Annotated in this window: 47 protein-coding genes and 5 pseudogenes; 40 read left to right on the top strand and 12 right to left on the bottom strand. The window is 55.3% G+C overall.

Features of this window, described 5'->3' with window-relative positions:
* The first annotated feature begins 290 nt into the window (after positions 1-290).
* From gyrA to tnpC, 22 genes and pseudogenes are all read left to right on the top strand, one after another.
* A complete protein-coding gene (gene gyrA, locus AC1DWG_RS16945; RefSeq protein ID WP_056727165.1) occupies positions 291-2,945 on the top strand; it encodes a DNA gyrase subunit A in 2,655 nt (884 codons plus the stop codon).
* A gap of 219 nt (positions 2,946-3,164) precedes the next feature.
* A complete protein-coding gene (gene serC, locus AC1DWG_RS16940) occupies positions 3,165-4,250 on the top strand; it encodes a 3-phosphoserine/phosphohydroxythreonine transaminase (RefSeq protein WP_477764751.1) in 1,086 nt (361 codons plus the stop codon).
* On the top strand, positions 4,250-5,344 hold the full coding sequence (gene pheA / locus AC1DWG_RS16935) for a prephenate dehydratase (RefSeq protein WP_477759896.1): 1,095 nt from the start codon (positions 4,250-4,252) through the stop codon (positions 5,342-5,344). The genes serC and pheA overlap by 1 nt, the downstream gene beginning before the upstream one ends.
* A 13-nt stretch (positions 5,345-5,357) precedes the next feature.
* The gene (hisC, locus tag AC1DWG_RS16930; RefSeq protein WP_477764750.1) at positions 5,358-6,470 is read left to right on the top strand and encodes a histidinol-phosphate transaminase; all 1,113 of its coding nucleotides are present in this window, start codon (positions 5,358-5,360) and stop codon (positions 6,468-6,470) included.
* A 28-nt stretch (positions 6,471-6,498) separates the two neighbouring features.
* Positions 6,499-8,706, top strand: coding sequence for a bifunctional prephenate dehydrogenase/3-phosphoshikimate 1-carboxyvinyltransferase (locus AC1DWG_RS16925; protein WP_477759910.1), 2,208 nt, complete (start codon positions 6,499-6,501; stop codon positions 8,704-8,706).
* Complete coding sequence (gene cmk / locus AC1DWG_RS16920; protein WP_477764749.1) at positions 8,703-9,392, top strand: (d)CMP kinase; 690 nt, start codon at positions 8,703-8,705, stop codon at positions 9,390-9,392. The genes AC1DWG_RS16925 and cmk overlap by 4 nt, the downstream gene beginning before the upstream one ends.
* Before the next feature lie 120 nt (positions 9,393-9,512).
* Positions 9,513-11,204 carry a 30S ribosomal protein S1 gene (rpsA, locus tag AC1DWG_RS16915; RefSeq protein WP_007973639.1) on the top strand — a complete coding sequence of 564 codons (1,692 nt, stop codon included), beginning with the start codon at positions 9,513-9,515 and terminating at the stop codon, positions 11,202-11,204.
* Between the two features lie 306 nt (positions 11,205-11,510).
* Positions 11,511-11,811 (top strand): annotated as a pseudogene (gene ihfB, locus AC1DWG_RS16910) (integration host factor subunit beta).
* A gap of 49 nt (positions 11,812-11,860) precedes the next feature.
* Positions 11,861-12,133 (top strand): hypothetical protein, encoded by a 273-nt coding sequence (locus AC1DWG_RS16905; RefSeq protein ID WP_477788050.1) that lies wholly within the window; start codon positions 11,861-11,863, stop codon positions 12,131-12,133.
* 133 nt (positions 12,134-12,266) lie between these two features.
* Positions 12,267-12,437, top strand: coding sequence for an asparagine synthase-related protein (locus AC1DWG_RS16900; protein WP_477756919.1), 171 nt, complete (start codon positions 12,267-12,269; stop codon positions 12,435-12,437).
* Positions 12,419-12,735 (top strand): annotated as a pseudogene (locus tag AC1DWG_RS16895) (asparagine synthase-related protein). Before AC1DWG_RS16900 ends, AC1DWG_RS16895 begins: the two are co-directional and overlap by 19 nt.
* A gap of 24 nt (positions 12,736-12,759) precedes the next feature.
* Positions 12,760-13,896, top strand: coding sequence for a glycosyltransferase family 4 protein (locus tag AC1DWG_RS16890; protein WP_477788049.1), 1,137 nt, complete (start codon positions 12,760-12,762; stop codon positions 13,894-13,896).
* 3 nt (positions 13,897-13,899) lie between these two features.
* Positions 13,900-15,144: a glycosyltransferase family 4 protein gene (locus AC1DWG_RS16885; RefSeq protein WP_477756752.1), complete on the top strand. Its 1,245-nt coding sequence runs from the start codon at positions 13,900-13,902 to the stop codon at positions 15,142-15,144.
* Complete coding sequence (locus AC1DWG_RS16880) at positions 15,141-15,998, top strand: dTDP-4-dehydrorhamnose reductase family protein (protein WP_477756753.1); 858 nt, start codon at positions 15,141-15,143, stop codon at positions 15,996-15,998. The genes AC1DWG_RS16885 and AC1DWG_RS16880 overlap by 4 nt, the downstream gene beginning before the upstream one ends.
* 33 nt (positions 15,999-16,031) lie before the next feature.
* On the top strand, positions 16,032-17,042 hold the full coding sequence (locus tag AC1DWG_RS16875) for a polysaccharide biosynthesis protein (protein WP_223456234.1): 1,011 nt from the start codon (positions 16,032-16,034) through the stop codon (positions 17,040-17,042).
* Complete coding sequence (wecB, locus tag AC1DWG_RS16870) at positions 17,035-18,162, top strand: non-hydrolyzing UDP-N-acetylglucosamine 2-epimerase (protein ID WP_477756583.1); 1,128 nt, start codon at positions 17,035-17,037, stop codon at positions 18,160-18,162. The genes AC1DWG_RS16875 and wecB overlap by 8 nt, the downstream gene beginning before the upstream one ends.
* Positions 18,163-18,181: 19 nt before the next feature.
* Complete coding sequence (locus tag AC1DWG_RS16865) at positions 18,182-19,144, top strand: UDP-glucose 4-epimerase family protein (protein ID WP_477764746.1); 963 nt, start codon at positions 18,182-18,184, stop codon at positions 19,142-19,144.
* Between the two features lie 64 nt (positions 19,145-19,208).
* Positions 19,209-20,234, top strand: a complete 1,026-nt coding sequence (locus AC1DWG_RS16860; protein ID WP_477764745.1) for an MraY family glycosyltransferase — start codon at positions 19,209-19,211, stop codon at positions 20,232-20,234.
* 101 nt (positions 20,235-20,335) lie between these two features.
* The gene (locus AC1DWG_RS16855; RefSeq protein WP_477764744.1) at positions 20,336-22,330 is read left to right on the top strand and encodes a polysaccharide biosynthesis protein; all 1,995 of its coding nucleotides are present in this window, start codon (positions 20,336-20,338) and stop codon (positions 22,328-22,330) included.
* 113 nt (positions 22,331-22,443) lie between these two features.
* Positions 22,444-22,779 (top strand): ComEA family DNA-binding protein, encoded by a 336-nt coding sequence (locus tag AC1DWG_RS16850; RefSeq protein WP_477756448.1) that lies wholly within the window; start codon positions 22,444-22,446, stop codon positions 22,777-22,779.
* Positions 22,780-23,028: 249 nt separating this feature from the next.
* Positions 23,029-23,211 carry an IS66 family insertion sequence element accessory protein TnpB gene (gene tnpB / locus AC1DWG_RS16845; RefSeq protein WP_477759892.1) on the top strand — a complete coding sequence of 61 codons (183 nt, stop codon included), beginning with the start codon at positions 23,029-23,031 and terminating at the stop codon, positions 23,209-23,211.
* Positions 23,171-23,860, top strand: a pseudogene (tnpC, locus tag AC1DWG_RS16840) (IS66 family transposase); the annotation flags it as partial. The gene tnpB and the pseudogene tnpC, both read left to right, overlap by 41 nt.
* A gap of 199 nt (positions 23,861-24,059) precedes the next feature.
* Here the strand turns inward: tnpC and AC1DWG_RS16835 are convergent.
* Entirely contained in the window at positions 24,060-25,424 is a 1,365-nt protein-coding gene (locus tag AC1DWG_RS16835) for a hypothetical protein (RefSeq protein ID WP_477759891.1), read from the bottom strand.
* A gap of 1,308 nt (positions 25,425-26,732) precedes the next feature.
* A pseudogene (locus AC1DWG_RS16830) lies at positions 26,733-27,023 on the bottom strand (reverse transcriptase domain-containing protein); the annotation flags it as partial.
* Between the two features lie 322 nt (positions 27,024-27,345).
* On the opposite strand from AC1DWG_RS16830, the gene AC1DWG_RS16825 reads away from it, so the two are divergent.
* From AC1DWG_RS16825 to AC1DWG_RS16795, 7 genes are all read left to right on the top strand, one after another.
* Positions 27,346-27,636, top strand: coding sequence for a recombinase family protein (locus AC1DWG_RS16825; protein ID WP_477756943.1), 291 nt, complete (start codon positions 27,346-27,348; stop codon positions 27,634-27,636).
* 296 nt (positions 27,637-27,932) lie between these two features.
* Positions 27,933-28,211 carry a hypothetical protein gene (locus tag AC1DWG_RS16820; RefSeq protein WP_477764742.1) on the top strand — a complete coding sequence of 93 codons (279 nt, stop codon included), beginning with the start codon at positions 27,933-27,935 and terminating at the stop codon, positions 28,209-28,211.
* Between the two features lie 130 nt (positions 28,212-28,341).
* A complete protein-coding gene (gene ihfB / locus AC1DWG_RS16815) occupies positions 28,342-28,638 on the top strand; it encodes an integration host factor subunit beta (protein ID WP_108215432.1) in 297 nt (98 codons plus the stop codon).
* Between the two features lie 27 nt (positions 28,639-28,665).
* Positions 28,666-28,905 carry a lipopolysaccharide assembly protein LapA domain-containing protein gene (locus tag AC1DWG_RS16810; protein ID WP_477759890.1) on the top strand — a complete coding sequence of 80 codons (240 nt, stop codon included), beginning with the start codon at positions 28,666-28,668 and terminating at the stop codon, positions 28,903-28,905.
* A gap of 769 nt (positions 28,906-29,674) precedes the next feature.
* Positions 29,675-31,669: a polysaccharide biosynthesis protein gene (locus AC1DWG_RS16805; RefSeq protein ID WP_477760146.1), complete on the top strand. Its 1,995-nt coding sequence runs from the start codon at positions 29,675-29,677 to the stop codon at positions 31,667-31,669.
* Positions 31,670-31,836: 167 nt separating this feature from the next.
* On the top strand, positions 31,837-32,814 hold the full coding sequence (locus AC1DWG_RS16800; RefSeq protein ID WP_477788048.1) for an NAD-dependent epimerase/dehydratase family protein: 978 nt from the start codon (positions 31,837-31,839) through the stop codon (positions 32,812-32,814).
* Entirely contained in the window at positions 32,811-33,929 is a 1,119-nt protein-coding gene (locus AC1DWG_RS16795) for a glycosyltransferase (RefSeq protein WP_477760145.1), read from the top strand. Before AC1DWG_RS16800 ends, AC1DWG_RS16795 begins: the two co-directional genes overlap by 4 nt.
* Here AC1DWG_RS16795 and AC1DWG_RS16790 read toward each other — a convergent pair.
* Genes AC1DWG_RS16790 through AC1DWG_RS16780 form a run of 3 tightly spaced genes read right to left on the bottom strand, consistent with a single transcriptional unit; the run spans position 33,926 to position 37,726 of the window.
* Positions 33,926-35,458, bottom strand: a complete 1,533-nt coding sequence (locus AC1DWG_RS16790; protein ID WP_477788047.1) for a hypothetical protein — start codon at positions 35,456-35,458, stop codon at positions 33,926-33,928. The two genes, AC1DWG_RS16795 and AC1DWG_RS16790, sit on opposite strands and share 4 nt — an antisense overlap.
* Complete coding sequence (locus tag AC1DWG_RS16785) at positions 35,455-36,366, bottom strand: glycosyltransferase (protein WP_477764737.1); 912 nt, start codon at positions 36,364-36,366, stop codon at positions 35,455-35,457. The genes AC1DWG_RS16790 and AC1DWG_RS16785 overlap by 4 nt, the downstream gene beginning before the upstream one ends.
* 10 nt (positions 36,367-36,376) lie before the next feature.
* Positions 36,377-37,726, bottom strand: coding sequence for a lipopolysaccharide biosynthesis protein (locus AC1DWG_RS16780; protein ID WP_477788046.1), 1,350 nt, complete (start codon positions 37,724-37,726; stop codon positions 36,377-36,379).
* 608 nt (positions 37,727-38,334) lie between these two features.
* On the opposite strand from AC1DWG_RS16780, the pseudogene AC1DWG_RS16775 reads away from it, so the two are divergent.
* The 3 genes and pseudogenes from AC1DWG_RS16775 (at position 38,335) to fabF (ending at position 40,978) form a co-directional block, all read left to right on the top strand.
* Positions 38,335-38,671: pseudogene (locus tag AC1DWG_RS16775) on the top strand (ComEA family DNA-binding protein).
* Positions 38,672-38,878: 207 nt separating this feature from the next.
* Positions 38,879-39,673: an SDR family NAD(P)-dependent oxidoreductase gene (locus AC1DWG_RS16770; RefSeq protein WP_477764735.1), complete on the top strand. Its 795-nt coding sequence runs from the start codon at positions 38,879-38,881 to the stop codon at positions 39,671-39,673.
* A 30-nt stretch (positions 39,674-39,703) separates the two neighbouring features.
* The gene (fabF, locus tag AC1DWG_RS16765; RefSeq protein ID WP_477760140.1) at positions 39,704-40,978 is read left to right on the top strand and encodes a beta-ketoacyl-ACP synthase II; all 1,275 of its coding nucleotides are present in this window, start codon (positions 39,704-39,706) and stop codon (positions 40,976-40,978) included.
* Here the strand turns inward: fabF and AC1DWG_RS16760 are convergent.
* The 6 genes from AC1DWG_RS16760 to rfbB form a co-directional block, all read right to left on the bottom strand.
* Entirely contained in the window at positions 40,975-41,532 is a 558-nt protein-coding gene (locus tag AC1DWG_RS16760; protein WP_477764734.1) for a TetR/AcrR family transcriptional regulator, read from the bottom strand. The two genes, fabF and AC1DWG_RS16760, sit on opposite strands and share 4 nt — an antisense overlap.
* Positions 41,533-41,700: 168 nt before the next feature.
* On the bottom strand, positions 41,701-41,868 hold the full coding sequence (locus AC1DWG_RS16755) for a DUF2897 family protein (protein WP_079246726.1): 168 nt from the start codon (positions 41,866-41,868) through the stop codon (positions 41,701-41,703).
* A gap of 141 nt (positions 41,869-42,009) precedes the next feature.
* Entirely contained in the window at positions 42,010-43,374 is a 1,365-nt protein-coding gene (gene eat / locus AC1DWG_RS16750; RefSeq protein ID WP_477764733.1) for an ethanolamine permease, read from the bottom strand.
* Positions 43,375-43,633: 259 nt separating this feature from the next.
* Positions 43,634-44,503 (bottom strand): dTDP-4-dehydrorhamnose reductase, encoded by an 870-nt coding sequence (gene rfbD / locus AC1DWG_RS16745; protein WP_477788045.1) that lies wholly within the window; start codon positions 44,501-44,503, stop codon positions 43,634-43,636.
* A 46-nt stretch (positions 44,504-44,549) separates the two neighbouring features.
* A complete protein-coding gene (gene rfbA, locus AC1DWG_RS16740) occupies positions 44,550-45,425 on the bottom strand; it encodes a glucose-1-phosphate thymidylyltransferase RfbA (protein ID WP_477764732.1) in 876 nt (291 codons plus the stop codon).
* Positions 45,422-46,504, bottom strand: a complete 1,083-nt coding sequence (gene rfbB / locus AC1DWG_RS16735; RefSeq protein WP_477764731.1) for a dTDP-glucose 4,6-dehydratase — start codon at positions 46,502-46,504, stop codon at positions 45,422-45,424. Before rfbB ends, rfbA begins: the two co-directional genes overlap by 4 nt.
* 330 nt (positions 46,505-46,834) lie before the next feature.
* On the opposite strand from rfbB, the gene kdpF reads away from it, so the two are divergent.
* The 6 genes from kdpF (at position 46,835) to AC1DWG_RS16705 (ending at position 54,911) form a co-directional block, all read left to right on the top strand.
* Entirely contained in the window at positions 46,835-46,924 is a 90-nt protein-coding gene (kdpF, locus tag AC1DWG_RS16730) for a K(+)-transporting ATPase subunit F (RefSeq protein ID WP_007899818.1), read from the top strand.
* An 8-nt stretch (positions 46,925-46,932) separates the two neighbouring features.
* Positions 46,933-48,627 (top strand): potassium-transporting ATPase subunit KdpA, encoded by a 1,695-nt coding sequence (gene kdpA, locus AC1DWG_RS16725; RefSeq protein ID WP_477788044.1) that lies wholly within the window; start codon positions 46,933-46,935, stop codon positions 48,625-48,627.
* 10 nt (positions 48,628-48,637) lie between these two features.
* Entirely contained in the window at positions 48,638-50,695 is a 2,058-nt protein-coding gene (kdpB, locus tag AC1DWG_RS16720; protein WP_477788043.1) for a potassium-transporting ATPase subunit KdpB, read from the top strand.
* A 151-nt stretch (positions 50,696-50,846) separates the two neighbouring features.
* Positions 50,847-51,392, top strand: coding sequence for a potassium-transporting ATPase subunit KdpC (kdpC, locus tag AC1DWG_RS16715; protein ID WP_477764728.1), 546 nt, complete (start codon positions 50,847-50,849; stop codon positions 51,390-51,392).
* Positions 51,393-51,512: 120 nt separating this feature from the next.
* A complete protein-coding gene (locus tag AC1DWG_RS16710; protein WP_477788042.1) occupies positions 51,513-54,164 on the top strand; it encodes a DUF4118 domain-containing protein in 2,652 nt (883 codons plus the stop codon).
* 48 nt (positions 54,165-54,212) lie between these two features.
* Positions 54,213-54,911, top strand: a complete 699-nt coding sequence (locus AC1DWG_RS16705; protein WP_477764726.1) for a response regulator — start codon at positions 54,213-54,215, stop codon at positions 54,909-54,911.
* Between the two features lie 166 nt (positions 54,912-55,077).
* Here AC1DWG_RS16705 and AC1DWG_RS16700 read toward each other — a convergent pair whose 3' ends face one another.
* Positions 55,078-56,115, bottom strand: coding sequence for a patatin-like phospholipase family protein (locus AC1DWG_RS16700; RefSeq protein ID WP_477753747.1), 1,038 nt, complete (start codon positions 56,113-56,115; stop codon positions 55,078-55,080).
* Between the two features lie 221 nt (positions 56,116-56,336).
* Between AC1DWG_RS16700 and AC1DWG_RS16695 the strand changes: the two genes are divergently transcribed.
* Together AC1DWG_RS16695 and AC1DWG_RS16690 are read left to right on the top strand one after the other, a co-directional pair.
* Positions 56,337-56,615, top strand: coding sequence for a hypothetical protein (locus AC1DWG_RS16695; RefSeq protein WP_008000319.1), 279 nt, complete (start codon positions 56,337-56,339; stop codon positions 56,613-56,615).
* A 100-nt stretch (positions 56,616-56,715) separates the two neighbouring features.
* The gene (locus AC1DWG_RS16690; RefSeq protein WP_477788041.1) at positions 56,716-57,474 is read left to right on the top strand and encodes a CHAD domain-containing protein; all 759 of its coding nucleotides are present in this window, start codon (positions 56,716-56,718) and stop codon (positions 57,472-57,474) included.
* Positions 57,475-57,671: the final 197 nt, after the last annotated feature.

Genomic DNA, 57,671 nt, shown 5'->3' with positions numbered 1-57,671 from the left:
AAAAATACGGTTGAATGCCGGTTGATCACACCTCTAAGCCCCTCTCGTCCCCTTCAAGCCTGTCACCGGTCAACTAACTACTCTCCATGCGCGTCTGGGGGATAGGTGCGTGGCGGCTCTTGTGATAACATCCGGCGGTTTCCAAGGTTGCCCCGCGGGGTGATCTTTACTGCGCAGATCCATGGCATAACTCGTTGATTTGTCGTAAGCCAATGCATGGCACTGAGCCTGCAGCGGCGAGCTTCGTTGGTCCTGACGAAGTTTCACCAGAAAAAGGAATCAGGCTTCTCATGGGCGAACTGGCCAAAGAAATCCTCCCGGTCAATATCGAAGACGAGCTGAAGCAGTCCTACCTCGACTACGCGATGAGCGTAATTGTCGGGCGGGCACTGCCGGATGCGCGCGATGGCTTGAAGCCCGTGCACCGGCGCGTGCTGTTCGCGATGAGCGAGCTGGGCAACGACTTCAACAAGCCGTACAAGAAATCTGCCCGTGTTGTCGGTGACGTGATCGGTAAGTATCACCCGCACGGTGATACCGCGGTGTACGACACCATCGTTCGGATGGCACAGCCATTCTCCCTGCGCTACCTGCTGGTAGACGGCCAGGGCAACTTCGGTTCGGTGGACGGCGACAACGCCGCGGCCATGCGATACACCGAAGTGCGCATGACCAAGCTGGCGCACGAGCTGCTGGCTGACCTGCATAAAGAAACCGTGGACTGGGTGCCGAACTACGACGGCACCGAAATGATTCCGGCGGTCATGCCGACCCGTATTCCCAACCTGCTGGTCAACGGCTCCAGCGGTATCGCCGTAGGCATGGCGACCAACATTCCGCCGCACAACCTCGGTGAAGTCATCGACGGTTGCCTGGCACTCATCGACAACCCTGAGCTGACCGTCGACGAGCTGATGCAATACATCCCCGGTCCGGACTTCCCGACCGCCGCGATCATCAACGGTCGCGCCGGCATCATCGAAGCCTACCGCACCGGTCGCGGGCGCATTTACATGCGCGCCCGCTCGATGATCGAAGACATCGACAAGGTCGGTGGCCGCCAGCAGATCGTCATCACCGAACTCCCTTACCAGCTGAACAAGGCGCGTCTGATCGAGAAGATCGCCGAGCTGGTCAAAGAGAAGAAGCTTGAAGGCATCACCGAACTGCGCGACGAGTCCGACAAGGACGGTATGCGCGTCGTGATCGAGCTGCGTCGCGGCGAAGTGCCTGAGGTCATCCTCAACAACCTCTACGCCCAGACCCAGCTGCAAGCGGTGTTCGGTATCAACATCGTCGCGCTGATCGACGGCCGTCCGCGGATCCTGAACCTCAAGGACCTGCTGGAAGCCTTCGTCCGTCACCGCCGCGAAGTGGTGACCCGTCGTACCGTGTTCGAACTGCGCAAGGCGCGCGAGCGTGGTCATATCCTTGAAGGTCAAGCGGTTGCCCTGTCGAACATCGACCCGGTCATCGCCCTGATCAAGGCGTCGCCAACGCCGTCGGAAGCCAAGGAAGCGCTGATCAGCACGCCTTGGGAGTCCTCGGCCGTGGTGGCGATGGTTGAACGTGCCGGCGCCGATTCGTGCCGTCCGGAAAACCTCGATCCGCAATACGGTTTGCGCGACGGCAAGTACTTCCTGTCGCCAGAACAGGCGCAAGCCATTCTGGAACTGCGTCTGCACCGCCTGACCGGTCTGGAACACGAAAAACTGCTGGCCGAGTATCAAGAGATCCTCAACCAGATCGGCGAGCTGATCCGCATCCTCAACAGCGCCACGCGCCTGATGGAAGTGATCCGCGAAGAGCTGGAAGTGATTCGCGCCGAATACGGCGACGTGCGTCGTACTGAAATCCTCGATGCCCGTCTCGACCTGACCCTGGGTGACATGATCCCGGAAGAAGAGCGCGTCGTGACCATTTCCCACGGTGGCTACGCCAAGACCCAGCCGCTGGCTGCGTACCAGGCCCAGCGTCGTGGCGGTAAAGGCAAGTCGGCGACCGGCGTCAAGGATGAGGACTACATCGCTCACCTGCTGGTTGCCAACAGCCACACCACGCTGCTGCTGTTCTCCAGCAAGGGCAAGGTGTACTGGCTGAAAACCTACGAAATCCCTGAAGCGTCACGTGCTGCCCGTGGTCGTCCGCTGGTCAACCTGCTGCCGCTGGATGACGGTGAATACATCACCACCATGCTGCCGGTCGAGGAGTACACCGAAGGTCACTACATCTTCATGGCCACCGCCAACGGCACCGTGAAGAAGACCCCGCTGGAATCCTTCAGCCGTCAACGCAGCGTCGGCCTGATCGCGCTGGAGCTGGACGAAGGCGACGTGCTGATTTCCGCGGCCATCACCGATGGCGAGCGCGAAGTGATGCTGTTCTCCGATGGCGGCAAAGTGACGCGCTTCAAGGAATCCGACGTTCGCGCCATGGGCCGTACCGCCCGCGGTGTGCGCGGCATGCGTCTGCCGGAAGGCCAGAAGCTGATTTCCATGCTGATCCCGGAAGAAGGCAGCCAGATCCTCACAGCTTCGGCGCGTGGCTACGGCAAGCGCACGGCGATCACCGAGTTCCCTGAGTACAAGCGTGGCGGCCAGGGCGTTATTGCCATGGTCAGCAACGAGCGTAACGGCCGTCTGGTCGGTGCGGTCCAGGTGCTCGACGGCGAGGAAATCATGCTGATTTCCGACCAGGGCACTCTGGTGCGCACCCGTGTCGACGAAGTGTCCAGCCTGGGTCGTAACACCCAGGGCGTGACCCTGATCAAACTGGCCAACGATGAAACGCTGGTCGGTCTGGAGCGGGTTCAGGAGCCGTCGGAAGTCGAAGGCGAAGAGCTGGAAGGTGAAGAGGGTGAAGGGTTTGTCGGTGAAGTCGTGATCGACGACGTTGCCGAAGACCAGCAACTCGACGCCGCCGCTGACGAAGAACCACAGGAATAAGCGGGTAAGCAGGGGGCGGATGAAAATTCGCCCCCTTGTTGTTTGTCCTCTAGGAACTGTGGAATTGATTTTAATGTAGGAGCTGTCGAGCGAAGCGAGGCTGCGATCTCTTGATCTGGCTCTTGCTTTCATTTGGCATCAAAAGATCGCAGCCTCGCTCTGCTCGACAGCTCCTACAGATTTATTGCGTGATACCACCAAATCAGAGCGAGATTGGATGTGAGCAAGAGAGCCTATAACTTCTGTGCCGGTCCTGCGGCGCTTCCCGAAGCTGTCCTGCAGCGCGCCCAGGGTGAACTCCTCGACTGGCACGGCAAGGGTCTGTCGGTCATGGAAATGAGCCATCGCAGCGATGAGTTCGTGTCCATCGCCACCAAGGCCGAGCAGGATCTGCGTGATCTGCTGGATATCCCCTCGAACTATAAAGTGCTGTTTCTGCAAGGTGGCGCCAGCCAGCAATTTGCTCAGATTCCTCTGAACCTGTTGCCGGAAAACGGCTCGGCCGACTATATCGACACCGGTATCTGGTCGCAGAAAGCCATCGAAGAAGCTTCGCGCTACGGCCACGTCAATGTTGCCGGCACCGCCAGGCCATACGACTATTTCGCCATTCCCGGCCAGAACGAGTGGAAGCTGTCGAAAGACGCGGCCTACGTTCACTACGCGCCGAACGAAACCATCGGCGGCCTGGAATTCCAGTGGATTCCGGAAACCGGTGATGTTCCGCTGGTCGCCGACATGTCCTCGGACATCCTGTCGCGCCCGGTGGATGTTTCACGTTTCGGCATGATCTACGCCGGCGCCCAGAAAAACATTGGCCCGAGCGGTATCGTCGTCAACATCGTTCGCGAAGACCTGCTGGGCAAGGCCCGCTCCCTGTGCCCGACTATGCTCAACTACAAGGTCGCGGCCGATAACGGTTCGATGTACAACACCCCGCCGACCCTGGCCTGGTACTTGTCTGGCCTGGTATTCGAGTGGCTCAAGGAGCAGGGCGGCGTCGAGGCCATCGGCAAGCTCAACGAAGTCAAGCAGCGCACGCTGTATGGCTTCATCGATGCCAGCGGCCTGTACAGCAACCCGATCAACAAGTCGGACCGCTCGTGGATGAACGTGCCGTTCCGCCTGGCTGATGATCGTCTGGACAAGCCGTTCCTGGCCGGTGCCGACGAGCGTGGCCTGTTGAACCTCAAGGGGCACCGTTCCGTGGGGGGCATGCGCGCCTCCATCTATAACGCCGTCGACATCAACGCCGTCAATGCGCTGATTTCTTACATGGCAGAGTTCGAGAAGGAACACGGCTAATGTCTGAGCAAGAACTCAAGGCACTGCGCCTGCGCATTGATGCCCTGGACGAAAAGGTCCTGGAGCTGATCAGTGAGCGTGCGCGCTGCGCCCAGGAAGTCGCGCGAGTAAAGATGGCCTCGCTGGCCGAAGGCGAAGTGCCGGTGTTCTATCGTCCTGAGCGAGAAGCTCAGGTGCTCAAGCGTGTCATGCAGCGTAACCAGGGGCCGTTGGGCAACGAAGAGATGGCGCGGTTGTTCCGCGAAATCATGTCTTCGTGCCTGGCGCTCGAGCAGCCGCTGAAAGTGGCTTACCTCGGCCCTGAAGGTACTTTCACCCAGGCGGCGGCCATGAAGCACTTCGGCCACGCCGTGATCAGCAAGCCGATGGCGGCGATCGACGAAGTGTTCCGTGAAGTGGCGGCGGGGGCGGTGAATTTTGGCGTGGTGCCGGTGGAGAACTCCACGGAAGGCGCGGTCAATCACACCCTCGACAGCTTCCTTGAGCACGACATGGTGATCTGCGGCGAAGTCGAACTGCGTATCCACCATCACCTGTTGGTCGGTGAAAACACCAAGACCGACAGCATCAGCCGTATCTACTCCCACGCCCAGTCCCTGGCCCAGTGCCGCAAGTGGCTGGACGCCCATTACCCGAATGTCGAGCGCGTGGCGGTGTCCAGCAACGCCGAAGCGGCCAAGCGGGTCAAGGGTGAGTGGAACTCGGCGGCGATTGCCGGCGACATGGCGGCCGGCCTGTATGGCTTGACCCGTCTGGCCGAAAAAATCGAGGACCGTCCGGATAACTCCACGCGCTTCCTGATGATCGGTAATCAGGAAGTGCCGCCGACTGGCGACGACAAGACATCGATCATCGTCTCCATGAGCAACAAACCGGGTGCGCTGCACGAGTTGCTGGTGCCGTTCCACGACAATGGCATCGACCTGACGCGAATCGAGACTCGTCCGTCGCGCAGCGGCAAGTGGACCTACGTGTTCTTCATCGACTTCGTCGGCCACCACCGCGACCCACTGGTCAAAAGTGTGCTGGAAAAGATCAGTCAGGAAGCAGTGGCACTCAAAGTGCTGGGTTCCTACCCGAAAGCAGTTCTCTAAGGGGCGGTAGCAAATGAGTGGCAATTTCCTCGCTCTGGCACAGCCGGGCGTGCAACAACTTTCGCCTTATGTTCCGGGCAAACCCGTGGACGAACTGGCTCGCGAGCTCAAACTCGATCCAGCCAGCATCGTCAAACTGGCGAGCAACGAAAACCCGCTGGGCGCCGGCCCCAAGGCGCTGGCGGCCATCCGCGATGCGCTGGTCGAGCTGACCCGCTATCCGGACGGCAACGGTTTTGCGCTCAAGACCCTGCTGGCCGAGCAGTGCCGTGTCGAGCTGAATCAAGTGACGCTGGGTAATGGCTCCAACGACATTCTTGAGCTGGTGGCGCGCGCCTATCTGGCGCCGGGCCTGAATGCCGTGTTCAGCGAGCATGCGTTCGCTGTCTACCCGATTGCCACTCAGGCGGTCGGTGCGCAGGCCAAGGTGGTTCCGGCCAAGGACTGGGGGCATGACCTGCCCGCCATGCTGGCGGCGATCGATGCCAATACCCGTGTGGTCTTTATCGCCAACCCGAACAACCCGACCGGGACCTGGTTCGACGCCGAGGCGCTGGACGAATTCCTGCAGGATGTTCCGGAGCATGTGCTGGTGGTGCTGGACGAGGCCTACATCGAGTACGCCGAAGGCAGCGATATGCCGGACGGCCTGGACTTCCTGGCGGCTTATCCGAACCTGCTGGTTTCCCGCACCTTCTCCAAGGCCTATGGCCTGGCTGCACTGCGCGTGGGTTATGGCTTGTCCACGGCGGTGGTCGCGGACGTGCTGAACCGTGTACGCCAGCCGTTCAACGTCAACAGCCTGGCTCTGGCTGCGGCCTGTGCAGCGTTGAAGGATGAAGAGTATCTCGCGCAAAGCCGTCAACTGAATGAGGCCGGCATGCTGCAACTGGAGGCGGGTTTCCGTGAATTGGGGTTGAGCTGGATTCCGTCCAGGGGCAACTTCATTTGCGTGGACCTGGGTCAGGTTGCAGCGCCGGTGTTCCAGGGCTTGCTTCGTGAAGGCGTGATCGTGCGTCCGGTAGCGAACTACGGCATGCCGAATCACCTGCGCGTCACCATTGGTCTGCCGGCAGAGAACAGCCGCTTCCTTGAAGCGCTGACCAAGGTTCTGGCTCGTGGTTGATGTCACTGCGCTGCAATCTGCTGAACCTATGATCGGTCGCCTGGTGGTGGTCGGTCTTGGGTTGATCGGCGGTTCGTTTGCCAAGGGTTTGCGTGAGAGCGGCATATGCCGCGAAGTGGTCGGGGTCGATCTCGATCCGCAATCGCGCAAACTCGCGGTCGAATTGGGTGTGGTGGATCGCTGTGAGGAAGACCTGGGCATTGCTTGTCAGGGGGCCGACGTCATTCAACTGGCGGTGCCGATCCTGGCCATGGAAAAAGTGCTCGCGCGTTTGGCGAGCATGGATCTGGGGCAAGCGATCCTGACCGATGTCGGCAGCGCCAAAGGCAATGTGGTGCGTGCGGCAACCGAGGCGTTCGGCGGCATGCCGGTGCGGTTCGTGCCGGGCCATCCGATTGCCGGTTCCGAGCAGAGCGGCGTGGAAGCCTCCAACGCCGAGCTGTTTCGTCGTCATAAAGTGATCCTCACGCCGCTGGAGCAAACCGATCCGGCAGCCCTGGCGGTAGTCGACCGTTTGTGGCGCGAATTGGGCGCCGATGTCGAGCACATGCAGGTCGAACGTCACGACGAAGTCTTGGCGGCGACCAGTCATCTGCCGCACTTGCTGGCGTTCGGCTTGGTCGATTCGTTGGCCAAGCGCAATGAAAATCTTGAGATCTTCCGTTACGCTGCGGGCGGTTTCCGCGATTTCACAAGAATCGCCGGAAGCGACCCGGTCATGTGGCACGACATCTTCCTCGCCAACCGCGAAGCTGTCCTGCGCACACTCGATACATTTCGCAGTGACCTCGACGCCTTGCGCGACGCGGTCGATGCAGGGGATGGGCACCAATTGTTGGGCGTATTCACTCGCGCCCGGGTTGCCCGCGAGCATTTCAGTAAAATCCTGGCCCGCAGGGCCTATGTGGACGCTATGAATTCCAATGATCTGATTTTCCTGGCTCAACCTGGTGGCCGCCTGTCCGGTCGGATTCGCGTACCAGGTGACAAATCGATTTCCCACCGTTCGATCATGCTCGGTTCCCTGGCTGAAGGTGTCACCGAAGTCGAAGGTTTCCTCGAGGGCGAAGATGCCCTGGCGACCTTGCAGGCATTCCGTGACATGGGCGTCGTGATCGAAGGTCCGCACCACGGTCGCGTGACCATTCACGGTGTTGGCCTGCATGGCCTGAAGCCGGCACCGGGCCCGATCTATCTGGGCAATTCCGGTACTTCGATGCGTTTGCTGTCCGGCCTGCTGGCCGCGCAGAACTTCGACAGCACCCTGACCGGCGACGCTTCGCTGTCCAAGCGCCCGATGAATCGCGTGGCCAATCCGCTGCGTGAAATGGGCGCCGTGATCGAAACCGCCGCGGAAGGTCGTCCACCGATGACCATCCGTGGTGGCCACAAGCTCAAGGGTCTGACCTACACCATGCCGATGGCCAGTGCCCAGGTTAAGTCCTGCCTGCTGCTGGCCGGTCTGTATGCCGAAGGCAAGACCACGGTTACCGAGCCTGCTCCGACCCGCGACCATACCGAGCGCATGCTGCGTGGCTTCGGCTACCCGGTAACGGTCAACGGTGCGACCGCATCGGTCGAGTCCGGCAACAAGCTGACCGCGACCCATATTGAAGTCCCAGGTGATATTTCGTCCTCGGCGTTCTTCCTGGTGGCGGCATCGATCGCCGAAGGTTCGGAGCTGGTGCTGGAGCACGTTGGCATCAACCCGACCCGTACCGGTGTGATCGACATCCTGCGCCTGATGGGTGCCGACATCACCCTGGAAAACCAGCGTGAAGTGGGTGGCGAACCGGTAGCTGACTTGCGCGTACGTGCAGCTAAACTCAAAGGTATCGAGATTCCCGAGGCGCTGGTTCCGCTGGCGATCGACGAGTTCCCGGTGCTGTTCGTCGCCGCCGCCTGTGCCGAAGGGCGCACCGTGTTGCGTGGCGCCGAAGAGCTGCGGGTCAAGGAGTCGGATCGCATCCAGGTCATGGCGGATGGCTTGCTGGCATTGGGCGTCAAGTGCGAGCCGACCCCGGATGGCATCATCATCGACGGCGGCCAGATCGGCGGCGGTGAAGTGCACGGTCATGGTGATCATCGTATCGCCATGGCGTTCAGCGTTGCTTCGCTGCGCGCCAGTGCCCCGATCCGCATTCATGATTGCGCCAACGTCGCGACGTCCTTCCCGAATTTCCTGGCGCTGTGCGCACAGGTCGGTATTCGCGTGGCACAAGAGGCACAGTCGTGATCAGCATTGCACCGGTCATCACCATCGATGGGCCAAGCGGTTCGGGCAAGGGCACGGTCGCCGGGATTCTGGCCAAGCGCCTGGGCTGGAACCTGCTGGACTCCGGTGCGTTGTACCGATTGCTGGCCTTCGCCGCGCATAACCATGGTGTCGACCTGACCAATGAAGAGCTGCTGAAGAAACTCGCCGCTCATCTGGATGTGCAGTTCATCGCGGCGACGGATGGTCAGTTGCAACGCATCATTCTGGAAGGTGATGAAGTCAGCGATGTCATTCGCACCGAAAGCGTCGGTTCCGGCGCTTCCCAGGTGGCTGCGCTGCCCGCTGTACGCGAGGCGCTGCTGCAGCGCCAGCGAGCCTTTCAGGAGGCGCCGGGCCTTGTGGCGGATGGTCGCGACATGGGCACCGTGGTTTTTCCTGGCGCGCCATTGAAGATTTTTCTGACCGCCAGTGCCGAGGAGCGGGCACGCCGTCGATATTTGCAGTTGAAGGGCAAAGTCGAGGGTGTTAGTCTGTCGAGTCTGCTAGATGAGATACGTGCGCGCGATGAGCGTGACACCCAGCGAGCGGTAGCCCCGCTCAAACCGGCGGCTGACGCCATACAGCTGGATTCCACGGAATTATCCATCGATCAGGTGCTGGAACGCATCATGAGCGAGATCGCCATTCGCGATATCGCCGGGTGACCAAGAGGGCCGCAGGGGACCAGTCATAGTCCTGCGGTGGCTTCTTTTAAATGAAACTAACCCACACCGTCTGGGGTGTGGAGATGGGCGTATTCTTCGCCCTCATCAACAGGAATTAAAATGAGCGAAAGCTTTGCGGAACTCTTTGAAGAAAGCCTAAAAACCCTGAACCTTCAGGCAGGCTCCATCATCACCGGTGTTATCGTTGATATCGATTACCAGGCTCGCTGGGTAACCGTTCACGCTGGCCTGAAGTCTGAAGCACTCATCCCGCTTGAGCAGTTCTACAACGACGCTGGCGAACTGAACATCAACGTCGGTGACGAAGTTCACGTTGCTCTGGACTCGGTTGAAGACGGCTTTGGTGAAACCAAGCTGTCCCGTGAAAAAGCCAAGCGCGCTGAATGCTGGATTGTTCTGGAAGCAGCCTTCGCAGCCGAAGAAGTGGTCAAGGGCGTTATCAACGGTAAGGTTAAAGGCGGCTTCACTGTCGACGTTAACGGCATCCGTGCGTTCCTGCCAGGTTCTCTGGTTGACGTCCGTCCAGTGCGCGACACCACGCACCTGGAAGGCAAAGAGCTGGAATTCAAGGTCATCAAGCTGGACCAGAAGCGCAACAACGTTGTCGTTTCCCGTCGCAGCGTCCTGGAAGCCGAGAACTCCGCCGAGCGCGAAGCTCTGCTGGAATCCCTGCAGGAAGGCCAACAAGTCAAAGGTATCGTCAAGAACCTCACCGATTACGGCGCATTCGTCGATCTGGGTGGCGTCGATGGCCTGCTGCACATTACCGATATGGCCTGGAAGCGTATCAAGCATCCTTCCGAAATCGTCAACGTTGGCGACGAGATCGATGTCAAGGTTCTGAAGTACGATCGCGAGCGCAATCGTGTTTCCCTGGGCCTGAAGCAACTGGGCGAAGATCCATGGGTTGCTATCAAAGCCCGTTACCCAGAAAGCACTCGCGTTACCGCGCGTGTAACCAACCTGACCGACTACGGCTGCTTCGCTGAGCTGGAAGAAGGCGTTGAAGGTCTGGTACACGTTTCCGAAATGGACTGGACCAACAAGAACATCCACCCTTCGAAAGTCGTACAAGTCGGCGACGAAGTGGAAGTCATGGTTCTGGACATCGACGAAGAGCGTCGTCGTATCTCCCTGGGCATCAAGCAGTGCAAATCCAACCCATGGGAAGATTTCTCTGGCCAGTTCAACAAGGGCGATAAAATCTCCGGCACCATCAAGTCGATCACCGATTTCGGTATCTTCATTGGTCTGGACGGCGGCATCGACGGTCTGGTTCACCTGTCCGACATCTCCTGGAACGAAGTGGGCGAAGAAGCCGTTCGCCGCTTCAAGAAGGGCGACGAGCTGGACACCGTTATCCTGTCGGTTGACCCAGAGCGCGAGCGCATCTCCCTGGGTATCAAGCAGCTGGAAAGCGATCCGTTCTCCGAGTACGTTCAAGAGAACGACAAAGGCGCCATCGTTAAAGGCATCGTGAAGGAAGTTGACGCTAAAGGCGCCATCATCACTCTGGCCGACGATATCGAAGCGACTCTGAAAGCCTCTGAAATCAGCCGTGACCGCGTTGAAGACGCGCGCAACGTTCTGAAAGAAGGCGAAGAAGTAGAAGCCAAGATCATCAGCGTTGACCGCAAGAGCCGTGTAATTCAGCTCTCGATCAAGTCGAAAGACGTTGAAGACGAGAAAGAAGCAATCCAGAGCCTGCGCGACAAGCCAGTAGCTACTGACGCTCCTGTGGCCACCACTCTGGGTGACCTGCTGCGTGCACAAATGGAAAAACAGAACTAAGTTCTGGCTTTCTGTAAAAAAGGGCGACTTCGGTCGCCTTTTTTGTGCCTGGATTTTACCTGGGCTGAACAGAGTATTGGCCTGCCGGGGTTTGTTGATGAAATCCAGGGCTCCTCAGGTTGTCTCTTTCTTAGTCGAATCAGTCGTTTATTTGCAGCTAGCCTTATGCCTGAAAGTAAGTGATGGTCAGGCGAGATACCTGGCAGGAGAACGATGGGGTAACTGCTGCACTGTTCAAAATCCTCCGGGTGTGCTGAGGCGCTGTGAAGCGCTGATCTGGTTGCTTGAAAAAGAAGGGGGGGGGCTATGACTAAGTCGGAGTTGATCGAGCGAATTGTCACCCGTCAGGGGCTGCTCTCATCCAGGGATGTGGAGCAGGCCATCAAGACCTTGCTTGAACAAATGTCCCAATGCCTGGCCACCGGTGATCGTATCGAGATCCGTGGGTTTGGCAGTTTCTCTCTGTGCTATCGCTCCCCGAGGGTGGGGCGCAATTCGAAAACCGGTCGGTCTCAGTCTCGATGGCAAGTTCGTTCCGCATTTCAAGCTGGGTAAGGAATTGCGTGATCGGCTGAATGAGGATGAGGAGGGTTGCAGTGACGATTAGTTGGTGAGGCAGCCGCCGCTTCAAGCGATTCGTGATCACAGGGTTTGTGTTGTTTGTATCAATTCCATGCCTGCTCTTCGTGCTGGAAAACCAGCAGTTTGTTGTCATCTCCTTTTTAGGTTTTTCTTCACCACAGCTTCAGTTGTCGATTTTTGGCGTTGTTTCATTCTTGGTTGGAATGATTGTGGGGGGGGGCGGTGTTGTGTCTGCTTATGCCTTGAGGGTCAGAAGCAGGGGCGGTAAGTTGAACATTGATTTTATTGGAATTTGTTTCTGGTGTTCAGCAGAGGCAATGATGCGGTATCCTGCGCGCGTTCGTTGAGATGGGAATTCATTGCTGTTTGCGCTTTAGTTGTTAAGGTTTTCTGGCGTAAATGTAGTCGCAATGACAACCTACAGACAATGTGGTATTGGGTATTGACGGTCAAGATCAGGGCGACGTCTCTTGGGAGTCGATGGACGATTACATCGAAGAAATTCGTAGGTGGGATGTTTCTCAGTACTTGCCGGATGATCTGCTCGTAAATATCGAGCGTGGTGCCATGAGCGCGAGCCTCGAAGCCCGGGCACCCTTGCTTGATCATCGAGTCGCGGAACTGGCGTTTTTTTGTCTTCAGAGCAGTTGATCAAAAGTGGCGTCGGGAAGTGGCCGCTTCGCGAACTGCTTAAGAGATACGTACCTACCTCGTTCTTCGATAGACCAAAGGCGGGCTTCTCTATTCCACTGGCGCAATGGTGCGTGGACCACTGAGAGAGTGGGCAGAGGACTTGCTGGCTGAGAAGCGAATCAGGAGTGAGGGCTATTTCGATTGTCAGAAAATTCGCTCAGCGTGGCTCCAGCATCAAAACGGAACGTACGATCGTAGTCTTCATTTGTGGAATATTCTGATGTTCCAATCCTGGCTTGATAAAAATAGTCGCTAATTCAGATTGAGCAAAAGGTTTTCCATGAAGATAGTTTTCAATGCGCTCTCTGCCCGCTTGGGTGGAGGTCAGACATATCTGATTAATCCTTTTCAGTTCGTACCCTTCGACGAGGATCTTGATATCCTCGTGTTTGCCCCTTCGTCACTCAAGCTGCCAGATCACCCAAGGATCCGTCGCGTCGAACCTGCCTGGCCGACAGAAAATCCGCTTGTCAGAGCCTTGTGGGAAAAGTGGGTGTTACCCGGTATCTTGAAGGCTGAAAAGGCTGACCTGCTGTTTTGTCCCGGGGGGGTAGTGGGCACTCGTGCACCAACCGGTTGCAAGGTTGCGACGATGTTTCGGAACATGATTCCATTTGATTTGCGCGTACGAAAAAGTGTACCGTTCGGGTTGCAACGGATCAGAAATTGGTTGTTGAGCCGCATTATGCTCAAGAGCATGACTGAAGCTGATTTGACGATATTTATTTCAAATTATGCACGAGGGGGCATCGAATCGCTGACCAAGGTTAAAAACGCCGTTACTATCCCTCATGGAATTGGTTCTGTGTTTCGGACACACGGCAAAAGTACTGTTCGCCCGGATTTTTTACCAGGGAGCGAGTACATTTTATATGTGTCGAGATTTGACGTTTACAAGCATGATTTTCAAGTGGTCAGTGCTTACGGGAAACTACCTCAAGAGCTTCGTGAAAGGTTCCCGCTGATTCTTGTCGGGGAAACAAATCTGCCGGAAGCCGAGCGTGTAAAGACTCTGATTTCGACGCTAGGCCTGGAAGGCCAGGTCCTGCTACTTGGCGCTATTCCTTATCAGGAACTTCCTCCTCTGTATCACCACGCGTATCTGAATCTCTTTGCCTCGTCGTGCGAGAACAGCCCGAACATACTTCTTGAAGCGCTCGCTTCAGGTCGGCCAATGATTTGCTCCAATGTTATGCCCATGCCGGAGTTTGGCGCGGACGCAGCATTGTATTTTTCGCCGTTTGACTCCCAAGACATAGCAGACGTATTGACAGAAGCATTAACAAATCCGGAGTTCTTGAAAAAGCTGGCCGTTGCAGCGGTTGCACAAAGTGATAAGTTTGATTGGGAACAAACCTCAAGAAAAACGTGGTCCGAGTTGCTGGCGTTGGCCAAGTTGCGAAAAGCAGGTGTTTGATAAATGAGAGTTCTCGTGGTGTCGCAGTATTTTTGGCCGGAATCATTTATTATCAACGACCTGGTCAAAAGCTTGTCTGCTCAAGGGCATGTCGTAAAAGTTCTTACCGGCAAACCGAACTATCCGGATGGTGTTGTGTTCGACGGCTACCATGCTTCCGGATACCAGGAAGAAAGTTACGAAACGACAGTTGGCGTATGCCGTGCACCGCTTAGACCTCGCGGCTCTTCGGGCGCAAAAAACCTGATACTGAATTATTTGTCTTATATCGTAAATGGGCTGAAATTTTACCCGGCTGCTGTAAAAGGCGAACGTTACGACGCAATTTTTGTGTTTGCACCTTCCCCGATTACGTCGGTCATTCCCGCCATCTATTTGAAATGGAAACTCAAGAGTCATCTGGCTGTATGGGTTCAAGATCTCTGGCCAGAGAGTTTGAGTGCGACGGGATTCATCAGGAATAAATCGCTCTTGCGCGTGGTAGGGTGGATGGTCAGAGGCATTTACGCCTGCGTTGACACTTTACTCGTTCAGTCGAGGGCATTCCGGGAACCGGTTGCTCGCTATGCTGATCCCGGCAAGGTCGTGTATTTCCCAAATTGTTATCAGGATACTCCGCCAGGCTCCGAAGAGACCCGGATTCCTGCATCGCTGCTTGCGGAGCTCGAAAACCATTTCTGTCTCGTTTTTGCTGGCAACCTGGGGACCGCACAATCGGTCGAAACCCTGGTTGAGGTAGCAGACAGGCTTCGCCATCTATCCAATCTCCGAATTGTTCTGGTCGGCAGCGGTAGCATGCTGAGCTGGATCGAAAGCCAGAAAAAATCCCGATCATTGGACAACCTTGTCCTCGCCGGCCGGTATCCGGTAGGTGAAATGCCACATTTTTTCAGTCGTGCCACGGGATTGTTGGTGACGTTGAAGCAAGATGAGGCGTTCTCCTATACCATTCCCAGTAAAGTCCAGGCTTACCTTGCCGCGGGGAGGCCGATTGTCGCCGCGCTGGATGGCGAAGGGGCTCGGGTCATTCAAGAGGCCAATGCAGGCCTGACGAGCCCGGCGCAAGATGCCGAAGGTATGGCCAGGTGCATTGAGCAACTTTTCCACATGAGTTCGGATGAACGGGAGTCATTGGGGCAGTCGGGCAGGGCGTACTACCTCGAGCATTTCGAAATGGAGCGTCAAAGCCAGCGTCTCGTCGAAATCCTCTGTACCAGGATCAATGAATTGAAAGGTAGCTCAAAATGAAAGTACTAGTGTTAGGGGTCACCGGGATGCTGGGTAGCACGGTGTTCAGGCAATTCCATGGAAACCCATGCTATGAGGTGTGGGGCACTTTACGTAACCCAGGTGGCGCAAAACACTTTTCAGACGAAACTCGCAGTTCGTTGATCAGCAATGTTGACGTGCTGGACCAGGACTCGCTGGTTTCGGTGCTGGCACGGGTCAAACCGGATGTCGTCATCAACTGCGTCGGCTTGATCAAGCAGCTGGCCGATGCCAAGGATCCCCTTTCGGCGCTTCCCATCAATGCCATGTTGCCGCATCGCATTGCCAAGTTGTGCGAACTGTCTGGCGCTCGCTTGATTCACATCAGTACCGACTGCGTGTTTTCCGGACGTAAAGGGCTTTACACTGAAGAGGATATCTCCGATGCGGAGGATCTCTACGGCAAGTCCAAGTACATTGGCGAGCTTCATGCCCAGCCGAATGCAGTCACTCTCCGGACTTCAATCATCGGTCACGAACTGGGAAGCCAGTACTCGCTGGTGGATTGGTTTCTATCCCAGAACGGGTCGGTCAAGGGCTACGAAAAGGCCATTTTTTCGGGGCTCCCTACCGTGGAGCTGGCGCGTGTCATTCGAGATTATGTGATCCCGAACCCGGAGCTTAAGGGCCTTTATCATGTATCGGTGGCACCCATTGATAAATTGTCTTTGCTGAAATTGGTGGCAGAAGTTTATGAAAAGGAAATCGATATCGTCGCTGACAGTGATCTTTCTATTAATCGTTCGCTGGACTCATCAAAATTTCAATCCGCGACCGGTTACGTTCCACCTTCATGGTTGGAATTGGTCAAATCAATGCGCGCAACGCGTTGATCATTAAATACAATCAAGTCTTGGATGGTAGTTATGTTTGATAATAAAATTTTGATGATCACGGGCGGCACAGGGTCATTTGGTCATACAGTGTTGAAGCGTTTTCTTGATACAGACGTAAAAGAAATTCGTGTATTCAGCCGCGATGAAAAAAAACAGGAAGATATGCGCATTGCCCTGTCGAACGACAAGGTGAAGTTCTATATCGGTGATGTTCGCGATCGCGATAGCCTTGATCAGGCCATGGTCGGTGTGGATTACATTTTTCACGCTGCCGCATTGAAGCAGGTGCCTTCCTGCGAGTTCTACCCTATGGAAGCCGTGCGTACTAATGTCATCGGCACCGAAAACGTTCTGAATGCGGCGATTGCTTCGGGTGTTAAGCGCGTTGTCGTGCTAAGTACCGACAAGGCTGTTTATCCAATCAATGCCATGGGTATTTCCAAGGCCATGGCTGAAAAACTGATGGTGGCCAGGTCGCGGATGATTCCGGCAGCGGGACCTGTGATCTGCGCAACTCGTTACGGCAATGTCATGGCCTCGCGCGGGTCAGTGATCCCGTTGTTTATCAACCAATTGCAAAATGACGAGCCGCTGACTGTCACTGATCCGAACATGACCCGCTTTCTGATGTCGCTGGAGGACTCTGTCGACCTGGTGCTGCACGCTTTCGAGCATGCCGAGCAAGGCGATATTTTCGTTCAGAAAGCACCTGCCTCGACAGTCGCTGACCTGGCGCAAGCGCTCAAGGAGCTGTTCTCTCGTGACAATACCGTCAAGGTCATTGGCACCCGTCATGGCGAAAAACTCTACGAGTCGCTGATTTCCCGTGAAGAAATGGCCAAAGCCGAAGACATGGGGCGTTACTATCGAATCCCGGCGGACAATCGCGACCTGAACTACAAGAAATTCTTTGTTGAAGGTGAGCAGGAGATTTCCGATCTTGAAGATTACACCTCGCATAATACTGAGCGTCTCGATGTTGAAGGCGTGAAGAAAGTTCTTTTGAATCTGGAATACATTCAGGAGAAACTTGATGCTTAAGGTCATGACGCTGGTCGGCACGCGACCAGAGCTTATCAAGATGAGTCGTGTCATTGCTGAGCTGGATAAGCAGGTCAACCATGTGTTGGTCCACTCCGGCCAAAACTACGACTTCGAATTGAATCAGGTTTTTTTCGACGATCTTGAAATTCGAAAGCCCGATCACTTTCTGGGCGCCGCCGGCGATACGGCTGCCAAGACCATCGCCGAGGTGATTTCCAAGGCGGATGAAGTATTTGAAGTTGAAAAGCCGGACGCGCTTTTACTCTATGGCGATACCAATACCTGTCTTGCAGTCATTGCCGCAAAGCGCCGCAAGATTCCCGTATTCCATATGGAAGCCGGCAATCGCTGTTTTGATCAGCGAGTTCCCGAGGAACTGAATCGCAAGGTGCTCGATCACCTGAGCGATATCAATATGGTGCTGACCGAGCATGCCCGGCGTTATCTGATCGCTGAAGGGATTCGTCCTGAAACCATCATCAAGACCGGTTCGCATATGGAGGAAGTGCTCGACTACTACATGCCGAAAATTCTCACTTCCGACGTGCTGGTTCGAGAGGGGCTGGAGCAGGATAAATTCTTCATCATCAGCGCTCACCGAGAAGAAAACGTCGATACGCCGGAAAACCTCCGGGATTTGCTCAAGACACTGCGAGCCTTGGCCGACGAGTATAAGTTTCCGATCATCGTGTCCACTCACCCCCGCACCCGCAAACGTCTGGAGGCGATAGGCGAATCGTTGGATCACCCGTTGATCCGCTTTTCCAAACCATTCGGTCTGCTTGACTACATCAAGTTGCAGATGTCGGCGTTTTGCGTCCTGTCCGATAGTGGCACCATCACTGAAGAGGCCTCTCTGCTGAACTTGCCTGCCATTACCATCCGTAATGCACATGAGCGTCCGGAGGGGATGGACGAAGGGACACTCATTATGAGTGGCCTGAAAGTGGATGGCGTTCTCAATGCTGTACGTGTGGTGACCAGTCAGCATGATCGTGATCAGCGTGTCATCCCCGTGGTCAGGGATTACCAGGCGGGTCCGGTGTCCAAGCAGGTGGTTCGGGTCGTATTGAGTTACACCGACTACATCAACCGTACTGTCTGGTCGAAACCCTGAGCGGCGTCGAGGTTTGAAAATGCGTGTTTTGTTGACAGGTGCCACTGGTTTCGTAGGCCGTGCTGTACTGGGCCGGTTAGCGGCTTCTGAAGATCTGGAACCGGTGGCAGCCATTCGTGGGCATGCCTTGCCCGACTGTCCGGCGCGCGTTACAACTGTTCAAACCGCCGGGCTCGAAAGTGATGCCGATTGGTCGCAGGCGCTGGATCGGGTGGAGGTCGTCATTCACAGCGCGGCGCGTGTCCATGTGATGAATGACACCGAGTCCGATCCGCTGGTGGCGTTTCGCAAGGTGAATGTCGAAGGCACACTGAATCTTGCCCGGCAGGCGGCTGGTCAAGGGGTTCGACGTTTTGTGTTCATTAGCTCGATCAAGGTGAATGGTGAAGGTACGCCGCTCAATGAGCCCTATCTTGCTGATGCTCCACCCGCGCCAGCGGACCCCTATGGCGTATCAAAGATGGAGGCCGAGCGAGGGTTACGCGAAATCGCGATCGATTCAGGGATGGAGGTCGTGATTATTCGTCCTGTGCTCGTTTACGGCCCGGGTGTCAGGGCCAATTTCCTGAACATGATGCGCTGGCTGGACAAGGGGGTGCCACTGCCATTCGGGGCTATCCATAATCGACGCAGTCTGGTCGCGCTCGACAATCTTGTTGATTTAATAGTGACCTGTATTCGTCACCCTGCTGCAGCGAATCAGATTTTCCTTGTGAGTGATGGGGAAGATCTGTCCACTACGCAGCTCTTGAGGCGCATGGGGCAAGCGCTGGGCAAGCCTGCACGGTTGTTGCCTGTTCCGAGTGTGCTGCTTGAGCGAGGAGCGCAGCTTTTAGGTAAGCAGGCTTTATCGCAACGGCTTTGCGGGTCGTTGCAAGTCGATATAAGCAAAACTCGAAAGCTGCTGGGCTGGACTCCTCCCGTTAGCGTCGATGAAGCTCTGGTGTCGGCTGCGAACTACTACAAGGACAGGCAGCGATAAGCTGGCTAACGGCAGTGCTGGTTCAATTGCAAAATTGATTTTGGCTGTTTCAGGAAGTTGATCTTTGAACACAATTTGGTTGTTGGCTGCTGTGGTTGGTGTTTCATTTTTGGCCACGGGTGCATTGCGCAAGTATGCCTTGGCACGCAGTTTGATAGATATTCCGAATTCACGAAGTTCACATTCGGTCCCGACACCGCGTGGTGGAGGTGTGGCCATCGTCCTGAGTTTTCTGATTGCGTTACCGGCGCTTGTCTGGGTAGATGACATGGCCTGGCCCATGGCGTTGGCTCTACTTGGAGCCGGTGGGTGGATAGCAGTCATAGGTTTTCTTGACGACCACGGACACATTGCTGCCCGGTGGCGCCTGCTGGCGCATTTCGCTGGTGCCATCTGGGCATTGTTCTGGATTGGCGGCATGGCCCCGATCAATGTGTTCGGTTACGAAATAAGTCTGGGATGGTTTGGTTATGTCATCGGGGCTTTTTTTCTAGTCTGGATGCTCAATCTCTATAACTTTATGGATGGTATTGATGGTCTGGCGAGTGTCGAAGCGATTTGCACCTGTGTCGGCGCTTGTCTGGTGTATTGGATTGGCGGTCATGTGAGTCTCTCCATTGCCCCGTTTGTGCTGACAATGGCCGTACTCGGTTTCCTTGTCTGGAATTTCCCGCCAGCGCGTATTTTCATGGGCGATGCCGGGAGTGGTTTTCTAGGCATAGTGCTGGCGGTGTTGGCCCTGCATGCCGCATGGACTGCACCGGTGTTTTTGTGGGCATGGCTTATCCTGTTAGGCGTATTCATTGTTGACGCCACTTTTACCTTGCTGCGACGCCTGTTGCGTGGTGACAAGGTCTATGAGGCTCATCGCAGCCATGGATACCAGTACGCTTCACGGAAATTCCGCAGCCATCGTGTGGTCACAGTCGTAATAGCCGCTGTCAATTTGTTGTGGTTATTGCCGGTCGCTATATTGGTCGTCATGCAGTACCTGGATGGTGCGACAGGATTGATTCTTGCCTATGTGCCTTTGGTGGCGCTGGCATTCAAATTCCACGCTGGCGAGTTGGAAATCGCGAACAATGCGTGATGGTTGCTCTGGCTATCACGCAATGCCTTATCCACAAGAGATACCAAAAGCTGTAGTTGCTGTATCAATGCTGGGAGCTTCGAGAGGTGTTTAGAGGGGTTATGGATAAAATTCGGGCGCATTTATTAAGTCTGCCAAGACGACATAAGCGAATTTTGCTGGTTCTGACTGATATTTTTCTGGTCTGGTTTGCCTTGTGGATGGCGTTTGTTGTACGTCTGGGGCTGGACGAGATGGTCAACCCCCTCACTCAGCATGTTTGGCTTTTTGTCAGCGCACCTGTCGTGGCAATTCCCCTGTTCATCCGCTTTGGCATGTATCGCGCGGTGATGCGGTACTTCGGAAATGATGCGCTCATTGCCATTATCAAGGCCGTCACATTATCGTCCCTGATCCTGGGCGTCTTGCTGTACTGGTACAGCAACCATCAGAACGTCGTTCCCCGCTCGATCATATTCAACTACTGGTGGTTGAGTCTTATCATGATCGGGGGATTGCGCTTCGCCATGCGCCAGTATTTTATGGGTGATTGGTTCAGCGCGGTTCAGCATGTTCCGTTTACGAGCAGGGATGATGGCTTGCCAAAAGTCGCGATTTACGGTGCGGGGGCCGCCGGCAATCAACTCGTTACCGCCTTGCGAATGGGGAGGGTCATGCGACCTGTTGCCTTTATCGATGACGATAGTGGTATTGCCGATAGGGTTATTTCGGGGCTGCAAGTATATAAGCCTAAACATATCCAACAAATGATCGACAACACGGGCGCTCAGGAAATTCTCCTAGCCATCCCGTCATCCAACCGTGGTCGCCGCCGCGAGATTCTTGGTTTTCTCGAAGGTTTTCCTCTGCACGTTCGAAGTGTCCCGGGCTTCATGGATCTGGCCAGTGGCAGGGTCAAGGTCGACGACATCCAGGAAGTAGACATTGCCGACCTGCTCGGCCGCGATGCTGTTCCGGCTCAGGGGGATTTGCTCGAGCACTGCATCAAGGGGCAGTCCGTTCTGGTTACAGGTGCTGGAGGCTCCATTGGCGCCGAACTCTGCCGTCAGATCCTGGCACTCGGACCCACGACACTTTTGCTGTTTGAGCATAGCGAGTTCAATCTCTACAGCATCTTGTCCGAACTGGAACAGCGAATTGCACGAGAGTCATTGCCGATTCGTCTTTTGCCAATTCTTGGGTCTGTGCGCAATCAGGAAAAACTTCTGGATGTGATGAAATCCTGGCGTGTGGATACGGTGTATCACGCCGCGGCTTACAAGCACGTGCCTATGGTCGAGCATAATATTGCTGAAGGTCTGCTCAACAATGTGATCGGCACACTGAATACAGCACAGGCGGCACTTCAGGCCGGTGTCTCCAACTTTGTATTGATTTCGACTGACAAGGCCGTGAGGCCTACCAATGTAATGGGCAGTACCAAGCGTCTTGCCGAGTTGACGCTGCAGGCGCTCAGTCGAGAGATGGCACCGGTATTGTTCGGTGACACGACCAACGTTTCTCGGGTTAACAAGACGCGCTTCACAATGGTGCGGTTTGGGAACGTTCTGGGATCGTCCGGTTCGGTTATTCCGCTATTTCACAAACAGATCAAGTCGGGGGGGCCACTGACGGTCACTCACCCCAAGATTACTCGATACTTCATGACCATTCCCGAAGCCGCGCAGCTGGTTATTCAAGCGGGTTCCATGGGGCAGGGCGGGGATGTTTTCGTTTTGGACATGGGGGAGCCTGTGAGGATTGTTGAGCTCGCCGAGAAGATGATCCATTTATCTGGTTTGAGCGTCCGTTCGGAAAAAAATCCGCATGGCGACATCTCTATCGAGTTCACGGGCCTGCGTCCGGGTGAAAAACTTTATGAGGAATTATTGATCGGTGACAACGTGGCTGCCACTCAGCACCCGATGATCATGACTGCCAACGAGGATTACCTGTCCTGGGATGTGCTGAAGGTCAAGCTGAGCGAATTGCTCCGCGCCGTTGATCAAGACGATTATGCGCGTGTTCGCCAGTTGTTGCGCGACACCGTTAGTGGCTACTCCCCGGATGGTGAAATCGTCGACTGGATCTACCAGCAGCGACGCCTGGAACCCTGATTGTTTCATATTTTGCAATGTACATATTTTTGACAGCGCCATTACATAGCCTAAGTTTGAGGAGCAGCTTCGGAAAAAGCTGCCTTCTATAACGCCGTCATGGAGCTTCAATTATGCGTACAGGCTATTTCTACTCTCTGGTTTTTGCCCTTCTCACCAGTGTTCCCGTCGTTACTTTCGCTGCTCCAGTGACCAGTCCCGAGGTGCTCAAGACACCTCAGGTACTGGATGTGGCCGCCAAGGGGCAAGTGGGCAAAATCGATCTTAATCGTGCCGATTCAGCAACGCTGCAGCGTGAACTGTCGGGTATAGGCGAGGCCAAGGCCAAAGCGATTGTTGCATATCGTGAAAGCAATGGGCCATTTGCGTCAGTAGATGAACTGCTGGAAGTGAAGGGGATTGGTAAAGCGCTTCTGGACAGAAATCGCGAGAAGATCGAATTGAACTAAGCGTGTAATTGAACGAAAAAGGCCGATCATTGCAGGCTGTGTAAAAACCTAGCAATCTGCTGGCCGGTTAAAGAAAATGCCCGTATGGCAAGATACGGGCATTTTTCTTATACGCTATATCCAAGGTGAAAAACCGCTCCTGGTGGCCTGAGCGGTTAATTCGTTGTAAGCGCTCCATGAACCCCACATTCAAAGCGCTTAGCTGATCCCGGATGCTGTGCTCCCGATTCCCTCAAGAGCCAGCCCGCCATGATGCGCCCCGATGCAAAAGTCGAAAAAGTCTATCTTTACCCCAAACCCGTGGACTTTCGAAAATCCATTGATGGCCTGGCCGCGCTGGTCGAACTGGATATCAAGGTCGCGGTATTCGACCCTGTGCTTTTCGTCTTCCTCAACAAGCCGGGCTCAGGAGGTGCCGACGCGTCTGCTTGATGGCTATCGCGGCTACGTGATGACCGATGATTATGCCGGTTACAACGCGCTGGGCGCGCAGGAGGGGGTTGAGCGTTTAGGCTGCTGGGCGCATGCACGACGCAAATTCGTCGAAGCGCAAAAAGTACAGCCCAAAGGCAAGACGGGACGTGCCGACATCGCGCTGAACCTGATCAACAAGCTTTATGGCATCGAACGCGATCTACAGGCCGGCAACGACGGCGAGCGTAAAACCGGTCGTCACGCGCACAGCCTGCCGGTGCTGGCTCAGTTGAAAAACTGGATGGAAAAGACACAGCCTCAGGTCACAGCTCAGAACGCCCTGGGCAAAGCCATCAGTTATCTGGCCAACAACTGGAACAAACTTGCGTGGTATGTCGAGGAAGGCTACTTGCCGATTGACAACAACCCTGCCGAACGCGCCATCAGGCCCTTCGTGATCGGAAGGAAGAACTGGTTGTTCACCGACACGTCCAAAGGCGCGACGGCCAGTGCTCAACTTTACAGCCTGGTCGAGACAGCCAAAGCCAACGGCCAAGAGCCCTATGCGTGGCTGCGCCACGCACTTGAGCGCCTGCCGACGGCCTCTTCGGTTGAGGATTACGAAGCTTTACTGCCCTGGAACTGCTCGCCGGTATCGCGTAGTTAAACGCGCTATCCATCTTGATGGCTGGCGGGGTTTACGGATCGCTTACGAAGTGTCACCGTGTTCATGAGAGATCCTCCGCCAAAAACGAGAAAAGCCCTGCAAGCGTAAACCTGCAGGGCTTCTCGGTCAGGCTGACCATCTCAATAAACCCGCCGTAGCGGGTCATGTTGAGATTGAAACTGTTATGAAGTCATAACGTTTAAGTAACGCTGATTCGTTTCCTCACGTTAACTCCAGCTAATACCGGACAACAAATGAACAGCGTGAACGCGTAAGGCATCCAGACAATTGGCCGCTGATATATACTAAACAGGAACAGCGCGAAAAACAGTAATGCCCATTTCGGCAAATCAGCTCTACGCAGAAGCGCGATAGCAAGCAAAATCATAGAGCCTGCAAAAAGGATCATCCCGATGATCCCAAAGTCCGTGAATATTCTCGTTACCACTTGAGAGACTCCACCAAACGTTACGCTAGCGTCAGAGCTTACCCCGAACATAAGAGTCTTCAAACCTGAAGACCAATAGTCATTGAGCAGTTTCTGCATTTCAGGAAGCGATCTATTGTTTATGTACTGAGTCTGACGCAAGGTTGAGGCCGGTAATTCAGTGGTGTTTTTCACTACCGAAGCTTCCGATGCCTGCGTCTCTGGGAGGCTAGCAACTAGCTCCGGAGGAGAAGACAATGGTCCTGTCAAGCTAGGCGCCGATGTAGTGACTTCGACTCCAGGGCCTTTCGCATTCGTTTCTGTGTGGAAAGAATCTGGCTTGATGACTCCTGCGGCAAGCAGCCCTGCAACTACGCTCAGAGCGAGAGGCGCCAAGGTTCTGGCAGATCGGGTCAGCACCAGGCGAGCAGCAAAACCAGCGACTGTCAGCACTGCAAACGCCAAAGAAAACGAGAGCAACCCGCCTACGAAAAGTAGGATGGTGGCTGTTGACCTGATCCGGAACCTATGGGCTGCGAGCAGAAATGCTGAAACGGTACCCACCATCCCCGGCTCATCATAAACCGCACACAAACGGTAGAGCGTTCCGCCCCATGGTAGAGACGTCACGTTATTCCCAAGCAATAGCACACCGGGCACATTCAGATAATAACCCCCCGCTGCGGCCATTACAGGGTTTAGAAGCGGGCTGTGATTAAAGCTGATTTGAAGCCCGAGAATGGCGCCAATCGATACCAAAACACCTGGCAGCAAGCTCAACCCGAAGATAATCGAAAATGCTTTTATAAGTTCGGCTCTCCGACTGTCTTCGAATACGAAGAGCGCTAGCATAGTCGGCAGAACGAAATACCAACGTGTAAAGCTTCCGTCCGTTTTCGGGAGGAAGCTTATGTAGACTATAAAAATTGCCATCATGGCAAAGCCGATCATTTCACTTTTACGTGGCCTATCACCAGCGATGAACGCGAGCGCCGCAATGACGCCAGCCGTTAGTCCGGCAAGTGCAATATGCCTACTGGAGCCCCATAAAAAGTACGGATTCAAAGATATCCATGAACACAGCGCTAAAGCAGGGGCAAGCAAGAGACTGCCACGATTGACGAATGATGAATACATTCCTGATTTCCTTGAAATGCTAAGCCGATAGCCGGCAAGTGTATCGGGCACTCGGGATCTACTTGGCGCTTGCCACAATCGAGTCTCGCTTAGCTCGGGTGAGCTCCACGACGCATACCCTGTCGACCCCCACTATATCCAGAGAAGCTATCGCACAGGACATGTCGGATTGGTTTTGCTTACTCCAAGAGCGTGAGCCTACTTTGATTAGGCATCCCTCTTGATCTCTTACGGATTTTGGGACCGCATCAATCAGGTCCACATCCGGGATACTACAATCTCTCGCTTCCTGATCTGCCGTTTTCCAAGCTGCAGCTGCTTACTCTACCAAAGACGAGCCCAGCGCAGAGGAAGAAATCAAAACCAGAGCCAACCCCGCCAACGTAATCCGTTTCGGTGATGCACAGCGTATTACCTTGGCCAAAGTCATTGCCAGTCGTCCTTTAGGCGAACATATAGTCAGTAGGCCGGCATGCTATCAGCTTTGAGACTGGTCTGCGACAACACACCAGCCGTCCCTGGCATAGGATCGCTTGGGCTACTTCTCCGCTTCAGCCTTCCTGGCTGCAGCCAGAGCTACCTTTTCCGTATCGCAAGGAGGACCGACCTTATGGGTACCGTCGGCGTAGACGAGCTTCGCGCTGATCTTCCCGCTGCGCGGCCATTGTGTGTACTGAATTTTCATCCTGCGAGAGCCTCCGCTACGACCGTACCAGAAGAGGCCAAAGCCGCTCCGTTGTAGTAGGTCTGATACTTGTCGAGGTACACCACCGCGCCTGTCACCCCACTGTTCACATGATACAAACGCGCCTTGTTCATATCGTTTCCGCTCAGCACCGTCTTGGTCGTGCCGTTATCGGTAGTTATGGTGCTTGACGGCAAAACGCTGTTTGCATAGTCGCCAGAACGGTTGTCGGGATTGATAGTGTTTCGATGCAGGTAAGGCTTAAAGCAACCCGACAGATAGATGAACGGATCGTAGATGCCCGTGTAGCGGGACGAGTAACCAGGGTGCTCCAACTGATTGATCGTGATTTGAGGCTGTTCGACGTTGATCAACGCCAGCGCCCCGCCGTTGGTCGTGATGTTGTTGTCATGGATGGCCATCTGCTGAGCGCCAGACAAGCCGATCACCTCGATACCGCAGTTGCGACCGGTAATCGTGTTGTGCTGGATCGTGAGGCTGTCGCCCATGTAGGTGCCGTGGATGCCGCTGTTGATCCAGCAACGCTCCACCACGCCTGTGAAGAACCCGTCGAGATTCTTGACGCTATTGTCGAACTCCAGGCCACGCCCCAGAACATCACCGATCTCAACGTAGCCGATACTCAGCCTTGGCTGTTGATGCCAGCTCATCCCGTAGCCCAAGTAGTCACACATCCATGACCCGGCTACCCGGCTCTTTTCCCGGTTCAGCGTCAGTTTCAGACGCTGCCTCAAGAACCGCTCGACGCCGGCCATCACTCGCTCACCGGAACGACGCCTACGCACATAAATGTTCGCATCGTCGGCGTAGCGCACGAAACGATGGCCTCGCCGCTCCAATTCACGATCGAGTTCGTGGAGCAGGATGTTCGACAACAACGGCGAGATAGCGCCGGCAACAATAGAGCAAACTCTCGGATAAAATGGGGGCTGTGCATTGTCATGGAGAGTTTTGCTGCGAGGTATGCGGGATGCCCCGGCGTCGAGATTGTTCTCGTCATTGAGGTCATCGCCCCCACTGACGGCAGAATTCAGTCATGAGCCGAAAACCGCGGATCTGGCGTATTCGTCTGGCTTTTGAGCCAAATCGATTCTCTTGTGAAGAGCTCGAGAGGGTCTACGAGCAGCTAAAACCGACAGAAACGCGGACTTCCTCAGAGTTGTCGCAATCCCGATCCCCTGTGAAAAAGCATCGTACTGCCAAGCGAGGTGAGCAATGAGCCAGGCTGTGATGGTGGCGCTCTATGCCCGGGTATCCTCTGACCAACAGGCTAAACGCGGCACGATTGAAAGCCAGATTGCCGCGCTGATGGAGCGGATCGTGGCTGATGGCGCCCAAGTCGTTGAGGACATGCGCTTTATCGACGCTGGCGTCAGCGGCGCGACGCTGATTCGCCCACAATTGGAACGGCTCAGAGACCGCGCTGCACTTGGCTTGGTAGATCGTCTCTACGTCCTGTCCCCCCAGACCGGCTGTCACGAAAATATGCCCACCAGGCATTGCTGATGGAAGAACTATCGGCGTGCGGCGTACAGGTCGTATTCCTCAATCATGCCATCGTCGCGGCAAGCTTCATGGCGCCAAGCGGGGCAGTACCAGAGCTTGTGCGACAAGCCATTAGCTACTGATGCTCCTGTGCTACCACTCGGGTTGAACAGGATATTGGTTCCCGAGGAGGATTGCAGAAACTCAAGGCGCTTCAGGTTGTCCTTTTCTTTAATCGGATCAGTCGTTTATTTGCAACTAGTCTTATGCCTGAAGGCGAACGACGGTCAGGCGAGGCGTCTGGCATAAGGATGTGAATGAAAAGGCTCATTGTCGTGATTGCCGTACTGACATTGGCGGGTTGTACGACTAATGCAAGGACCCATGCGGTACACGGGGTCAGTGGCGTCGAGATCGATTGCTCGGGGCTGGGATCGGGGTGGGAGAGGTGTCAAAAGCGAGCTGACAGGGAATGTAAGGGGGCAGGTTACAAGGTTGTGGCCAGGTCCGACGACGCCAAGGATGAAGATGAATACTTCTTTGGCTTCAATCCTGCGGGTTTATTGACACGGACCATGTTGGTTATCTGTAGGTGAGCTGGGTGCCGGGGCGCGGACGCTCATGCGGGGAGAGAATGCGGTAAATGCAATGGGCTGTTCAAAATCGTCCGGGCGTGCTAAAACCTTTGAAGCGCTGATCTAGCTGCTTGAAAAAGAAGGGAAAAATATGACGAAGTCGGAGTTGATCGAACGAATTGTCACCCATCAAGGACTGCTCTCATCAAAGGATGTGGAGCTGGCCATCAAGACCATGCTTGAGCAAATGTCCCAATGCCTGGCCACCGGCGATCGCATCGAGATCCGTGGCTTCGGCAGTTTCTCGCTGCACTATCGCGCACCGCGCGTGGGACGCAATCCGAAAACCGGTCAGTCTGTCAGCCTCGATGGCAAGTTCGTTCCGCATTTCAAGCCCGGCAAGGAGTTGCGTGATCGGGTGAATGAGGATGAGGAGGAAGTGTCGTGATAGTAAACGGAGTTTGGGTTGTTACTGATGTCTAATATTAAACGCGTAATGCTTGCGGTTTTGTTGTTGCTATTGATCTTAGTGGTCTTAGTGTTCGTCCTGGAAAACCAACAAACCATTTCGATGGTGTTTCTTGGGTGGACAGGGCCTGCATTGCCCGTGTCGGTAATTGTAGTGCTTTCACTGTTGGTAGGGATGGTGTTGGGGCCTCTATTGTTTTGGCTATTGCTTAGGATCAGGAAGGTGTCGCGGACGTCAGCCAAGTAAATTGTAAAGAGATGAGCGTTCGGTTGACGGTTCAGTGATGTTTTCCGGGTATCGGTAATCCATCGTTTTCGATTTGTTATATCTGCAACTTTTTTCACTTCGGTAGATAGAGTGGTTTCTCAAGAATGCAGGAGAAGTGCGCCTGCTAGTCTGCCTACCTTGCTTGTCGATGGGGTATAACTTTAGTGTGGTATTTGTTGGGGTGTCTGTACTGCTCAGTCTACGGGCTCGATGGTAGAAACTAGCAGGTTGTTAAGGCTGGAAGAAGATATTAACTTTCGGCAGCGGTAGCATGCTTGAGTTGGGGCAGGAACAGTAAAAATAATCACTGTTTTGATGATTTGTTATTGTCGGTGCGATGTTCTGTGGGTTGCATGTAATAAATATTTGAGAGTTTCTCAATTTTGTTGGTTGGTTTAAGTGATGAGGAGATATCTTCTGCGCACTATGCAGTAAAGTCCAATCACATCTTACGGCCGGTTGCCCTATCATGACGGCCTTGCAAGGAGAGGGGGCTGCGTGATCGTTGAGTCGGGCGCCTGACTGGTTTGTGATCCTGATAACACTGCCGCATTGGCGGCGCGCTATTACCGTATTCCAGCAGGTAGTCGCAATCTAAGTTATAAAAGTATTTCATCCGGGCGAGAAAGAAAAAATTCAGGCCAAGCCCGGATGTTCGACTCTTACTGGTGTAAAATGACAGTCGTACGGGAATGAGCGCATTCTAAGCGTCATAAAAATAGGTGTGGTTGGAGCGTTCGAAGGGGTTATGGAAAGATTCCGGGTTTTGTTATTAGGTCTTCCGCGCCGCAGTAAACGACTGATCCAGGTTGCTGCTGATGTCGCGTTGGTGTGGCTAGCCCTGTGGATGGCATTTGTTGTCCGATTAGGCATCGATGAGATGGTCAACCCGCTCACTCAGCATCTCTGGCTTTTTTTGAGTGCGCAGTTTGTAGCAATTCCACTTTTCTTTCAATTTGGAATGTATCGCGCAGTCATGCGCTATTTTGGTAATGATGCCCTTATTACGATCGTCAAAGCGGTAAGTTTGTCATCGTTAATTCTTGGCGTTGTCGTGTATTGGTATAGTAATCATCAGAATATTGTGCCGCGGTCAATAATTTTTAATTATTGGTGGCTAAGTTTGGTCATGATCGGTGGTCTTCGACTGTTCATGCGTCAATACTTTCTCGGTGATTGGTTTTCCGCAGCTCAACATGTTCCTTTCACCAACCGGGATAACGGATTACCTAAGGTGGCCATTTATGGAGCTGGTGCTGCCGGAAATCAGCTTGTAGCAGCTTTGCGAATGGGACGAGCCATGCGTCCGGTCGCCTTTATCGATGACGATAGAAGTATTGCCAGTCGAGTTATTTCTGGGCTTAAGGTTTATAAACCAAAGCATATCAAGGAGATGATTGAAGCTACCGGTGTGCAGGAAATTTTATTAGCGATACCCTCCACATCTCGTGGGCGTCGTCGAGAAATACTTGGTTTTCTGGAGGAATATCCCCTTCATGTTCGCACTGTCCCCGGGTTCATGGATTTGGCTAGCGGACGCGTAAAAGTCGATGATATCCAAGAAGTAGATATCGCCGACTTATTGGGGCGTGATGCAGTTGCTGCCCAACATGAGTTACTCGAACATTGCATCAAACAACAGGTCGTACTTGTTACCGGGGCTGGTGGGTCTATAGGTTCTGAGTTGTGCCGGCAGATATTGTCATTGCAACCCACGGTCCTCTTATTGCTCGAGCATAGTGAATTTAATCTCTATAGTATTTTGTCGGAGCTTGAGCAACGAATTGTTCGGGAGTCGTTGTCTACGAAAATTCTTCCGATCCTCGGATCGGTCCGTGATAAGGCTAAAATTTTAGATGTGATGTCAACATGGCATGTAGAGACCGTCTATCACGCCGCGGCTTATAAACACGTTCCGATGGTCGAACATAATATTGCCGAGGGTGTACTCAATAATGTAATGGGTACACTTAATACGGCCCAAGCTGCAATCCAGGCAGGCGTGGCTAATTTTGTATTGATTTCGACGGATAAAGCTGTACGGCCTACAAATGTCATGGGTAGCACTAAGCGTCTTGCCGAACTGACGCTTCAAGCTCTCAGCAAGGAGCCCGCACCGGTACTATTTGGTGACACTGCAAGCATATCTAGAGTCAATCGAACCCGATTTACGATGGTCCGTTTTGGAAACGTTTTAGGTTCTTCCGGCTCGGTGATACCATTATTTCACAAACAAATAAAATCAGGTGGCCCGCTCACGGTTACTCATCCTAAAATCACTCGTTACTTCATGACCATTCCAGAGGCGGCGCAACTGGTTATTCAGGCGGGCTCTATGGGGATGGGAGGTGATGTTTTCGTGCTGGATATGGGCGAACCGGTAAAAATTGTTGAGCTGGCAGAGAGAATGATTCATCTGTCAGGTTTAAGTGTTCGTTCAGAAAAAAATCCGCACGGTGATATCTCCATTGAGTTTACTGGGTTACGCCCGGGAGAGAAACTCTACGAAGAACTGCTGATTGGTGACAACGTAGTTGCAACTCAGCACCCGATGATCATGAGTGCTCACGAGGATTATTTGGCCTGGGAAGTCCTCAAGGTCAAGCTGACGCATCTGCTTGCGGCGCTTGATGAGAATGATTACTCTCTCGTTCGACAATTATTGAGAGAAACAGTCCATGGATACACCCCTCAAGGAGAGATAGTGGATTGGATTTACGAACAGCGGCGTCTTGATCATTAAGCCGGTTATATTACGGATTTTAGCTGAAAAGAATCCTGGATCCATGGCGGGCTGAGTAGTCGTACTGAATAGACGTATTATATTTTTTAAGCTGTTTTTATATTTTTGATGGCGTTGGTACGAATACTAGGGCTTGAATTGTGTGTGCATTTAAGGAGTGAGTCATCTTGAATCTTGAGACAAGTGATACTGAATGCGAAGTTCACTCTACCATTGAACAGCGTATCGTTGTGATAGGTGGAACTGGCTTTGTTGGTCAGCATTTACTCAATTCTTTAGTTGATTACAGCAAAGAGTTCGAAATTATTTTCGCGGTCCATCGAAACGAGCCACATTGGTTAACAGAATCGCCTATACAGGTTCGACATTTTGACTTGGATGATAGCGCGTCGTTAGAAAAAATTTTGAATTGCGGCAGCATCGTTTTGAATTTGCTGCGGCCAGACGGCACCGGATGGTTCTTGTCAGCGATCAAGAATATTTTGCGCGCTTGCGGCAATGCATGTGTTAAGCGTTATATCCATGTTTCAAGTATTGACGTTTTTGGAGCAAGCCAGGACAGCATTTGTACTTCGGCTTCACAGATCGTGCCTATCACGCCTTATGAGCGTGAGCATGCCGCTGCTGAGAAGTTTGTGAGCGCCGTCAATGCCGAGCATTTCGAAGCCTTGATTTTGCGCCTTGGCGCGGTATTTGGTGTCGGTGGATTAAATGTTGTTTCATTCGTAAGGGAAGTTTCGAGTGCCCCTGGCTGGAAACTCGCATTGCGCCGTTCATTGTACGGTGCGCGGCGAATGCATTTGGTCAGCGTTGAAAAAGTAGTCGAGGTTTTATTATTTGTTACAACGGCGGCACCAATAATTCAGGGGGAAATTATTGTAGTGACTGAAGACGCTGACGCTGATAATAATTTCGCTTATCTTCAGGATTGTTTGTTGGAAGTATTTAGCCGTACTGCAGTATTGCATATTCCTTACCTCCCCTCGCGAGTACTGCGTTTGGTATTAAATGCCAGAGGGATTAGTAATACCGATCCAATGCGTCGCTTCCAAGAAGATCGATTGTTGCAACTTGGATTGCCAGATTCTGCACTGTTCACCCAGCGCCTTAAAAGTTACTTGAGTCACTTGAGGGCTACGGTATGAATGTTTTATTGATTAATATTTCACTTGATGCACAGCGTGGGGGAGGGACTGCGGAACGCACAAGACACTTAGCCAATACCCTTGCGGATAAAGGCTGTCGTTGTGAAGTCATCGCGATGTCCGGTGATTCCTGGCAATCAGAGTTTAATACTCGAGGTGTTAAAACCTACATTACTGGAAAAATGGGTCAACACTTTCCAATCCCATTGGTCAATTTTATGCGTCTGTGGAAAGCGGTGAAGTCTGCTGACATTATCCATATCATGGGCTACTGGAATTTGTTGAGCATTATTACCGGCTTCTTCGCCAGGATCGCGCGGACTCCTTATGTACTTTGCCCCGCGGGTGAATTTGCTTCCATCGGAAAGCCTAGTCCAGTTAAGAAGCTGTTTCATTTGTTGCTTGGTAAATCACTTATAAAAAGTGCGTCGGGGTTTATTGCAATTACTCAGTTAGAGCGAATACTAATTGCAGAAGTTACAGGTTTTTTGCCGGATCGTATCCCGGTGTTTCCGAATGGGGTGGCGGAGCCCGCGTTAACCCCAATACGTACACTGCAGAATCTGCCCGAAGAGCCGTATATTTTATTTATGGGTAGGCTTGCCCCTGTCAAAGGCCCTGATTTGCTTATTAAAGCCTATCTCTCTACAAAGGCAGCCCACCATTATCCTTTAGTGCTTGCCGGGCCAGACTTCGGAATGCAAGCCGAGCTTGAGGCCTCTTTGATTGGTCATGAAATAGCTCGTCAGATTCATTTTATTGGATTTCTCAATGAGGCCCAACGAAATGAAGCTTATCAACATGCATTGATGCTTGTCATTCCCTCCAGATCGGAAGCCATGTCACTTGTTGCTCTGGAAGCAGGAATCACAGGTTTGCCGGTATTGCTGACAAATACATGTGGTTTTGACGAAGTACAGACAATCAACGGGGGAAGAGTAGTCGAGCCGACAGCCGCTGGTATCAGTAGAGGGCTTCAGCTCATGCTTTCAGAGACCGACGATTTGACGCTTAAAGGGCAACGACTTAAGTCGTTTGTAATCGACCATTATAGTTGGCATGTAATTGTAACTAATATGGTCGATTATTTTGAAGGTTTTATTCAGGATAATTAGAGTGCTTGTTGATGTAAAGAGTTGATGGGATGCTTTTGTTTATTTAGTATCCATCTCAGCACAATTAACCCTATAAGAAAAGCGGTTATCTCAATCACGAAAAAAAGAAACGCTCTGGGGAAATTAATTTGCACTGTCAAGTATGCCATTCCAACGCCAATAGTAGCGCTTGTCATAACATTATTCAGTAACCGTTTAGCGGCAAGCTCGATGCTATAACCCAAGAAGAATAATAGTGCCATGCCAGCAAAAAGCACGAGATGATTGCCGCTGTAATACAGTACTGCTATAGGGCCAGGGATTGTCATGAATGTAAAATTTTCTAATCTTTCATACTGTGCATTAGATATTCGCTGATATATTGCTTGTGTGCCTTGTGCTGGATCTTCTTTTAAGCCTCTTATAAAAAGATCTAAATTCAGGTGATGATTGCTCGTTACTGCTAAAACTCCTTCAGCACCAATCCATCGGTCTACGATTAGCTTGCTCAATTCGTTTGCGATTCGTTTGAACTTCAGTTCGGGTGACAGTTGATGCGGGGTGACGTATGGCTCTGGGGTGGCGTCGTGTATTAAAGTTTTTTCGGATAATTTCAACGACGTCCCGGATTCTTCCAGATTTCCTTTCACGATGGTTTTTTCTGTATAAGGTACTGCCTTTGCAAACGAAGAAAGGCGATCGACTGATACGGAAATTATCGAAAATGCAAACAATAAAGCGGTCGTCGAAAAAATCTTTATCCAGCCAATTTTTGATATGTTCCACTCTAGTTTTCTCCCTTGTATCAGGTAAGCAATAAAAGGGGCCGAAACATGAAGGATCATTTGTGCACGACTGCCCATCGAAATTGATGTCAGTGCACCCTCAATAATGACGATATAAAAAAGCATGTTCGGAGTTAATTTTCCGCTTTTTACCAACCAGTAAGCCAAGGTGAAAAGAGCAATAGAGTTTCCCCAAGCGACCATGAAGGAAAAGACTACGTAAATATAACTAGGTAGCTTTAAAGTTGGTTCGTATCCAACTTTGATAATCGAATAGTAATAGTTAAAAATTAGAGAGGCAATTGTGAAGATGATTGCCATGCCCAAGAGTGTTGATAAGAGCTTTGTGTTTATATTGGTTTCTAGTTCTTTTCTTTTTTGAAAGCCGGCCACGACAATAAAGTAGCAGATAAGCAACGCGCTAAATGCTGTGATCAGTACTACAATGGCGTTGTTCCATGCAGCTGGCGACTCATCAAAGCCTCCTATGGGCTCAATGAAATTGTTTCCAATGAGCAAGTGTAAAGTGATTTTTGCCCAGCAACCTAAAATCAAAAAAGAAAATAGAAAAAATATGAAGTAGCTTTTCGGTCGATTTTTAATCGTGGCATATATTATAGCAATGCTCAGTGTGCAATAGATTGCAAATAAAGCGACCATGCCTGGGTAATAGAAGCCTGCCCATATGCTAAGTAAAGTCACTGTGGCGACAATCCATGTTGTTGTCGCTTTATTATCAAAATAGCCTTCTGAGATCTCGTTCATTTTTTTACCGATGCGGATTTATAAATGCCGATTACGTAGCTGATCATCTTGCGAGAAAATAGTGATGAAGGGCTTAGTATTGCGGCCCGAAACATCTGCTTTAAACTGATGAGGTAACGGCCGGAGAAACCGTGCATGAATCCTGACAGCAGATAGGCGTTTGCCATCGCCCTTTTTTTCCAGCGAAGAAACTTTTTGGGTAAACCATTCGTATTATAAAAATCTTTAATAACGATAACTGGCTCATCTGAACGTTGAACACTGGAGGGATTATAGGTAGTTGACCCAGAGTGAATGCGGAAATCTGCTAGCGCCTCCGGGACTCGGATGAATGGGCCGTGTTGACAAAAGCGTAGAAAAAAGTCCATGTCCGGAATGTTTCTTAACCCGGTATTCCAGTCGCCCACTAGCGCCCAGGTTGCCCGTTTGAATAGCGCGCCCGGACCAGGCAAACATTGGAAGTTGGCAATGAGCAGGTTCTCAGAGTATTCGGGGGCTGTAATGGTCCTAACATAATTTGAGTCTTCGTCGATCACGCAAAAGTCCGGGTATGCCAATACTGCTTCAGGTGACAACGCCATTCGCGAAACTATCGTCTCGATTGCATTAGGATGTAATCTGTCGTCAGCACTTAGATAGCCCAACAAATCACCAGAGCTTTGTTTCCATCCAAAATTCATGGCAGCGCTTTGTCCAGCATTTTCTTGTCTGAAATGCGAAAACTGCATAGGATGATTCTTCAGCAAATTCGGAGTGTCATCGGTTGATCCATCATCAACCACAATCAGTTCGATATTTTGATAAGTTTGTTTTTTGACGCTATCAATTGCATCCAGCAAATATCGAGCTGTATTGTACGTGGGGATGACAATAGTGACTTTCGGCAGTGTCGTCATTTTATCGTCCATGTGGATTCTCTTAGTGAAAATAGGATTGGCTGAATTTGATTGTTGATTTAAAGTTGGCAGTTGTTTTCAAGTTGAATATTCGATTTACATAATGAATCATCAGGGCTGACTGAATAATACTGCCCGAGCTATAAACGATCGCTAATCCAATTATGCCGAAATATATGAATGCCACACTTCCTCCGGCGATCATCAGTACACCGCTGACAATAGAGATTCGCATGGTGATATGTTGTTTTTGCAACATGACCAAGACCATGCCGGCGGTTCCAGCGAAGGTCTGAATAACTTGAGCGAAGCCGAGAACGATAAATAGAAAGTAAGCTTCTGAATACTCTTCTGGCCAAGCCATTGCAATAATGAGTTGACCTAAAATGGCAAATAATAGATAGCCCGTGATTGCCATTCCCGTTGCTACACCCGCACCGATACCCATCACTTTTTGCAAGTAACGTTTTTTTCGTCGAACCCACAGACGCCCAATTGATGGTGCGATGACTGTATTGACTACTGCCAAGGGAATTATCACCAAGATAGCAAGCCGTGATGCCAGGCCATAGATTGCTACGTCAGCGGTGCTGCCAAAGAAAACAATGATCCACAAGTCTGCTTGAGCTATGATAAATAGCACGCTTGTGGTGGTAAGGTTAGGTATGGTTTGCCACAATATTTCGGAATAACTTACAGTTTCTTTGGTTTCCCCATCATGAGTATTGTGCCAGCGCCACAGGGAATATCCACCCAGTAATGCGGTACATAAAACACCAAGAACTCCCGAAAAGAGAAGGGTGTCCAATGAAAGTGTTATCTTTGACTGCCAGGCAATAATGACGGCAGCAGCGCTGGCGACAGCAGTACCAACCACCAGGAAACTCGCCTGAACAAAGTGTCCTAAAACCCGGTGTTGCTCGGATAGTAAAGTTACCGTGGCAGCTAACATCATACTGATTGAGATAAGTGGTGCTAATTTCTGCAGCGCGCCTGTCAACTCTGAGTGCAACAGGTTTTCCAGTACCGTTAGAGTTATCAAAAAAGTAACCGCGAACAGACTTGCCGCTGAGCATCCAATGATTAAAGTGCGCCGTAAAGTTTGCTTTACCCTGGCAGTGTCTTTATCACCGATGGCTCTGGAGATAATAGCTGGAGCTGTAATGCTTAAACCTAACTGACCCAAAGTGGCAAGCGCTGCTATTATGGATTGGCACAAAAAAAACAAGCCCACGGACTCTTGCTTCATAGTGAGTGGCAGTAGAATTCCGGTCAGGGCCCCGGTACCAAGCAGGAGAAATCGACCGACGATGGCTGCAGCACTCGCAGCCACTGGAGAGGATAGAGCGCTGATATTTTTCTTCGCAGTCATTTATTGAGATTTCGCAGCAGGTCATAATGCAGCTGCCGATTTTCACGTTTTTTCAATGCCCTGTCTACAGCCAGGGTCCTCCAGTTCTAACCGATCGGCGGAGGCTGTGATTCCTGCCGTGGCTGACCAAACTTGCTCGCCTGGAAAATGCTGCGGTTGGTGACTCGGCAATCCACAGGCTATTTTAGCAACGCTAAAGGGGGTGGAATCAGTTCCATTCACTGCCTCTTGACGGAGCGCTACCTGGTTTCAATCATCCCATTGACCTATTGATGGTGCATCTTCTCAAGGCGCTACACGCAACTCTTATAGTTAATCTTTCTGTTTTTATTTAATTTCCGGTATTGCTAAATAATTTATTCGGAAAGATTCGCGATTTAAATATAATTTTTTGGGACATGCTTCGTTCATCGCATTGCTGCTGGAATCGTACTGCCAGCTCCTGCGTTTACATTGAAGAAAGTTATCTGGCCAAACTCATTCATCTCGACGTTTGATTGTTTCACATCCCGCAACAGACACATTTTTGACATCCTCCTGCGTCACCCGGTTTGAGGAAGCCGTTTTGGAAAAGCTGCTTCCTCAACCAATGTCATGGGGCGCCATTTATGTGTACGGACTATTTCTACTCCCAGGTTTTTGCCCTGCTCACCAGCACCTCTTTTACCGCGAATGCAGCGCCTGCAGCGAGGCCAGAGTCTACCAAGGCTCCGATGTCGATGAAGGCTTCAGCGAATGCGCAATCTGGAACGGTGGTTTTTGACAAGGCCGATGCGCCGACGTTGCAGCGAGAGTTACCCAGTATTTGGGGAGAGCAAGGCTTCGGCGATTGTTGCGTATCGCGAAAGTAATGGTCTGCTTGTGTCCTTCGACGAGGTGTTCGAGGTGAAAGGTATCGACAAGGCCTTTCAAGATAAGAATCGCGAGAAGCCTCGGTTGAACTAAGCTTGTAAATCAGCCTTGGAGGCCGGTCATTGACCGGCCTTTTTTCATTTTTGCGACTGCTGCGAGGTTTTGCCTTCCGTCGACAATGAAAAAATTACGACTGTCATATGTCGATTAGATTATGTGTATAATAAATACGCCGCTCGTCCAGGCACGCTGAGACTCAAGCGCTTATCTATCCCTCTGGCATCTCCCAGGAGCCAAGTCATGACGTCCATTCAGTCCCAAGGCACCGCCCTCATCACTGGTGCCTCTTCCGGTATCGGTGCGATTTACGCGCAACGGTTGGCAGCGCGAGGTTTTGATTTGTTGCTGGTTGCTCGTGACCAGGAGCGGCTTGAAGCAGCGGCAAGCGCGCTGCGCAATGCTCATGGGGTTCAGGTGGAGGTGCTCAAGGCAGATCTGACGCAGAAGGACGACGTGCTGAAACTTGAACAGCGTCTGCGCAGCGATTCGAGTATCAGCCTTTTACTGAACAATGCCGGCGTAGCCGCGGATGGCTTGTTGGCCAACGCCGATACCGATCAACTGGAGCGAATGATTCAGTTGAATGTTACAACGGTGACGCGATTGGCATCGGCCGCGGCGGCCAGTTTTGCCAAGGCGCGCCGGGGTACCATCATCAACATTGCTTCTGTGGTAGCGCTGTTTCCCGAACGCTTCAACGCCACCTACAGCGCCAGCAAGGCCTATGTATTGAGCCTGACCCAGTCGTTGAATGCCGAACTCGATGGCACCGGGGTCAAGGTCCAGGCCGTATTGCCTGGGGTGACACGCACCGAAATCTGGGAACGCTCCGGTATCGATGCTTCGCAGATTCCGGCCGAGATGGTCATGGAAGCGGGCGAGATGGTCGACGCGGCACTGTCGGGTCTGGATAAGGGCGAGTTGGTCACCATTCCTTCGCTGCCGGATGCCGCCGACTGGGATGCCTTTGTTGCGGCACGCCTTGTGATGGCGCCCAATCTTTCCAAAAGCAAAGCCGCTGCGCGTTACAAATGAAACGCCCCTAATCGACTGAGGTATTGCGGTATGAGTGATCGTCGTGTGGTTGTAACGGGCATGGGCCTGGTGTCGCCGCTGGGGAGCGGTGTCGAGGCAGTCTGGACGCGGCTGTTGGCCGGGCGTTCCGGGCTGCGCAATTTACCGCAAGAGGTGGTTGCCGACCTGCCGGCCAAGGTTGGCGGTGCAGTGCCTGCGTTGGCTGACGATCCGGAGGCGGGGTTCGATCCGGATCGGGCAACCCCACCCAAGGAACAGAAGAAGATGGACCGCTTCATCCTGTTCGCCATGGAAGCGGCGCGTCAGGCACTGGAGCAAGCCGGCTGGCAAGCATTGGACGCCAATGCCCAGGAGCGCACGGCCACCATCATCGGTTCAGGTGTAGGTGGTTTCGGCGCGATTGCCGATGCGGTGCGCACCACCGATAGCCGTGGTCCGAGACGTTTGTCTCCATTCACTATCCCTTCATTTCTGGTCAACCTCGCGGCAGGTCACGTGTCAATCCAGCATGGCTTCAAAGGGCCATTAGGTGCGCCGGTCACGGCATGTGCCGCCGGGGTTCAGGCGATTGGCGATGCGGCGCGGTTGATTCGCGCGGGTGAGGCGGATATCGCGGTGTGCGGTGGTGCGGAAGCGGCGATCGATCGGGTCAGTCTTGCCGGGTTTGCGGCTGCTCGTGCCTTGTCCAGCGCTTACAACGAAACGCCTGAGCGCGCTTCGCGACCTTTCGACAGTGGTCGCGATGGCTTTGTCATGGGAGAAGGGGCCGGGCTGCTGGTCATCGAATCTCTGGACCATGCGCTGGCCCGCGGCGCCAAGCCCCTGGCGGAACTGGTCGGTTACGGCACCAGCGCCGATGCCTTTCACCTGACCGCCGGCCCCGAGGACGGCAGCGGTGCGCGGCGAGCGATGTCGTTGGCATTGGCTCAGGCCGGTGTTTCACCGGCTCAGGTTCAGCATCTGAATGCTCATGCAACCTCGACTCCGGTAGGTGATCTAGGTGAGCTGGCGGCGATCAAGGCGTTGTTCGGTGCGCAAAACGGCATCGCCGTGACATCGACCAAGTCGGCGACCGGGCATTTGCTCGGTGCAGCGGGTGGGCTCGAAGCGATCTTTACGCTGCTGGCGATTCGTGACCAGATCGTGCCGGCGACTCTCAATTTCGAGAACCCGGACCCTGCCACTGAAGGTGTCGACATCGTTCATGGCAACGCGCGGCCGATGGCCATCGAATACGCGCTGTCCAACGGCTTCGGATTTGGCGGGGTCAATGCCAGTGTGCTGTTCAAGCGTTGGCAGGATTAATCCTGTGAATGTTTGAGGTGATCGCGTGCGACGTCGAGAATCCGTTGGGCAAACTCGGCGTCGGCAACGCTGCGCGATAACAGCAAGGCGCCGACCAGCGTCGACATGATGACGATGCTGCGGTCGGCGGTGCGCTCACCGTCAAGGGTGTGCTGGATCTGATCGAGTCGCGCCTGGAGCACGACGTCGCTGGTTGGACTCGGTTGACCACGCAGCCCCAGTTCCGAAGAAATGGTCAGCAGCGGGCAGCCCTCGTGAGGCGAGGTTTGATGCCATTCGGACAGATAAGCGTCGATGAAGGCTTCGAGTGGATGCTCCTCGGCGAAAATTTGCGCGCACAACTTGTCGACTTGTTCGCCAGCCTCTTGCAAGGCTTTTTCCACCAGTTCGTCTTTGGACTTGAAGTGCGAGTAAAAGCCACCGTGGGTCAAGCCCAGTGCTTTCATCAGGGGTTGCAGCCCCGTCGCGCCGATACCGTCGCGTCGAAATCGCGCTGAAGCTTCTTTGATTATGCGTTGGTGGGTCTGGGCTTTATGGTCCTGCGAGTAACGCATCTGATATCTCCGCATCAATGCGGCCCATATTAACCAATGAAAATTGCATGGTGACTGTACTTCTACTTCTAAAAAGCATGCAGATGCTTCGATATGGGCACAAAAGCGACATGATTTCAGGAGATTCCACGCAAAAACAAACCCCGCCGTTCAAGGCGGGGTTTTCAGTCAGCGGTCCTGCGCTTCCTTGGCGTCCATTTCCGCATTGCGTTCGGCGACGCGTTTACGTTGCTCTTCGGTCAGTTCGACCTTGTTGGCGGTGTCGCGCAGCATCATCAGACCACCAACGATCGAGCCGATAGCAACGACCAGAATCAACCAGGCATACCAGGGCATAGGACTCTCCTTGAAAAGCAGGCGGTCGGCGAGGGCTCGCCAACCGATCGTGCATACCACTTTGAGTGATGGGGTTTCATCGCAGTTCCATCGCTATCACCCCCATTCTATGCCTGTTGTTCGAGGTTCACTCGAACGCTTTCAAAGTCCGGTCAGCATCGCATCCGCCGGTGCGTCGGCACGCAATTGCGCGGTGAGCATGAAGTACACGAAACCTGCCGCCATGAAGCCCAGGAAGATCAGGCCGATCAACGTGTTGAACCAGGCCATCGCCACCAGGCACACCACCGCCAGCATCAGTGCAATGAACGGCACCAGCGGGTAGCACGGGGCGCGGAAGGTGCGCTCCAGGTTCGGCTCGGTTTTACGCAGTTTGAACAGGCTGAGCATGCTCATGATGTACATCACGATGGCACCGAACACGGCCATGGTGATCATTGCGGCGGTCAGCGTCATGCCGCCGAGGTTGATCAAGCCGTCGCTGTAGATGGCTGCAATGCCGATCACACCACCGGCGATGATCGCCCGGTGCGGAGTTTGGAAGCGCGACAGTCTGGCCAGGGACACCGGCAGGTAACCGGCCCGGGCGAGGGCGAAGAACTGCCGCGAGTAGCCGAGGATGATCCCGTGAAAACTCGCCACTAGACCAAACAGGCCGATCCACACCAGCATGTGCAGCCAGCCCGAGCTTTCGCCGACCACGGTTTTCATTGCCTGTGGCAGCGGGTCGTTGATGTTCGACAGGGCGCGCCAGTCGCCGACGCCACCGGCGAAGAACATCACACCCATCGCCAGCAGCACCAGGGTCAGAATACCGCTGATGTAAGCCTTGGGAATCGTGCGCTTCGGGTCCTTGGCTTCTTCGGCGGCCATGGCTGCGCCTTCGATGGCGAGGAAGAACCAGATGGCAAAGGGGATCGCCGCGAACATCCCGGCAATCGCCGGAGCATCGAACACGTCGGAACCGGCCCAGCCATTGAGGGCGAAGTTGCTGAAGCTGAACGCGGGGGCGACTACGCCCATGAACACCAGTAATTCGGCGACGGCCAACACGCAGACCACCAGTTCGAAGGTCGCTGCCAGTTTCACACCGAGGATATTGAGGCCCATGAACACAATGTAGGCACCGACTGCCGCGTGTTTCGGGTCAAGGGCTGGAAACTGGACATTGAGGTAGGCGCCGATGGCCAGGGCAATCGCCGGCGGGGCGAAGACGAATTCGATCAGTGTCGCCAGCCCGGCGATCAACCCGCCTTTTTCGCCAAAGGCGCGACGGCTGTAGGCAAAGGGACCGCCGGCGTGAGGAATGGCAGTGGTCAGCTCGGTGAAACTGAAGATGAAGCAGGTGTACATGGTGGCGACCAAAAATGAGGTCACCAGAAAGCCCAAAGTCCCGGCCACGCCCCAGCCATAACTCCAGCCGAAATACTCCCCGGAAATCACCAGCCCAACCGCAATGCCCCACAAGTGCAAGGTGCCCAGCGTGGGTTTGAGTTGTGTGTTCATGTTTTTGCTCCCTGAGTGGTTTGGAAAGCTCGGGGGAGGCCAGTGCAGTGGGCGTGCCATTTCACGATGGTGCGTCGTAATAGGATGAAAGGCGTCGTATCGGGGATGTTCGCCACAGAATGCGCGAATTTTGTGCGTCAGTCAGGGGCGGCGCTGGTGTAAATGCCGCTTTCGCGAGCAAGCCCGCATGCCCGCTACCCGACACCGTTGCAACGCGCAGGTTTGGTATTTCAATGCAGGTGCGGGCAGCGGTTGATGCTCAGGCTTGCTGAGCGAGGCACTCGCGCAACGCCGTTTGCCAGTCAGGTTGACTGACACCCCAATCGCGTTGCAAGCGACTGCAATCCAGGCGCGAGTTGAGCGGCCGGGCTGCGGGTGTCGGGTAGTCGCTGGACGGGATCGGTAACAGGTCGGCGCAGGGCTTGCCCTGTTGTCGCAATGCTTCGCCGATCGCCTGTGCGAAGCCGAACCAGGAGGTTTCACCTTGAGCGGTCAGATGATAAGTACCCCAGTTGGCAACTTCGTTCGCCTGCCAGCGTTCGATCAGGGCAAGGGTGCTATTGGCGATTGTACCGGCCCATGTAGGGGCGCCGATTTGATCGGCGACTACGCGTAACTCCGGTTTCTCTTGCAGCAAACGCTGCATCGTCAGCAGAAAGTTACGGCCATGAGTTGAATAGACCCAACTGGTACGCAGGATCAGGTATTTACCTTGCACGTCCCTGATTGCCTGCTCACCGGCCAGTTTGCTCTTGCCGTACACCCCAAGCGGATTGGGCGTGTCGTCCTCGTTGTAAGGTCCGGCTTTACTCCCGTCGAATACATAGTCCGTGGAGTAATGTATCAACGGGATGTCGAGAGCCAGCGCTTCTTCGGCAAGGATGCCGGGAGCTACCGCGTTTATGGCAAAGGCTGATTGCGGCTCGCTTTCTGCCAGATCAACCGCTGTATGGGCCGCGGCGTTGATGATCAGATCGGGCCGGACGTTTTGCACCTGACGGCGAATCTGATCGGGTTGCGCAAGGTCGAGCTGATCGCGACCCAATACGATCAGCTCGCCGGCAGCCCCCAGTCGCCGTTGCAATTCATGTGAAACCTGACCGTGTCGGCCATTGATGAGTATTTTCACGGGAACAGTCCAGTCTCGTTACCGGGCGAATCGGGCTCGCACAGGTTCATTGCTCTTCCCCCGCCAGTTTGGCCAGGTACTGGCCATACCCGGTTTTGCCGAAGTACCGGGCGCGCTCCAGCAACTGTTCGCGGTCGATCCAGCCATTTTCATAGGCGATCTCTTCGAGACAGGCGACTTTGAGGCCTTGGCGGTGTTCGATGGTTTGTACGTACTGAGAGGCTTCGAGCAAGCTGTCGTGGGTGCCGGTGTCGAGCCAGGCGAATCCTCGACCAAAACGCTCGACCTGCAGATCACCACGTTGCAGATAGGCATTGTTGACGTCGGTGATTTCCAGCTCGCCGCGAGGCGAAGGCTTCACCGCCTTGGCGATCTCGATCACATCGTTGTCGTAGAAATACAGGCCGGTAACGGCATAGCTGGATTTCGGCTTTTTCGGTTTTTCTTCGATCGAAAGCGCACGGCCATCTTTGTCGAAATCGATCACGCCGAAGCGCTCGGGGTCTTTGACCCAGTAACCGAACACAGTGGCACCGCAAGTGCGTTTTGCCGCGTTCTGCAATTGTTCGCCAAAGTGCTGACCATGGAAAATGTTGTCGCCCAGGATCAGGCACACGGGGTCATCGCCAATGAACTCTTCGCCAATCAGAAAAGCCTGGGCCAGACCGTCCGGTGAGGGCTGCTCGGCAAAGCTGAAATTCACCCCGAACTGGCTGCCGTCACCCAGCAGATTGCGATATTGGGGCAGATCCTGCGGGGTGGAGATCAGCAGAATATCCTTGATACCGGCCAGCATCAGCACCGAGATCGGATAGTAGATCATTGGCTTGTCGTAGACCGGCAACAGCTGTTTCGACACTCCAAGCGTAATCGGGTGCAGGCGCGTGCCCGAGCCACCCGCCAAAACGATGCCTTTCATCATGCGAGCAGCTCCTTGGGGTTGATGGCGCCAAGGCGTTCGCCCTGATAGCTGCCGTCTTGAACGCGGCGGCACCATTCCATATTGTCCAGATACCATTGAACGGTTTTGCGCAGGCCGGTTTCGAAGGTCTCTTCGGGTACCCAGCCCAGTTCGCGTTCAATCTTGCTGGCGTCGATTGCGTAGCGCAGGTCATGACCAGGGCGATCCTGGACGAACGTGATCAGGTCGGCGTAATGCGCAACGCCCTCAGGCTTGTGCGGTGCCAGTTCTTCAAGCAGGGCGCAGATGCCACGTACCACGTCGATGTTCTTTTGTTCGTTGTGCCCGCCGATGTTGTAGGTCTCGCCGACGGTGCCGGTGGTCACCACTTTGAGCAGTGCCCGGGCGTGATCTTCGACGAACAGCCAGTCGCGCACTTGCAGGCCATTGCCATACACCGGCAGCGGCTTGCCGGCCAAAGCATTGAGGATGACCAGCGGAATCAGTTTCTCGGGGAAGTGGAACGGCCCGTAATTGTTCGAGCAATTGGTCAGCAGCACCGGCAAGCCATAGGTTCGCTGCCAGGCACGGACCAGGTGGTCGGACGCTGCCTTGCTGGCGGAGTAGGGCGAGCTCGGCGCGTAGGGCGTCGTTTCCGTAAACAGATCGTCGACACCGTGCAGGTCGCCGTAAACCTCGTCAGTGGAAATGTGATGAAAGCGGAAGGCGCTTTTCTCAGGCTCCGGGAGGGCTTGCCAATAGGCGCGGCTGGCTTCGAGCAGGCTGTAGGTGCCGACGATGTTGGTCTGGATGAATTCCGATGGCCCGTCGATGGAACGATCGACGTGGGACTCGGCTGCCAGGTGCATGATTGCGTGAGGCTGGAAACGCGCCAGCACTGCACTGACGGTCGCCTGATCGACAATATCGGCTTGAACGAACTCGTAGCGAGTGTCGTTGGCAATGCTGGTCAGCGACTCGAGATTGCCGGCATACGTCAGTTTGTCCAGGTTGAGCACATCATGCTCAGTGTGTTGAATCAGCTCGCGGACAAGGGCCGAGCCTATGAAACCGGCTCCGCCGGTAATAAGGATACGCACGTTGGGCCAGCCTTCTTCAGAAATGCGAATAGCGGTAGCTTGCAGGCGCGAGCGGGGAGGTGCAAGAGTTCTTGACCCCACTCGGTTGCGTCGCGCCAATCGGGCGGGATTATCCATGACTTGCAGCCTTCACTCACTACTCTCGCGCACAATTTAGAGTTCTACCTGCGACACTCCCGGTTTTTCCGCCCCGCACCCTGTAACCCCTGCATAAACCGACTCTTTACGTTTTCTTTATGCCTCTCCCGCACCCTCGATCTCGTTCCTTTACAGCCTCCTTTCCGACAATGACTCCACACGCGGCAATACGCCGTAACACGGAGAACTTCCATGAGCGTTCTGGACGGGGTGTCACTACTGCTGGCAGTGGGGCTGTTCATTTATCTGTTGGTTGCGCTGCTGCGCGCGGACCGGAACTAGGAGCGGCTATGCACAGTTATGACTATTGGCTGATCCTCGGGTTTTTTGCCCTGGTATTGGTCCCGGCGCCGTTTCTCGGGCGCTTCTACTACAAGGTGATGGAAGGTCAGCGCACGTGGTTGTCGCCGGTCCTTGGGCCAGTCGAACGTGGCTGTTACCGACTGGCCGGGGTTGACCCGCAAGCCGAACAGAGCTGGCAGAAATACGCCCTGGCCTTGCTCGCCTTCAACCTCGCGGGTTTCCTGCTGCTGTTCGCGATCCTGCTGTTCCAGGACCACCTGCCGCTGAACCCTCAGAACCTGCCGGGCCAGGAGTGGACGCTGGCGTTCAATACCGCCGTCAGCTTCATGACCAACACCAACTGGCAGGCCTACAGCGGCGAAGCGTCCCTGAGCTACTTGAGCCAGATGGTCGGCCTCACCGTGCAGAACTTCGTCAGCGCCGCCACCGGTCTGGCCGTACTGGTTGCGCTGTGCCGCGGCATCGGTCGCAAATCCACTGCATCGCTTGGCAACTTCTGGGTCGATATGACCCGCGCCACCCTCTATGGCCTGCTGCCGCTGTGCCTGCTGCTGGCGCTGTATCTGGTCTGGCAGGGCGTGCCGCAAACCTTCGCGCAGTATGTGAATGCGGTGACGGTGCAAGGCGTCGACCAGGTCATTCCCCTTGGCCCGGCGGCCAGTCAGATTGCGATCAAGCAATTGGGCACCAACGGTGGTGGTTTTTTCGGCGTGAACTCGGCGCATCCGTTCGAGAATCCGACCGCGTGGAGCAACCTGTTCGAGATGGCCTCGATCATTCTGATCCCCGTCGCGCTGGTCTTCACCTTCGGTCATTACGTGAAGGACCTGCGCCAGAGCCGCGCGATCATCGCCTGCATGCTGGCGCTGTTCCTGATCGGCGGCGCGACCTCGCTGTGGGCGGAATACCAACCGAACCCGGCGTTGAACTACGCTGCTGTCGAACAGACCGCGCCGCTGGAAGGCAAGGAAGCACGTTTCGGCACCACCGCCACGGTGTTGTGGTCGGTGACCACCACGGCCGCGTCCAACGGTTCGGTCAATGGCATGCACGACAGCCTCAACCCGCTGAGCGGCATGGTGGCGCTGGTCAACATGATGGTCGGCGAAGTGATCTTCGGCGGCGTCGGCGCCGGGCTCTACGGCATGTTGCTCAACGTGCTGATCGCGGTGTTCCTCGCCGGCCTGATGATCGGCCGCACCCCGGAATACCTCGGCAAGAAACTGCAGGCCAGGGAAGTGCAATTGCTGGTGGTGACCCTGATGGTCATGCCGATCGGTGTACTGGTGCTCGGCGCGATCGCCGCCAGCCTGCCAGGTCCGGTGGCCGCCGTGAGCAACCCGGGCGCTCATGGTTTCAGTCAGCTGCTCTACGCCTACACCTCGGCCAGTGCCAACAACGGTTCGGCTTTCGGTGGCTTCGGCGCCAACACCCCGTTCCACAACCTGATGCTGGGCCTGGGCATGTTGATCGGTCGCTTCGGCTACATCCTCCCGGTGCTGGCCCTGGCTGGCAGCCTGGCGATGAAGAAAACCGCACCGATCGGACAAAACAGCTTCCCGACCCACGGCCCGCTGTTCGTGACCCTGCTGACCGTGACCATTTTGCTGGTGGGTGGTTTGACCTTCCTGCCGACTTTGGCATTGGGACCAATCGCTGAACATCTGAGCATGGGATTCTAAGGAAACCATCATGAATATGCCTGCAATCAAGCCTGCCGCCGTCAAGGCAGCGGAACAACCGAAAACCGCGATCTCGGCCCTCTGGCGCCCGGCGCTGCTGCAAGCCTTCGTCAAGCTCGACCCACGGCAATTGCAGCGTGCGCCGGTGATGCTGGTGGTCGAACTGACCGCGATCCTGACCACCGTGCTGTGCTTCATTCCCGACACAGCGGTGCCGACCTTCGTCGCCGCGCAAATTGCGGTGTGGCTGTGGTTCACCGTGCTGTTCGCCAACTTCGCCGAAGCCCTCGCCGAAGGTCGCGGCAAGGCCCGCGCTGACAGCCTCAAGGCGGGTAGCGAAGGCCTGAGCGCCCGGCGCAAGAGCGGCAATGGCAGTTTTCAAGTGGTGCCCGCCATCAGCCTGCGCAAAGGTGATGTGGTGCGCGTCGACGCGGGGGAGATGATCCCCGGTGACGGCGAAGTGATTGAAGGCATTGCGGCTGTCAACGAGGCGGCGATTACCGGCGAATCGGCGCCGGTGATTCGTGAGTCCGGTGGCGACCGCTCGGCCGTCACCGGTAACACGCGGCTGGTGTCGGACTGGCTGTTGGTGAAGATTACCGCCAACCCCGGCGAGTCGACCCTGGACCGCATGATTGCCCTGGTCGAAGGCGCCAAACGGCAGAAAACCCCGAATGAAGTGGCGCTCGACATCCTTCTGATCGGCCTGACCCTGATCTTCCTGCTGGTGGTCGTGACCCTGCAACCGTTCGCCCACTTCGCCAATGGCAACCTGCCGCTGGTGTTCCTGGTGGCGCTGTTGGTCACGTTGATTCCGACTACCATCGGCGGTTTGCTGTCGGCCATCGGTATCGCCGGGATGGATCGCCTGGTACGCCTGAACGTGATCGCCAAGTCCGGTCGCGCGGTGGAAGCGGCGGGGGACGTGCACGTCTTGCTGCTGGACAAGACCGGCACCATCACCTTCGGTAACCGTCGTTGCTCGGCGGTGTATGCCGCGCCAGGTGTGACAGCCAGGGAACTGGCCGAAGGCGCATTGCTGGCTTCGCTGGCCGACGACACCGCTGAAGGCAAGTCGATCGTCGAGTACCTGCGTGGCACTCATCCGCAACCGGAACCGTCCGCCGATGTGCTGACAGTCGTGCCATTCAGCGCCGAAACCCGCTTGTCCGGTGTCGACTATCAGGGCCGCGTGTACCGCAAAGGCGCGGTGGATTCGTTGCTGGCGTTCGTCGGCCTGACCCGGGCTGATCTGGCTGCACCGTTGTCCCGTGAAATCGACAAGATCGCCCAAAGCGGCGGCACCCCGCTGCTGGTGTGTGCCGACGGCAAGTTGCTCGGGGCGATCCACCTCAAGGACGTGGTCAAGCCCGGTATCCGCGAGCGTTTCGCCGAGTTGCGCAAACTGGGGATCCGCACCGTCATGGTCACCGGCGACAACCCATTGACCGCTGCTGCCATCGCCGCTGAGGCGGGTGTGGACGATGTGCTGGCGGAAGCCACGCCGGAGAAAAAACTGGCGCGCATTCGTCACGAGCAAAACGACGGTCGTCTGGTCGCCATGTGCGGCGACGGCGCCAACGACGCCCCGGCCCTGGCCCAGGCGGACGTCGGCATGGCGATGAACGACGGCACGCAGGCAGCACGTGAAGCGGCCAACATGGTCGACCTCGACAGCGACCCGACCAAGCTGCTGGACGTGGTGCAGATCGGCAAGGAGTTGCTGGTCACCCGCGGTGCGCTGACGACCTTTTCCATCGCCAACGACGTGGCCAAGTACTTCGCGATCCTGCCGGCGCTGTTCGCCTCGATTTACCCGCAACTGGGCGTGCTCAACGTGATGCACCTGAGCAGTCCGCAGAGCGCGATTCTCTCGGCGATTGTGTTCAACGCCCTGATCATCGTGGTGCTGATTCCTCTGGCGCTACGCGGCGTGCGGGTTCACGCGACGAGTGCGGCGGCGTTGCTGCGGCGCAATCTGCTGATCTACGGCCTGGGCGGGATCCTGGTGCCGTTCGTGGGCATCAAGGCGATCGACATGCTGTTGACGGCGTTGCATCTGGTTTGACCGCCCTTTGTAGGAGCGAGCTTGCTCCGGGCGGCGTTCCGACGATGGGCGTTAACGATAACGCGCCATTTCTGACAAAGCGCGGCGCCTTCAGATCCATCGCGAGCAAGCTCGCTCCTACAGTTGTTTTTACGAATTCGAGGATTTTGATATGTCCACATTGATACGCCCGGCCCTGAGCCTGCTGGTCCTGATGACGCTGATCACCGGCGTCGCCTATCCACTGGTGGTCACCGGCGTGGCCCAGGTCACGTTTCCGGATCAGGCCAACGGCAGCCTGGTGCGTGATGCCGAGGGCAAGGTCCGTGGCTCTTCGCTGATCGCCCAGGATTTCGTCGGCGACGCCTGGTTCCACCCGCGCCCTTCGGCCGGTGCCTTTGCCACCGTGTCGAGCAGTGCCAGCAACTTTTCGCCGAGCAACCCGGCGCTGGCCTCGCGGGTGATCGACGACGCCAACAAACTGCTGGTGCCAGGCCAGGGGCCGGTGCCCTTGGCGCTGGTCACTACGTCCGGCAGCGGTCTCGATCCGCACTTGCCACCGGCGGCGATTGCCTATCAACTGGCGCGTGTCGCGACGGCGCGCAACCTGCCGGTAGCGACACTGCAACGACTGCTGGACGCTCACATCGAGCAACCACTGGTAGGCCCGCCAGTGGTGAATGTGCTTGAGTTGAATCGGGCGCTGGAAAACCTGTAGATCAAAAGATCGCAGGCTTCGCCAGCTCCTACAGGATGTACGCCATCTGGCGTAGGAGCTGCCGCAGGCTGCGATCTTTTAATGCCACACCCATATATCAAGTCAAACAAGGCAATGAAAATGAGCAACTCCGGCCGCGCCGACGCGCTGTTAGCAGACCTGCCCCGCGATGGCCGTGGCCGGCTCAAGGTGTTTCTCGGCGCCGCGCCGGGTGTCGGCAAGACCTACGCCATGCTGCAAGCGGCCCACACCCAGTTACGCCAAGGGGTGAAAATCATCGCCGGCGTCGTCGAAACCCACGGCCGGGCCGAAACCGAAGCCCTGCTCGGCGGCTTGCCGCAGCAGCCGTTGGTGCGCTCGGAATACCGTGGCGTGTTGCTTGAAGAAATGGACCTCGACGGTCTGATCAAAGCCAAACCAAAACTGGTGCTGGTCGACGAACTGGCGCACACCAACGCACCCGGTAGCCGTCACGAAAAACGCTGGCAGGACATTCAGGAACTGCTCGCCGCCGGCATAGACGTGTACACCACGGTCAACGTCCAGCATCTGGAAAGCCTCAACGACCAGGTGCGCGGCATCACCGGCGTGCACGTCCGCGAGACCCTGCCGGACTGGGTGTTGCAGGAAGCCTATGAACTGCTGCTGATCGACTTGCCGCCGCGCGAGTTGCTGGAGCGTTTGCGCGACGGCAAGGTCTATGTGCCGGAGCAGGCGCGGGCGGCCATCGATGCGTTCTTTTCCCAGACCAACCTGACGGCCCTGCGTGAACTGGCGATGCAAACCGCGGCGGCTCAGGTCGATAACGATCTGGCCCAGGGCTATCGTCAACTCGGTCAAGCGGCGCCAGCCGTGCGCGGGCGTTTGCTGGTAGGGGTCGACGGCGATGCCCAGGCCGAGCGTCTGGTACGCCATGCCAGCCGTGTGGCCCAACGGCGCCATCTGCCCTGGAGCCTGGTGCACGTGGACAACGGCAGCGTGCATGACGAGCAGTCACGTCTGCGCCTGCAGAGTGCCCAGCAACTGGCCGAACGCCTGGGGGGCGAAGTGGTGTTGCTGCGCGCCGGTGAAGTGGCGAAAACCCTGATTCAGCATGCGGCCGAACGCCGCGCCAGCCTGGTGCTGGTCGGCCAGTCCCGGCCGCGTTTGCGCCGACGTCTGTTCGGTGGCGGGCTGGCTGCGCGATTGCTGCGTAATGCGCGCGGACTGGAGATCAACGTTCTCGACAGCGATCACCAACAGCATCAACCCCATCAGCGGTCGATGCATTCACTGGTCTGGTTCGACTACGCATTGGCCGTGGTCGCGACGGTTCTGGCCAGTGCCCTGGCCTGGGCCGTGGCGAGCGTGCTGCCACTGCCGAACATCTCCCTGGTGTTCCTTGCGGCGGTATTGCTGGTGGCGGTGCGCAGCAGTCTCGGCCCGGCGCTGGCCTGTGCGGCGCTGTCGTTCCTGACCTATGACTTCCTGTTCATTCCACCGAATTTCTCCTTCAGAATCCAGCGCGAAGAAGACGTGCTGACCTTGCTGTTCTTCCTGCTGATGGCGGCCCTCACCGGCAACCTCGCGGCGCGCCAGCGCAGGCAATTACAGGCCCTGCGCGATACCCAGGAAGAGACCAGCGAATTGCTCGACCTGTCACGCAAACTCACCGCCGCCACCGACCGTCAGGCCGTGGTCAGCGCGGCCGCCCAGCACCTCAACGGCTGGAGCGATGTGCAACTGTGCCTGCTCAATCGCGACGGGCAAAACGGCTGGAAAGTCGAAACCGGTGGCCCGCTCGAGTTCACCGAAGCCGAACGCGCCGCCGCCGATTGGGCCTGGCAGCACGATCAACCGGCGGGTGCGGGCACCGGGACCTTGCCGTTCGGCCGCTGGTGGTGGTGGCCGTTATCGGTGGAGGACGGTCCGCTGGCGTTGCTTGGCGTGTGCGCCAGGGAAGGTCAGACCCTGAGCGGCCAGCGCCGTCGTTTGTTGACCGCGCTGAGCCAGCCGCTGGCCCAGGCGCTGGCCCGGGCGCAACTGGCCGATGATCTGGAAGCGGCGCGGCTGCATGGCGAAACCGAGCAATTGCGCAGTGCCTTGCTGGCGTCGGTGTCCCACGATTTGCGCACACCGTTGACGTCTATGCGCGGCAGTATCGATAGCTTGCTGGCCCTGGGTGAAGCGATCCCGCTGGAGGATCGACGTGAACTGCTCGAAGGCACCCGCGATGAAGCCGAACGTCTCGATCGCTACATTCAAAACCTGCTCGACATGACCCGGCTCGGCCACGGCGCGCTGAAGCTGGCGCGGGACTGGGTGTCGCCGGCCGATATCATCGGCAGTGCGCTCAATCGCTTGCGCGCGGTACTCGCGTCGCTGCAGGTCAGCACCGAAGTACCGGCGCAATTGCCGCTGCTGTTCGTCCATGCCGCGCTGATCGAACAGGCACTGGTCAACGTGCTGGAAAACGCCGCGCGGTTTTCGCCGCACCACGGACGTTTGCAATTGCGCGCCGGGGCCGATGACAGAGAGCTGTTTTTCTCGGTCTGCGATGAGGGGCCGGGAATTCCGGAGGCGGAACGGGCGAAGATTTTCGACATGTTCTACACCGCGGCGCGGGGTGATCGTGGCGGGCAGGGTACCGGGCTGGGGCTGGCGATTTGTCAGGGCATGGTCGGTGCCCATGGCGGGCGTATCAGCGTTGCCGACGGCATCGAGGGGCGCGGCACCTGCATCACGTTGCACCTGCCGCTACAGGCTCAGCCAGGATACGAGAGTGAAGCCTGATCGTGCTTGCGCTACTCTCTTGCCACTTCTTTGTGTTGATGTGAATTCATGAGCCAGACCGCGACCATTTTGGTCATCGACGACGAACCGCAGATCCGCAAATTCCTGCGCATCAGCCTCGCTTCCCAGGGCTATAAAGTGCTGGAGGCCGGCACCGGCAGTGAAGGATTGGCACAAGCCGCGTTGAACAAACCGGACTTGCTGGTGCTCGATCTCGGCTTGCCGGACATGGACGGCCAACAGGTATTGCGCGATTTTCGCGAGTGGTCGACGGTGCCAGTGCTGGTGCTCTCGGTGCGCGCCGGTGAAGGGCAGAAAGTCGAGGCCCTGGATGGCGGCGCCAATGACTACGTGACCAAGCCGTTCGGCATTCAGGAGTTCCTGGCGCGGATTCGTGCGTTGTTGCGCCAGGCGCCCGTGGGCGAGGTGCAACAAGCGGCGCTGACCTTCGGTCCATTGACGGTCGACCTGGCGTATCGCCGGGTGTTGCTCGACGGTATCGAAGTCGCGCTGACTCGCAAGGAATACGCCGTGCTGGCGCAACTGGCGCGACATCCCGGGCGGGTGATCACCCAGCAGCAATTGCTCAAGGACATCTGGGGGCCGACGCACACCGAAGACACTCATTACCTGCGCATCGTGGTCGGGCACTTGCGCCAGAAACTGGCGGATGACCCGACCCGGCCACGGTTCATCGTGACCGAGGCGGGGGTGGGGTATCGGTTGTTGAGTGAGGGCAGCCTTTAGTTTTGTGCTGAATGATCCGGCCTCATCGTCGGAACGCCGCCCGGAGCAAGCTCGCTCCCACATTGGATCCTGGTCAGACACAAATTTCGTGGACACCGAAGATTTACTGTAGGAGCGAACCTGCTCGCGAAGAGGCCCTGATAGTCACCCGAGAACTTTCAGGCGTTCAGTTCTGCTCATTCTCATACCGATCCAGCGTATCCCGCGCAATCTCCCGTCCCAGCGCGATCAGCTCCGGCGCCTTGTAGAACTCGAAAAACCGACACACGCGTTTAGGCACGTTGATCAGGATGTCAGGCGGATACCCGGCAATCTTGTACTGCGCCAGCGACGTCTGCATCACCTCGAAACTCTGGTTGATCAAATCCAGCAAGGACGCCGGCCCGACGTTGTCGATGATGAACGAACCGGTGGCGGAGCGGGGTGCGCCACTGGTTTGCGGAGCGGCCGCGGGTTGCTGCGCCTCGGGCTCGGCGGATTCGATCCACGGGTTGAAGTCCGCACCTTCGGCCTTCAAGGCTTCCTGTTCCAGAACCAACAATTGTTCAGCCTGTTTGCGCCGGAACGGCAACTTCGAGCCGACGGAGTTGATCAGGCTGTCGAAGCGGGTCTTGAAGGCAGCGGGACGCTGGATGACCGGCAATTGATAGTGGCGCTGGTTGGTGGAGTTGAGGTTGACCGCGATGATCAAATCGCAATGGCTCGACACTACGGGCACGATCGGTAGCGGGTTGAGAATGCCGCCATCGACCAGCATGCGGTTGCCCTGCATCACCGGGGTAAACAGGCTGGGAATCGCTGCCGAGGCGCGCATGGCCTGATGCAGGCAACCTTCCTGGAACCAGATTTCCTGCTGGTTGGTCAGGTCGGTGGCAACCGCGGTGTAGGGAATACGCAAATCTTCGATGTTGATCTCGCCGACGATCTTGCGGATCTGCCCGAAGACTTTCTCGCCACGGATCGCCCCCAGACGAAAACTGACGTCCACCAGACGCAACACGTCGAGATAATCCAGGCTCTCGATCCAGTCGCGGTAATCATTGAGTTTGCCGGCGGCGTAGATCCCGCCCACCACCGCGCCCATGGAGCAACCGGCGATACAGGCAATGTCATAGCCGCGCCGTTCGATCTCTTCAATGACCCCGATATGTGCATAACCCCGGGCTCCACCCGAGCCCAATACCAGTGCGACACGCTTTTTCATGGATCGCCCTCGCTTGAATGGTTCAACAATGCACCCATCGAGGGGCACGCTTCAATCGCCTTGGTCGTTCGACGGGGCAAGAGCGTCGTATTTTCGACACTCCATGGCGGCACATGGTTATTCTCGTCAGCGCTATAGTTTGCATAGCGGACCAACGGCACTTTTCAGGTGCCACACCGTCTTACCTGCACGACTGTTGACCTATCTTTGAGGAGTGAGTGATGAAAGCCTGGATCTGCGTGCCATTGATTGCCCTGGCGCTCGCCGGTTGTGCCGGCAAAACCGCTTATCGCGACAGTTGCGGTAGCAACCTGGATGCTGCATGGCATGAACTGGACTTGGCCAAGGCCGAAGGTTTTGCCGGGACCGTCAGCTACTCCAAGGCCCTGTCGCTGTTGACCGCAGCCAAGACCCAGCAGCAATTCGAGGGGTTTGAAGGCTGCACCACCAAAGCCGAGAAGGCCCGTTTCTATATTCGTGAATCGCGCGCGGGGCGTTAAAAGCGAAAAGCGGTTACAAGCTCTAAGCTGCAAACTGCAAGACCCACCGAGCTTGCAGCCTGGAGCTTGCAACCTGGCGCAGTTTACGGAGTAAACCCCCATGATCGATCGGTTGGTGGCTCAGGTTCTGGGCCTGGAAGTTCGTCTGCTGGCCTGTCAGGCCCGCCTGAAAGAGCGTACAGACCCTGAAGCGTTACACGACCTGCGCACGACCATGCGTCGGTTACGCAGCCTGTTGCGACCCTTGCGCGGGCTGCCCGGTGTCGAACAACTGGAAGCGGCCGCCTCCCGGGTGGGCGAACTGAGCACGCCATTACGTGATCGCGAAGTGCTGGCGGCGTACCTGCTCCAGCACCATCAACCCCAAGCCGCACAGTGGCGCATGGCGCAAATGGCCGAGGCCTATCCGGCCGTGGCGGCCAGCCCTGAACTTGCGCAATTGCTGATCGTCCTCGATGCATTTCCGCGTTTTCTGCGCGCCGCCCAGCGCCAGGGATTGCTCAAGGACTTGCGCAAGCGCATCGAAAAACGCCTGGGCAAGCAGTGGGGAAAACTCGACGAGGCACTGCACGACCCGGCTCATGACCGTCATCGGCTGCGGCTGCTGATCAAGCGTGTGCGCTATGGCATCGATGCTTACCCCGAACTGGACCGTTTGCCGAAAGCGGCCATGTCCCGGTTGAAATCGGCCCAGGGCGCGCTGGGCGACTGGCACGATTGCGTGCAATGGCTGGCCATGGCTGAACAGGAAACGGATTTGCAGCCCTGTGTTGCGGTCTGGACAGCCACCATGGCCGAGGCTGAACAGCGTGCGGACCGGGTGCTGGAAAAACTGGGTAAGGCCTGTTTCAAATCCTGAAAACACCGGAGATCCATTGTAGGAGCGAGCCTGCTCGCGATGAGGTCGTGACATTCAAAATTGATGTTGGCTGTCCGGGCGCTATCGTCGGAACGCCGCCTGGAGCAGGCTCGCTCCCACAGGGTTATGTGTTCGGCTCTTCTGTCAGTACTTTTGGCCGGAATGGGTGCTGTATAGCCTTCTCCGGCTGGGTAAGA

This window comes from Pseudomonas sp. P4_B3 (genome assembly GCF_056402295.1).
This window is presented reverse-complemented; position numbering and strand designations above follow the sequence as displayed.

Coding starts and splice junctions, on each gene's coding strand:
- gyrA (WP_056727165.1), top strand. CDS start 291: ATGGGCGAACTGGCCAAAGAAATCCTCCCGGTCAATATCGAAGACGAG.
- pheA (WP_477759896.1), top strand. CDS start 4,250: ATGTCTGAGCAAGAACTCAAGGCACTGCGCCTGCGCATTGATGCCCTG.
- hisC (WP_477764750.1), top strand. CDS start 5,358: ATGAGTGGCAATTTCCTCGCTCTGGCACAGCCGGGCGTGCAACAACTT.
- AC1DWG_RS16925 (WP_477759910.1), top strand. CDS start 6,499: ATGATCGGTCGCCTGGTGGTGGTCGGTCTTGGGTTGATCGGCGGTTCG.
- rpsA (WP_007973639.1), top strand. CDS start 9,513: ATGAGCGAAAGCTTTGCGGAACTCTTTGAAGAAAGCCTAAAAACCCTG.
- AC1DWG_RS16900 (WP_477756919.1), top strand. CDS start 12,267: ATGGACGATTACATCGAAGAAATTCGTAGGTGGGATGTTTCTCAGTAC.
- AC1DWG_RS16890 (WP_477788049.1), top strand. CDS start 12,760: ATGAAGATAGTTTTCAATGCGCTCTCTGCCCGCTTGGGTGGAGGTCAG.
- AC1DWG_RS16885 (WP_477756752.1), top strand. CDS start 13,900: ATGAGAGTTCTCGTGGTGTCGCAGTATTTTTGGCCGGAATCATTTATT.
- AC1DWG_RS16880 (WP_477756753.1), top strand. CDS start 15,141: ATGAAAGTACTAGTGTTAGGGGTCACCGGGATGCTGGGTAGCACGGTG.
- AC1DWG_RS16875 (WP_223456234.1), top strand. CDS start 16,032: ATGTTTGATAATAAAATTTTGATGATCACGGGCGGCACAGGGTCATTT.
- wecB (WP_477756583.1), top strand. CDS start 17,035: ATGCTTAAGGTCATGACGCTGGTCGGCACGCGACCAGAGCTTATCAAG.
- AC1DWG_RS16865 (WP_477764746.1), top strand. CDS start 18,182: ATGCGTGTTTTGTTGACAGGTGCCACTGGTTTCGTAGGCCGTGCTGTA.
- AC1DWG_RS16855 (WP_477764744.1), top strand. CDS start 20,336: ATGGATAAAATTCGGGCGCATTTATTAAGTCTGCCAAGACGACATAAG.
- AC1DWG_RS16850 (WP_477756448.1), top strand. CDS start 22,444: ATGCGTACAGGCTATTTCTACTCTCTGGTTTTTGCCCTTCTCACCAGT.
- tnpB (WP_477759892.1), top strand. CDS start 23,029: ATGATGCGCCCCGATGCAAAAGTCGAAAAAGTCTATCTTTACCCCAAA.
- AC1DWG_RS16835 (WP_477759891.1), bottom strand. CDS start 25,424: ATGTATTCATCATTCGTCAATCGTGGCAGTCTCTTGCTTGCCCCTGCT.
- AC1DWG_RS16825 (WP_477756943.1), top strand. CDS start 27,346: ATGAGCCAGGCTGTGATGGTGGCGCTCTATGCCCGGGTATCCTCTGAC.
- AC1DWG_RS16820 (WP_477764742.1), top strand. CDS start 27,933: ATGAAAAGGCTCATTGTCGTGATTGCCGTACTGACATTGGCGGGTTGT.
- ihfB (WP_108215432.1), top strand. CDS start 28,342: ATGACGAAGTCGGAGTTGATCGAACGAATTGTCACCCATCAAGGACTG.
- AC1DWG_RS16810 (WP_477759890.1), top strand. CDS start 28,666: ATGTCTAATATTAAACGCGTAATGCTTGCGGTTTTGTTGTTGCTATTG.
- AC1DWG_RS16805 (WP_477760146.1), top strand. CDS start 29,675: ATGGAAAGATTCCGGGTTTTGTTATTAGGTCTTCCGCGCCGCAGTAAA.
- AC1DWG_RS16795 (WP_477760145.1), top strand. CDS start 32,811: ATGAATGTTTTATTGATTAATATTTCACTTGATGCACAGCGTGGGGGA.
- AC1DWG_RS16790 (WP_477788047.1), bottom strand. CDS start 35,458: ATGAACGAGATCTCAGAAGGCTATTTTGATAATAAAGCGACAACAACA.
- AC1DWG_RS16785 (WP_477764737.1), bottom strand. CDS start 36,366: ATGGACGATAAAATGACGACACTGCCGAAAGTCACTATTGTCATCCCC.
- AC1DWG_RS16780 (WP_477788046.1), bottom strand. CDS start 37,726: ATGACTGCGAAGAAAAATATCAGCGCTCTATCCTCTCCAGTGGCTGCG.
- AC1DWG_RS16770 (WP_477764735.1), top strand. CDS start 38,879: ATGACGTCCATTCAGTCCCAAGGCACCGCCCTCATCACTGGTGCCTCT.
- fabF (WP_477760140.1), top strand. CDS start 39,704: ATGAGTGATCGTCGTGTGGTTGTAACGGGCATGGGCCTGGTGTCGCCG.
- AC1DWG_RS16760 (WP_477764734.1), bottom strand. CDS start 41,532: ATGCGTTACTCGCAGGACCATAAAGCCCAGACCCACCAACGCATAATC.
- AC1DWG_RS16755 (WP_079246726.1), bottom strand. CDS start 41,868: ATGCCCTGGTATGCCTGGTTGATTCTGGTCGTTGCTATCGGCTCGATC.
- eat (WP_477764733.1), bottom strand. CDS start 43,374: ATGAACACACAACTCAAACCCACGCTGGGCACCTTGCACTTGTGGGGC.
- rfbA (WP_477764732.1), bottom strand. CDS start 45,425: ATGATGAAAGGCATCGTTTTGGCGGGTGGCTCGGGCACGCGCCTGCAC.
- kdpF (WP_007899818.1), top strand. CDS start 46,835: ATGAGCGTTCTGGACGGGGTGTCACTACTGCTGGCAGTGGGGCTGTTC.
- kdpA (WP_477788044.1), top strand. CDS start 46,933: ATGCACAGTTATGACTATTGGCTGATCCTCGGGTTTTTTGCCCTGGTA.
- kdpB (WP_477788043.1), top strand. CDS start 48,638: ATGAATATGCCTGCAATCAAGCCTGCCGCCGTCAAGGCAGCGGAACAA.
- kdpC (WP_477764728.1), top strand. CDS start 50,847: ATGTCCACATTGATACGCCCGGCCCTGAGCCTGCTGGTCCTGATGACG.
- AC1DWG_RS16710 (WP_477788042.1), top strand. CDS start 51,513: ATGAGCAACTCCGGCCGCGCCGACGCGCTGTTAGCAGACCTGCCCCGC.
- AC1DWG_RS16705 (WP_477764726.1), top strand. CDS start 54,213: ATGAGCCAGACCGCGACCATTTTGGTCATCGACGACGAACCGCAGATC.
- AC1DWG_RS16700 (WP_477753747.1), bottom strand. CDS start 56,115: ATGAAAAAGCGTGTCGCACTGGTATTGGGCTCGGGTGGAGCCCGGGGT.
- AC1DWG_RS16695 (WP_008000319.1), top strand. CDS start 56,337: ATGAAAGCCTGGATCTGCGTGCCATTGATTGCCCTGGCGCTCGCCGGT.
- AC1DWG_RS16690 (WP_477788041.1), top strand. CDS start 56,716: ATGATCGATCGGTTGGTGGCTCAGGTTCTGGGCCTGGAAGTTCGTCTG.